Source organism: Cryobacterium melibiosiphilum, from assembly GCF_003602235.1.
GTDB lineage: Bacteria > Actinomycetota > Actinomycetes > Actinomycetales > Microbacteriaceae > Cryobacterium > Cryobacterium melibiosiphilum.
Genome location: NZ_QZVS01000068.1, coordinates 1 through 52,069 on the forward strand (window position 1 = coordinate 1; position 52,069 = coordinate 52,069).

At 65.5% G+C, this 52,069-nt stretch carries 47 protein-coding genes and 1 tRNA gene; 28 read left to right on the plus strand and 20 right to left on the minus strand.

Annotation, left to right across the window (positions count from 1 at the left end; all coding sequences use genetic code 11):
- Positions 1 to 376 precede the first annotated feature (376 nt).
- From D6T64_RS05515 to pyk, 18 genes are all read left to right on the plus strand, one after another.
- The gene (locus tag D6T64_RS05515) at positions 377 to 583 is read left to right on the plus strand and encodes a PLDc N-terminal domain-containing protein (protein ID WP_119972868.1); all 207 of its coding nucleotides are present in this window, start codon (positions 377 to 379) and stop codon (positions 581 to 583) included.
- A 70-nt stretch (positions 584 to 653) separates the two neighbouring features.
- Positions 654 to 1,190, plus strand: a complete 537-nt coding sequence (locus D6T64_RS05520) for an SRPBCC family protein (protein ID WP_119972871.1) — start codon at positions 654 to 656, stop codon at positions 1,188 to 1,190.
- Positions 1,187 to 1,669, plus strand: coding sequence for a DUF6194 family protein (locus D6T64_RS05525; protein ID WP_119972873.1), 483 nt, complete (start codon positions 1,187 to 1,189; stop codon positions 1,667 to 1,669). Before D6T64_RS05520 ends, D6T64_RS05525 begins: the two co-directional genes overlap by 4 nt.
- A gap of 38 nt (positions 1,670 to 1,707) precedes the next feature.
- Positions 1,708 to 2,379 carry a ribulose-phosphate 3-epimerase gene (gene rpe, locus D6T64_RS05530; protein WP_119972875.1) on the plus strand — a complete coding sequence of 224 codons (672 nt, stop codon included), beginning with the start codon at positions 1,708 to 1,710 and terminating at the stop codon, positions 2,377 to 2,379.
- 9 nt (positions 2,380 to 2,388) lie between these two features.
- Positions 2,389 to 2,652: a phosphoribosyl-ATP diphosphatase gene (locus D6T64_RS05535; protein ID WP_119972877.1), complete on the plus strand. Its 264-nt coding sequence runs from the start codon at positions 2,389 to 2,391 to the stop codon at positions 2,650 to 2,652.
- A gap of 82 nt (positions 2,653 to 2,734) precedes the next feature.
- Positions 2,735 to 3,574 (plus strand): ATP phosphoribosyltransferase, encoded by an 840-nt coding sequence (hisG, locus tag D6T64_RS05540; protein ID WP_119972880.1) that lies wholly within the window; start codon positions 2,735 to 2,737, stop codon positions 3,572 to 3,574.
- A gap of 10 nt (positions 3,575 to 3,584) precedes the next feature.
- Positions 3,585 to 4,346, plus strand: a complete 762-nt coding sequence (hisF, locus tag D6T64_RS05545) for an imidazole glycerol phosphate synthase subunit HisF (RefSeq protein ID WP_119972884.1) — start codon at positions 3,585 to 3,587, stop codon at positions 4,344 to 4,346.
- On the plus strand, positions 4,346 to 4,750 hold the full coding sequence (gene hisI / locus D6T64_RS05550) for a phosphoribosyl-AMP cyclohydrolase (RefSeq protein ID WP_119973001.1): 405 nt from the start codon (positions 4,346 to 4,348) through the stop codon (positions 4,748 to 4,750). The genes hisF and hisI overlap by 1 nt, the downstream gene beginning before the upstream one ends.
- On the plus strand, positions 4,747 to 6,285 hold the full coding sequence (locus D6T64_RS05555; protein ID WP_119972887.1) for an anthranilate synthase component I: 1,539 nt from the start codon (positions 4,747 to 4,749) through the stop codon (positions 6,283 to 6,285). Before hisI ends, D6T64_RS05555 begins: the two co-directional genes overlap by 4 nt.
- Positions 6,285 to 6,956, plus strand: coding sequence for a Trp biosynthesis-associated membrane protein (locus D6T64_RS05560; RefSeq protein ID WP_119972891.1), 672 nt, complete (start codon positions 6,285 to 6,287; stop codon positions 6,954 to 6,956). The genes D6T64_RS05555 and D6T64_RS05560 overlap by 1 nt, the downstream gene beginning before the upstream one ends.
- A 137-nt stretch (positions 6,957 to 7,093) precedes the next feature.
- On the plus strand, positions 7,094 to 7,324 hold the full coding sequence (locus D6T64_RS05565) for a DUF6704 family protein (protein ID WP_119972894.1): 231 nt from the start codon (positions 7,094 to 7,096) through the stop codon (positions 7,322 to 7,324).
- Between the two features lie 16 nt (positions 7,325 to 7,340).
- Entirely contained in the window at positions 7,341 to 8,111 is a 771-nt protein-coding gene (trpC, locus tag D6T64_RS05570; RefSeq protein ID WP_119973004.1) for an indole-3-glycerol phosphate synthase TrpC, read from the plus strand.
- Positions 8,112 to 9,365 carry a tryptophan synthase subunit beta gene (gene trpB / locus D6T64_RS05575; RefSeq protein ID WP_233550845.1) on the plus strand — a complete coding sequence of 418 codons (1,254 nt, stop codon included), beginning with the start codon at positions 8,112 to 8,114 and terminating at the stop codon, positions 9,363 to 9,365.
- A complete protein-coding gene (trpA, locus tag D6T64_RS05580; protein WP_119972898.1) occupies positions 9,362 to 10,228 on the plus strand; it encodes a tryptophan synthase subunit alpha in 867 nt (288 codons plus the stop codon). Before trpB ends, trpA begins: the two co-directional genes overlap by 4 nt.
- A gap of 161 nt (positions 10,229 to 10,389) precedes the next feature.
- On the plus strand, positions 10,390 to 11,358 hold the full coding sequence (gene lgt / locus D6T64_RS05585) for a prolipoprotein diacylglyceryl transferase (protein ID WP_119972902.1): 969 nt from the start codon (positions 10,390 to 10,392) through the stop codon (positions 11,356 to 11,358).
- 189 nt (positions 11,359 to 11,547) lie between these two features.
- Positions 11,548 to 16,134: a glutamate synthase large subunit gene (gltB, locus tag D6T64_RS05590; RefSeq protein WP_119972906.1), complete on the plus strand. Its 4,587-nt coding sequence runs from the start codon at positions 11,548 to 11,550 to the stop codon at positions 16,132 to 16,134.
- On the plus strand, positions 16,127 to 17,584 hold the full coding sequence (locus D6T64_RS05595; protein ID WP_119972908.1) for a glutamate synthase subunit beta: 1,458 nt from the start codon (positions 16,127 to 16,129) through the stop codon (positions 17,582 to 17,584). The genes gltB and D6T64_RS05595 overlap by 8 nt, the downstream gene beginning before the upstream one ends.
- A 75-nt stretch (positions 17,585 to 17,659) precedes the next feature.
- Complete coding sequence (pyk, locus tag D6T64_RS05600) at positions 17,660 to 19,105, plus strand: pyruvate kinase (protein ID WP_119972911.1); 1,446 nt, start codon at positions 17,660 to 17,662, stop codon at positions 19,103 to 19,105.
- 86 nt (positions 19,106 to 19,191) lie between these two features.
- On the opposite strand, the gene D6T64_RS05605 is transcribed toward pyk, so the two are convergent.
- From D6T64_RS05605 to D6T64_RS05680, 17 genes are all read right to left on the minus strand, one after another.
- The gene (locus tag D6T64_RS05605) at positions 19,192 to 20,595 is read right to left on the minus strand and encodes a reverse transcriptase family protein (protein ID WP_119972914.1); all 1,404 of its coding nucleotides are present in this window, start codon (positions 20,593 to 20,595) and stop codon (positions 19,192 to 19,194) included.
- Between the two features lie 673 nt (positions 20,596 to 21,268).
- On the minus strand, positions 21,269 to 21,709 hold the full coding sequence (locus tag D6T64_RS05610) for a hypothetical protein (protein WP_119972917.1): 441 nt from the start codon (positions 21,707 to 21,709) through the stop codon (positions 21,269 to 21,271).
- Positions 21,709 to 22,578, minus strand: coding sequence for a hypothetical protein (locus D6T64_RS05615; RefSeq protein WP_119972920.1), 870 nt, complete (start codon positions 22,576 to 22,578; stop codon positions 21,709 to 21,711). The genes D6T64_RS05610 and D6T64_RS05615 overlap by 1 nt, the downstream gene beginning before the upstream one ends.
- A 294-nt stretch (positions 22,579 to 22,872) precedes the next feature.
- The gene (locus D6T64_RS22210; RefSeq protein WP_147364487.1) at positions 22,873 to 23,223 is read right to left on the minus strand and encodes a hypothetical protein; all 351 of its coding nucleotides are present in this window, start codon (positions 23,221 to 23,223) and stop codon (positions 22,873 to 22,875) included.
- On the minus strand, positions 23,223 to 24,773 hold the full coding sequence (locus D6T64_RS05625; RefSeq protein WP_119972928.1) for a hypothetical protein: 1,551 nt from the start codon (positions 24,771 to 24,773) through the stop codon (positions 23,223 to 23,225). The genes D6T64_RS22210 and D6T64_RS05625 overlap by 1 nt, the downstream gene beginning before the upstream one ends.
- Before the next feature lie 4 nt (positions 24,774 to 24,777).
- Positions 24,778 to 25,284, minus strand: a complete 507-nt coding sequence (locus tag D6T64_RS05630; protein ID WP_147364488.1) for a hypothetical protein — start codon at positions 25,282 to 25,284, stop codon at positions 24,778 to 24,780.
- 1 nt (position 25,285) lies between these two features.
- Positions 25,286 to 25,708, minus strand: a complete 423-nt coding sequence (locus tag D6T64_RS05635) for a hypothetical protein (RefSeq protein ID WP_119972935.1) — start codon at positions 25,706 to 25,708, stop codon at positions 25,286 to 25,288.
- Positions 25,708 to 26,076 (minus strand): hypothetical protein, encoded by a 369-nt coding sequence (locus tag D6T64_RS05640; protein WP_119972939.1) that lies wholly within the window; start codon positions 26,074 to 26,076, stop codon positions 25,708 to 25,710. The genes D6T64_RS05635 and D6T64_RS05640 overlap by 1 nt, the downstream gene beginning before the upstream one ends.
- Complete coding sequence (locus D6T64_RS05645; protein ID WP_119972942.1) at positions 26,073 to 26,834, minus strand: hypothetical protein; 762 nt, start codon at positions 26,832 to 26,834, stop codon at positions 26,073 to 26,075. Before D6T64_RS05645 ends, D6T64_RS05640 begins: the two co-directional genes overlap by 4 nt.
- 23 nt (positions 26,835 to 26,857) lie before the next feature.
- Entirely contained in the window at positions 26,858 to 28,462 is a 1,605-nt protein-coding gene (locus D6T64_RS05650) for a phage major capsid protein (RefSeq protein ID WP_119972945.1), read from the minus strand.
- Between the two features lie 2 nt (positions 28,463 to 28,464).
- Positions 28,465 to 29,469 carry a phage portal protein gene (locus D6T64_RS05655; RefSeq protein WP_158594821.1) on the minus strand — a complete coding sequence of 335 codons (1,005 nt, stop codon included), beginning with the start codon at positions 29,467 to 29,469 and terminating at the stop codon, positions 28,465 to 28,467.
- Between the two features lie 87 nt (positions 29,470 to 29,556).
- A complete protein-coding gene (locus D6T64_RS05660; protein WP_119972950.1) occupies positions 29,557 to 31,113 on the minus strand; it encodes a hypothetical protein in 1,557 nt (518 codons plus the stop codon).
- Between the two features lie 292 nt (positions 31,114 to 31,405).
- Positions 31,406 to 32,269: a hypothetical protein gene (locus D6T64_RS05665; protein WP_147364489.1), complete on the minus strand. Its 864-nt coding sequence runs from the start codon at positions 32,267 to 32,269 to the stop codon at positions 31,406 to 31,408.
- 65 nt (positions 32,270 to 32,334) lie between these two features.
- Positions 32,335 to 32,613: a hypothetical protein gene (locus D6T64_RS05670; protein WP_119972957.1), complete on the minus strand. Its 279-nt coding sequence runs from the start codon at positions 32,611 to 32,613 to the stop codon at positions 32,335 to 32,337.
- A gap of 196 nt (positions 32,614 to 32,809) precedes the next feature.
- Positions 32,810 to 34,324: an AAA family ATPase gene (locus tag D6T64_RS05675; RefSeq protein ID WP_158594822.1), complete on the minus strand. Its 1,515-nt coding sequence runs from the start codon at positions 34,322 to 34,324 to the stop codon at positions 32,810 to 32,812.
- A gap of 81 nt (positions 34,325 to 34,405) precedes the next feature.
- A complete protein-coding gene (locus tag D6T64_RS23400; protein ID WP_267900472.1) occupies positions 34,406 to 34,531 on the minus strand; it encodes a hypothetical protein in 126 nt (41 codons plus the stop codon).
- Entirely contained in the window at positions 34,528 to 34,728 is a 201-nt protein-coding gene (locus tag D6T64_RS05680; RefSeq protein WP_233550847.1) for a hypothetical protein, read from the minus strand. The genes D6T64_RS23400 and D6T64_RS05680 overlap by 4 nt, the downstream gene beginning before the upstream one ends.
- 58 nt (positions 34,729 to 34,786) lie before the next feature.
- Between D6T64_RS05680 and D6T64_RS05685 the strand changes: the two genes are divergently transcribed.
- Together D6T64_RS05685 and D6T64_RS05690 are read left to right on the plus strand one after the other, a co-directional pair.
- Positions 34,787 to 35,179 carry a helix-turn-helix domain-containing protein gene (locus D6T64_RS05685; protein ID WP_119972963.1) on the plus strand — a complete coding sequence of 131 codons (393 nt, stop codon included), beginning with the start codon at positions 34,787 to 34,789 and terminating at the stop codon, positions 35,177 to 35,179.
- Entirely contained in the window at positions 35,179 to 36,312 is a 1,134-nt protein-coding gene (locus tag D6T64_RS05690; protein ID WP_119972966.1) for a site-specific integrase, read from the plus strand. The genes D6T64_RS05685 and D6T64_RS05690 overlap by 1 nt, the downstream gene beginning before the upstream one ends.
- A gap of 18 nt (positions 36,313 to 36,330) precedes the next feature.
- Here the strand turns inward: D6T64_RS05690 and D6T64_RS05695 are convergent.
- Positions 36,331 to 36,413: transfer RNA gene (locus D6T64_RS05695), tRNA-Leu, on the minus strand.
- 37 nt (positions 36,414 to 36,450) lie between these two features.
- On the opposite strand from D6T64_RS05695, the gene D6T64_RS05700 reads away from it, so the two are divergent.
- Positions 36,451 to 37,056 (plus strand): ANTAR domain-containing response regulator, encoded by a 606-nt coding sequence (locus tag D6T64_RS05700; RefSeq protein ID WP_119972969.1) that lies wholly within the window; start codon positions 36,451 to 36,453, stop codon positions 37,054 to 37,056.
- Between the two features lie 80 nt (positions 37,057 to 37,136).
- On the opposite strand, the gene D6T64_RS05705 is transcribed toward D6T64_RS05700, so the two are convergent.
- Positions 37,137 to 37,562, minus strand: coding sequence for a hotdog fold thioesterase (locus D6T64_RS05705; RefSeq protein ID WP_119972972.1), 426 nt, complete (start codon positions 37,560 to 37,562; stop codon positions 37,137 to 37,139).
- A gap of 72 nt (positions 37,563 to 37,634) precedes the next feature.
- Here D6T64_RS05705 and polA point away from each other — a divergent pair, with 72 nt between their 5' ends.
- From polA to uvrB, 7 genes are all read left to right on the plus strand, one after another.
- The gene (polA, locus tag D6T64_RS05710) at positions 37,635 to 40,322 is read left to right on the plus strand and encodes a DNA polymerase I (RefSeq protein ID WP_119972976.1); all 2,688 of its coding nucleotides are present in this window, start codon (positions 37,635 to 37,637) and stop codon (positions 40,320 to 40,322) included.
- Positions 40,323 to 40,441: 119 nt separating this feature from the next.
- Complete coding sequence (locus tag D6T64_RS05715; RefSeq protein ID WP_119972980.1) at positions 40,442 to 42,139, plus strand: DUF885 domain-containing protein; 1,698 nt, start codon at positions 40,442 to 40,444, stop codon at positions 42,137 to 42,139.
- Positions 42,140 to 42,216: 77 nt separating this feature from the next.
- Positions 42,217 to 43,428, plus strand: a complete 1,212-nt coding sequence (locus tag D6T64_RS05720; protein ID WP_233550849.1) for a hypothetical protein — start codon at positions 42,217 to 42,219, stop codon at positions 43,426 to 43,428.
- Complete coding sequence (locus D6T64_RS23405) at positions 43,425 to 45,734, plus strand: multicopper oxidase domain-containing protein (RefSeq protein WP_119972985.1); 2,310 nt, start codon at positions 43,425 to 43,427, stop codon at positions 45,732 to 45,734. Before D6T64_RS05720 ends, D6T64_RS23405 begins: the two co-directional genes overlap by 4 nt.
- Positions 45,735 to 45,924: 190 nt before the next feature.
- Positions 45,925 to 47,382: a 30S ribosomal protein S1 gene (gene rpsA, locus D6T64_RS05730; protein ID WP_119972989.1), complete on the plus strand. Its 1,458-nt coding sequence runs from the start codon at positions 45,925 to 45,927 to the stop codon at positions 47,380 to 47,382.
- Positions 47,383 to 47,612: 230 nt separating this feature from the next.
- Positions 47,613 to 48,230, plus strand: a complete 618-nt coding sequence (coaE, locus tag D6T64_RS05735) for a dephospho-CoA kinase (protein WP_119972992.1) — start codon at positions 47,613 to 47,615, stop codon at positions 48,228 to 48,230.
- Positions 48,231 to 48,280: 50 nt separating this feature from the next.
- Positions 48,281 to 50,344, plus strand: a complete 2,064-nt coding sequence (uvrB, locus tag D6T64_RS05740) for an excinuclease ABC subunit UvrB (RefSeq protein ID WP_119972995.1) — start codon at positions 48,281 to 48,283, stop codon at positions 50,342 to 50,344.
- Positions 50,345 to 50,468: 124 nt separating this feature from the next.
- Here uvrB and D6T64_RS22535 read toward each other — a convergent pair.
- On the minus strand, positions 50,469 to 52,069 hold a 1,601-nt coding region (locus D6T64_RS22535), incomplete at its 5' end, for a hypothetical protein (RefSeq protein ID WP_158594823.1).

The window sequence follows — 52,069 nt, forward strand, 5'->3', positions numbered from 1 at the left end:
GGCGTCCCGAAGTCCGCGGACCCGCGTGGATGGACCCCAGCCAAACCTGGCGCCCCGCCCAAACCCACCGCGCCAACCGCTCCGTCAACTGAGCCCCCGTCAGCACCAGCGACACCCCCCGATCCGCTGGTTGAGCCGCGACGAAGGAGCGGTCGAAACCACGGCGACCCGGCCTACGGTCCGAGGGTCGTCCTGCGAGGTTTCGACCAGCGCGCTTCGCGCGCAGGCCGCCGGATTGAGCCTGTCGAAATCTCAACCAGCGAGAATCTCCCCATTCCGGTTGTTGAGCTTGCCGACTCATCTTTTGTTCACGGGCAACCGGCGGGGCTAAGCTGGCGCGGCACGGAAGGGGACTCTCATCGACACGATCCTGCCCATGACAATCGGCATCGCCGCCCTCGCGCTCTACGCGGTCGCCATCATCTTCGCGCTCGTGCAGATTCAGCGCACGGACGACCTCACCCCGCCGGAACGCCTCGTCTGGACCCTCGCCGTCGTCTTCGCGCCGGTCATCGGCAGCCTCGTCTGGTATGCCCTCGGCCCGCACCCATTCGGCCTGCGTTTGTCGCAGGGCGCGCGCTAGCCGCGCCGTCGCATCCGCTGCCTGCACGGAGCGGATGCGACGCACGCGGGTGGGGCGTACCGTGGCAGGAATGACCACGACAACGCTCATCCACCGGGGCGAACGGCCCGCCGTGCGCATCGAATGCGCTCTCAGCCATGCCGTCGAGCGCGTCTGGGCCGCGTTGACCGTTCCCGCCGAGTCGGCGCGCTGGTTTCCCAGCACGCTGACCGTCGAGCCGCGTGTGGGCGGCACCGTCACCTTCGCGGGCGATCCGAACACCCCGGACAGTGCGGGGACGGTGCTCGAGTACGCGGCCGCGCAGCACCTCGCCTTTTCGTGGGGCACCAACGAACTCCACTTCGACCTGGTGGCGGCGTCACCCGAGACCTGTGTCCTGGTGCTGACGGATGTGCTCACCCACGAGAACGAGGCCGCCCGCAACGCCGCTGGTTGGGACGTGTGCCTGGCCCAGCTCGACGTGCACCTCTCCGGCGAGGAGGCCGACGGCCCGCACGGCTCGTCGGCGCCGAGCTGGCAGCAGGCTTACGACCGATGCGTCGCCGCCGGCCTGCCGAGCGGCGCGCCGATCCCCGGCGGAGCCTCACGTGACTCTGGACTGACGTGAACCTGGACCAGATCCTGGCAGCGGTGCGCGCGTTCGACGGCGTGCTGGAGCTCGCCCCCGGCGCGGGAAGCGAGTTTGCCGAGATCGCCTGGGGCGATCACTTCTTCTATTACGCGCCCAACGGTCAGATTCCACAGAACGTGCAGCCGTACGCGACGATCGTCACCAAGGACTATCCCGGAGACTCGGCGTCTCTCCTGGATGAACCCGGCCGCTGGCGCGTGAACGTACACGTCGGCCGTGCCCGGTTCACCGAACTTGTCGGCGAGTCTCCGGATGGTTTCGCAGGAGGCGACGTCTCGGCACGCGACTTCAGCGAGCCCGACGCGATCCTGCCGCATCCGGTCTACGGGGCCCTCGGTTGGATCGCCGTCGTGAACCCCGGCGAGCGAACCGCCGGCACGCTACTCGACCTGCTCCGCGCCGCCCACGACGACGAGCGGCGCCGGACGGTGCGCCGACCACGGCCAGGCGGGTGACGAAGCCACGTCCACTGCACACGCCGTAGGCTCGCAGCATGGTCACACGCATCAATCCGAGCATTCTCGCCGCCGACTTCGCGAACTTCGAACGGGAGCTGGGGCGCATTCGCACCGCGGATCTCGTGCACGTGGACATCATGGACAACCATTTCGTGCCGAACCTCACATTCGGGCTCGCGATGGTGCAGCGCCTGCAGCAGGTCTCGCCGCTGCCGCTCGATATCCACCTGATGATCGACGACCCCGACCGGTGGGCCCCAGGCTATGCCGAGGCCGGCGCCTACTCGGTCACCTTCCACGCCGAGGCGGTCGCCGACCCGGTCGCGCTCGCCCGCAGGCTGCGCTCGATGGGCGCCCGCGCCGGAATCGCCCTGAAGCCCGGAACCGCCGTCGAGCCCTACCTCGAGCTGCTGCCCGAATTCGACCAGGTGCTCGTGATGACCGTGGAGCCGGGCTTCGGCGGCCAGAGCTTCATGGCGTCGACGATGCCGAAGCTCGAAGCGCTCTCGGCCGCCGTGCGCCGCACCGGCCTGGACGTCTGGCTTCAGGTCGACGGCGGCATCACCGAACAGACGATCGTGGCGGCCGCCGAGGCCGGCGCCGACACCTTCGTCGCCGGTTCGAGCGTCTTCAATGCGGCGGATCCGGCCGAGCAGATCACCCTGCTGCGCGCCACCGCGCGCGGCCACCAGCACGCGCACGGGTAACCTAGACGAGTGAAAACTTTTGATGACCTTTTCGTTGAACTCAGCGACAAGGCACTGACCCGGCCCGAGGGCTCCGGAACCGTGCGCGAGCTCGATGCCGGCGTTCATGCCATTGGCAAGAAAATTGTCGAAGAGGCCGCCGAGGTCTGGATGGCCGCTGAGTTCCAGAGCGACGAAGAAACCGCGGCCGAGATCTCCCAGCTGCTGTACCACCTGCAGGTCATGATGATCGCCAAGGGCCTGTCCCCGGCGGATGTCTACCGACATTTGTGAGCCCGGCCGCCCGGCCGCACACATCCGTCACAGACCCCGAACCCGCAGAGGGTACTGAAACCATGCAGAGAGTACTGAAATCATGCTGAGAATTGCCGTGCCCAACAAGGGCTCACTGGCCGAGACCGCCTTCCAGATGCTCGCCGAGGCCGGCTACGTCGGTCGCCGTGACCCGCGCGACCTCGTCACCGCCGACCCGCGCAACAACGTCGAGTTCTTCTACTTGCGTCCCCGCGACATCGCCACGTACGTCGGATCCGGTGCGCTCGACGTGGGCATCACCGGCCGTGACCTGCTGCTCGACTCCGCGTCGCCCGCTCTCGAGATCGCGAGCCTCAACTTCGGCGATTCCACCTTCCGCTTCGCCGGCCCGGCCGGCAAGTTCACCACCCTCTCCGACCTCGAAGGCCTGCGCGTCGCCACGAGCTACCCGGGCCTGGTTGAAGCGTTCCTCGCGACCCACTCCGTCACGGTCACCCTCGTCGAGCTCGACGGAGCCGTCGAATCCGCCGTGCAGCTCGGGGTCGCGGATGCCGTCGCCGACGTCGTGTCCACCGGCACGACACTGCGCAAGGCCGGCCTCGAAATCTTCGGACCGGTGATCCTCGAGTCGACCGCGGTGCTGATCAGTTCCGAGAACGACAAGCCCGGCATCGCGACGCTGCTGCGCCGCCTGCAGGGTGTGCTCGTGGCTCGCCAGTATGTGCTGCTCGACTACGACATCCCGGTCACGCTGCTCGACGCGGCCGCCGCCCTGGCCCCCGGCATCGAATCGCCGACCGTGTCGTCGCTGCACGACCCCGAGTGGGCCGCCGTGCGCGTCATGATCGCCCGCCTCGACATGAACCACGTCATGGACGCGCTGTACGAGCTCGGCGCCCGCGCCATCCTCGTGACCACGATCCACAACGCTCGACTGTAAGGCGAGGCCCGTGACCCTTTCGGTGCGTGTCATCCCCTGCCTCGACGTGGCCAACGGCCGGGTCGTGAAGGGTGTGAACTTTCTCAACCTGCGTGACGCCGGCGACCCGGTCGAACTCGCCCGCCGGTACTACGAGCAGGGCGCCGACGAACTCACCTTCCTCGACGTGACCGCGACGGTTGACAACCGCAACACGACTTACGACGTGGTGCGGGCGACCGCGGAACAGGTCTTCATCCCTCTGACCGTCGGCGGCGGCATCCGCAGCGTCGAAGACGTCTCCCGGTTGCAGGCCAGCGGCGCCGACAAGGTCGGCGTCAACAGCGCCGCGATCGCCCGCCCGGCGCTGATCGCCGAGATCGCCGACCGCTTCGGCGCCCAGGTGGTCGTGCTCTCCCTCGACGTGAAGCGGAGCGACCGCACCGCGTCGGGTTTCGTGGTGACGACGCACGGCGGTCGCACCGAAACCGACCTCGACGCCCTCGCCTGGGCGCAGCAGGCGATCGAGCTCGGCGCCGGCGAACTGCTCGTCAACTCGATCGACGCCGACGGGATGAAGACCGGTTTCGACACCGAGCTGATCGCGCTGATGCGCGGTATCAGCCGGGTGCCGGTGATCGCCTCCGGCGGCGCCGGGCTGCTGGAACACTTTCCGCCCGCGATCGCGGCGGGCGCGGACGCCGTGCTCGCGGCATCCGTTTTCCACAGCGGCGAACTGACCATTGGCGACGTGAAGCGCGAGCTCGCGGGCGCCGGAATGCTGGTGCGATGATGAACACCCTTTCTCAAGCGGATGCCGCCGCGGCGGCGCTGAGGAATGCCGCCGCGCTCGACGCGGCCGTCTTCAACGGTGATGGCCTGCTGCCGGCCGTGATCCAGCAATGGGACACCCACGAGGTGCTGATGCTCGGCTGGATGAACCGCACTGCCCTGGAACGCACCCTCGTCGAGGGCCGCGTGACCTTCTGGTCGCGCAGCCGCCAGGAATACTGGACCAAGGGCGACACCAGCGGCCACGTGCAGTACGTGAAATCGGCCGCCCTGGACTGCGACAGCGACACCCTGCTGGTGCAGGTCGACCAGGTCGGCGTCGCCTGCCACACCGGCACCCGCACCTGCTTTGACGGACGCGACCTCGTTGTCACCGTCGGAACCCGACCGGAGGAAACCGCATGAGCACGGGTTCGACAACCGCAGGATCCACCACCGAGGCGGGCTTCACCGCGCTGCTCGGCGAACACCGCGTCATCCCGGTGCTGCGTGAGCTCTTCGCCGACGGCGAAACGCCGGTGGGCATCTACCGCAAGCTCGCCGCCGGTCAGCCGGGCAGCTTCCTGCTCGAATCGGCCGAGCAGGGCGGCATCTGGTCGCGCTTCTCATTCGTAGGCGTGTCCTCCTTCGGCGTGCTCACCCAGCAGGGCGAGACCAGCCACTGGATCGACTACGGTGTCTCGGCCGAACGCGCCCTCGGTGACGACGCCGACAAGGCCCCGCTCGAGGCCCTCGCCGCGCTCTACGCGCGCTGGCAGACACCCCGGTTGGCCGAGCATCCGCCGCTGACCGGAGGTCTCGTCGGCTTCATCGGATGGGAGGCCATCCGCCAGATCGAAAACCTGCCCGACCAGCCGCCCGCCGACTACTCCGTCCCGGGCCAGTCGTTCAGCTTCGTCGCGGACCTCGTCGTGCTCGACCACCGCTACGGCACCGTACAGCTCATCGCCAACGTGCTCAACGACGGAGTCGATGACCCCGATACCCTCTGGGCGGCCGCGCAGGCCCGGCTCGACGCCCTGCAGGCCCGCCTCGCCGAGCCTAGCGAGGCATGGCTCGCCGAGGTCGACCTGTCGACCCCCGCTGATCCCCGAATGCGCACCACCCGGCACGATTTCCTGACGTCGGTCGAGACCGCCAAGCAGCACATCGTCGATGGTGATGTCTTTCAGGTCGTCATCTCGCAGCGCTTCGACCAGGACTGCACCGCCGACCCGATCGACGTCTACCGGGTGCTGCGCAGCCTGAACCCGAGCCCGTACATGTACCTGCTGAGCCTCGAAGCTCCCGACGGCACCCCGTATTCCATCGTCGGGTCGTCGCCGGAAGCCCTCGTCAAGGTTGAAAAAGACCGGGTGTTCACGCATCCGATCGCCGGTTCCAAACCGCGCGGCGCGACACCGGATGCCGACGCGGCATTCCAGGCGGAACTCGCCGCCGACCCGAAGGAACGCGCCGAACACCTCATGCTCGTCGACCTGGCCCGCAACGACCTGCTCAAGGTCTGCACCCCCGGCTCCGTCGAGGTGACCGAGTTCATGCGGATCGAACGGTTCAGCCACATCATGCACCTCGTCTCGTCCGTCGAGGGCAACCTGACGCCGGGCAAAACCTCGATCGACGTGTTTCGCGCCGCGTTCCCGGCCGGCACCCTCAGCGGCGCGCCCAAACCGCGTGCCCTCGAAATCATCGACGCCCTCGAACCGGCCCAGCGCGGGGTCTACGGGGGAGTGGTCGGCTACTTCGGCTTCGCCGGCGACGCCGACCTCGCCATCGCCATCCGCACCGCGACGATCATCGACGGCGTCGCGCGCGTGCAGGCCGGCGGTGGTCTCGTCGCCGATTCCGACCCCGCGAGCGAATACCAGGAGTCGCAGAACAAGGCCGCCGCACCGCTTCGCGCCGTCGCCGTTGCCAACGCCATGCGCCGGGTGCACTGATGACCACGGCCCAGCCGGCCGAGCCCGCTGTCCCGCGGTCCCACGCCGGCAAGCGCCTGCGGCTGCTGCTCATCGTGACCGTGCTGTTCGCGAGCACGCTCGCCCTGCTGGCCTGGACCCGGGTCTGGGGCACCGTCGACGTGACCGTCTCCGGCGGCGTCGCCGAGCGCATCGAGGTCGACGGGTCGATCGCCGCGCCCGCGATCACGGCCCTCGCCCTAGCCGGGTTCGCCCTGGCGGGTGCCCTGACCATCGCCGGTCCGGTGATTCGCGCGGTGTTGGGCGCGCTCGAGGTACTGATCGGGGCATCCGTCTTCCTGTCGGCCTACCTCGCCGTGTCCGACCCCGCCCACGCCAGCGCCGCCGCGGTCACCGCCGCGACCGGCATCGCCGGCCGGGACTCGGTCGCGAGCGCGGTCGAGGCATCGGCGACGACCGGGTGGCCCTATCTGGCCCTGACGGCATCCGTCATCATGGCCGTGGCTGGCATTCTCATCGTGGTCACGACGACGCGCTGGCCGGGCGCCACGAAAAAGTACCAGACGGTGCGATTCGAACCCGTGACGACGGATGCCTCGGCCGCCGCCCGCGAACCGGGCCGCGCCCCGGACGCGGTCGTCGACTGGGACGAGTTGAGTCGCGGCGAGGACCCGACGAACGAGTCCCGCTAAGATTGAACAGCAGGTTGGCACCCGAAATGCCAGCGCAAGCAACATCGCGTGATTTTCACAGCACAACCAGCACACCACAACGAGCACAGCACAACCATCACGGCACAACCATCACGGCACCACCACAAAGGAGAACCATGACTACTGAGTCGGCAGAACTCGGCCACGGCCACTCACCGGCCGCCTGGACCGCTGTCACCATCATGCTGGTGGCCTTCACGGTCGGCACCACCGCCTTCTTCTTCGTCGTCCCGTGGCTCGTCTGGGTGAGCTTCGTCGTGCTGCTTGCCGGTCCGGTCGCCGGATTCGCCATGGCCAAGGCCGGCTACGGCGTCGCCAGCCTGCCGTCCGCGACCCACGGGCACTAACCGAGTGCCGTCTGACCTGCTGACCGACCTCATGGGCGGGGCCCTCGCCGACGCTGACGCGCGCCGACTGGCCCGCCCGCTGAGTGCCGTCGAGACCGCGGCCCACGACCGGGCGCCCGCCCTCGACGCCCTGGCGGCGCTGGCACCGGCCGACCGCATCAAGATCATCGCGGAGATCAAGCGCTCCAGTCCCTCGCGGGGCTCGCTCGCCGAGATCACCGACCCGGCGGCCCTCGCGGTGTCCTACGAGACCGGCGGGGCGAGCGCCATCAGCGTGCTCACCGAGGGGCGCAAGTTTCACGGCACGCTCGATGACCTTGAGCAGGTGCGCGCCGCGGTCTCCCTGCCCGTGCTGCGCAAGGACTTCATCGGCACCCCGTACCAGGTGTTCGAAGCCCGCGCCGCGGGCGCCGACCTCGTGCTGCTGATCGTCGCCGCGCTCAATCAGGACACCCTGCAGACTCTGCAGGACCTGGTGCGTGAGCTCGGCATGACCGCGCTCGTCGAGACGCACAGCGCCGACGAGGTGAGCCGGGCGCTCGACATCGGCGCCAGCCTGGTCGGGGTCAACGCCCGCAACCTGTCGACCTTCGAGCTCGACCAGAACCTGTTCGGCACGCTGGCCGACAGCATCCCTTCCGGTGTCGTGCGCATCGCCGAATCCGCGGTGAAATCCGCTGCGGATGTCGCGCACTACCGCGCCGCCGGCGCCGACGTCGTACTCGTCGGTGAAGCGCTCGTCACGAGCGATCCCATCCGCACCCTCTCTGAGTTTTTGGCGGTCTAAGTGTTCACACCATCCCTGCATCCCCAGTCCGACGCACAGCCCGATTCGCTGCGCACCGAGGCCGGCCCGTATTTCGGCGATTTCGGCGGACGTTTCGTGCCCGAATCGCTCGTGGCCGCGCTCGACGAACTCACCGCGGAGTACGACCTGGTCAAGAAAGACCCGGCCTTCGCCGCTGAACTCATGGAGCTGCACCGCTCCTACAGCGGCCGCCCGTCGATCATCACCGAGGTTCCCCGCTTCGCCGAGCACGCCGGCGGCGCCCGCATCATTCTGAAGCGCGAAGACCTGAACCACACCGGTTCGCACAAGATCAACAACGCGCTCGGCCAGGCCCTGCTCACCAAGCGCATCGGCAAGACCCGCGTGATCGCCGAGACCGGCGCCGGCCAGCATGGGGTCGCCACCGCGACCGTCGCCGCGCTTTTCGGCTTCGAGTGCGTCGTCTACATGGGCGAGGTCGACACCGAACGCCAGGCCCTCAACGTGGCGCGTATGCGCCTGCTCGGTGCCGAGGTCGTGCCCGTGAAAACGGGCTCCCGCACCCTGAAAGACGCCATCAACGACGCCATGCGCGACTGGGTCACCAACGTCGAGACCACCAACTACATCTTTGGAACCGTGGCCGGGCCGCATCCGTTCCCCGCCATGGTGCGCGACTTCCAGAAGATCATCGGTGAAGAGGCCCGGGAACAGGTTCTGGCCCTGACCGGCCGCCTGCCCGACGCGGTCACCGCGTGTGTCGGTGGCGGGTCGAACGCGATGGGCATCTTCCACGCGTTCCTCGACGACACAGACGTCGCCCTCTACGGCTACGAGGCCGCCGGCGACGGCGTCGACACTCCCCGCCACGCCGCGACCATCACCAAAGGCCGCCCGGGCGTGCTGCACGGCGCCCGCAGCATGCTGCTGCAGGACGAGGACGGCCAGACGGTGGAATCGCATTCCATCAGCGCCGGACTCGACTACCCGGGGGTCGGACCGGAGCACGCCTGGCTCGCCAGCATCGGCCGGGCGACCTACCTGCCGGTCACCGACGCGGCCGCGATGAGCGCGCTGCGCCTGCTCAGCCAGACCGAGGGCATCATCCCGGCCATCGAATCGGCGCACGCCTTGGCCGGCACGCTCGAGCTCGGCAAGAAGCTCGGCCCGGAGGCGACGATCCTCGTCAACCTCAGCGGTCGCGGCGACAAAGACATGGAAACCGCGGCTCGATACTTCGATCTGCTCGACGAAGGCGCGGAACAGTCATGAGCACCACCAGCCCCTCCAATCTCTCCAGCTCGACAACCACCAGCCGTCACGGCACGAGCACGTCCGGCGTGACTCACAGCGCCGTCGAGGCGACGATCGCCCGGCGCCGGGCCGCGGGCAGCGGTGCCCTCATCGGCTACCTGCCCGTCGGCTTTCCGAGCCTGACCGAAAGCATCGACGCGGCCGTGGCCCTGGCCGCCAACGGCGTCGACGTGATCGAACTCGGCCTGCCCTACTCCGACCCGGTCATGGACGGCCCCGTCATCCAGGCCGCCACCCAGAAGGCCCTCGCCGGCGGGTTCAAGCTGCACCACGGTTTCGAAGCCGTCGCGGCGATCACCGCGCAGGTCGATGTTCCCGTGCTCGTGATGACCTACTGGAACCCCGTTCTGCAGTACGGCGTCGACCGTTTCGCCGACGAGCTGCTGGCTGCCGGCGGAGCCGGCCTCATCACGCCCGACCTGATTCCCGATGAAGCGGATGCCTGGCTCGCCGCGAGCGAACGCACCGGCCTCGACCGGGTCTTCCTCGCTGCCCCGTCGTCGTCTGATGCCCGTCTCGTGCAGGCGATCGAGGCCAGCCGCGGCTTCGTCTACGCGGTGTCGACGATGGGCACCACCGGCGCCCGCGGCGCCGTCGACTCGGCCGCGCGCATCCTGGTCGACCGGCTGCGCGCGGCCGGATCGACGAGCGCGTGCGTGGGCCTCGGAATCTCCACCCCCGACCAGGTCCGCGAGATCCTCGCCTACGCCGACGGCGCCATTGTCGGCTCCGCGCTCGTGAAGGCCCTCACCGACGGGGGAGTCGCCGCCGTCGGCGTGCTCGCCGCCGAGCTGGCCGCGGGAACCCGCGACCTGCGCTGAACTCCAGCTACGATAAATTGACCGTGGTGGTTCTTGCCACCGCTGCACAGCGTTCGTCATACACCGCGTTCGTCATACACCGCGTTAGCCACAAACCGCGTTAGCCACAAACCGCGCCGCGTCGTCGTGTCCGCGTAAGGAAAGGTAGTTCTTCAGTGTCTATGCCTCTGAGCATCCCGAGCCCCGGCTGGAGTTTCGTCGACCTGGGACCCTTCCGCATCCACGCGTACGCGCTGTGCATCCTCGCCGGCATCATCTTCGCCACCATGATCACCTCCCGCCGGCTGTCCAAGCGCGGCGGCGAACCGGGGGTCGTGCTCGACATCATCCTCTGGGCGGTGCCGCTCGGCATCGTCGGCGCACGCATCTACCACGTGCTGACCCACCCGGGAGACTACTTCTACGACGGTGCCGACCTGCTGCGCACCCTGTACATCTGGGAGGGCGGCAACGCCATCTTCGGGTCCCTGCTCGGTGGCGCCGTCGGCGCGTGGATCGGATCCCGGCGATCGGGCATCCGCTTCTGGTCCTTCGCGGATGCCCTGGCCCCGGCCATGCTCATCGCCCAGGCCACCGGCCGGCTCGGCAACTGGTTCAACCACGAGCTCTACGGTCTGCCGACGACCCTGCCTTGGGGCCTCGAGATCGAGTCCACCAACGCGGCGTTCCCCATCGGCCTGCCCGCCGACACCCTGTTCCACCCCACGTTCCTCTACGAAATCATCTGGAACCTCGCCGGCGTTGCCGTAATCCTGCTGCTCGAGCGCCGACTCAACCTGCGCTGGGGCAAGGCCTTCGGCGTCTACCTGATCTGGTACGGCATCGGCCGCACCGTGTTCGAGTCGATCCGCGTCGACCCGAGCGAGGTCTTCTTCGGTCTGCGCACCAACGTCTGGGCATCACTCGCGGCGATCGTCGTGGGCCTGCTGATCATCATCATTCAGCGCCAGGAACACCCCGGACTCGAGCTGAGTCCTTATGTTCCGGGCCGCGAATGGATCCCGCTCGACCCTGAGGTAGAATTCGAAGACAACGATACCGACCTCGACGGTGACGACGACGATGATGCCGACGCCGCCTCGATTTCGCGCGAGCCTTCCGCCACAAGCAGCAGCGGTTCGCGGCAATAAGCCCCCCGGTCCCGCGATACGGGACCGGTAGCATCCGCCCGTGACCGGCCACCAGACCGGCGCGACAGACCGGCAGCACCACGGTGACCGGCACCACGGCTCAGCGCACCAGCTCAGCAACCCAGTACTAGTTAGTTCCAGCAGCGGGCCAGTGCCGCCCTGCCAGTCATGCACGTGAGGACGGTCTTAATGGCGCAGCAACCTCTCTACTCCAAATTCAGCACGGTTCCGGTCCAACAGGGCCTCTACAACCCGGCCGATGAACGCGACGCCTGTGGCCTGGCCATGGTCGCGACCCTGCGCGGCACCGCCGGGCACGACATCATCGACCTCGCCCTCGATGCCCTGCGCAACCTCGAACACCGTGGGGCCGTCGGCTCCGACGCCGGCACCGGCGACGGTGCGGGAATCGTCACGCAGATTCCGGACGCGTTCCTGCGCGCCGTCACCGACTTCGACCTGCCCGAGGTCGGAGAGTACGCGGTCGGCAACGTGTTCCTGCCGAGCGACCCGATGAAGCGCACGAGCATCAAGCGCACCATCCGCCGCATCGCCGAGGAAGAGAACCTCACGATCCTCGGCTGGCGCGAAGTTCCCGTGCGCCCCGACGAGGTGGGTGCGCTCGCCCGCGCCGCGATGCCGACGATCCAGCAGCTGTTCGTGAAGAGTGTGCGTGCCGAGGCGACGGATGGCACGCCCGAGCTGCTGAGCGACATCGCCCTCGACCGCCTGACCTACCGGCTGCGTAAGCGCGCCGAGCGGGAGTGCGAGATCTACTTCGTCTCCCTCTCCTGCCGCACCCTGGTCTACAAGGGCATGGTCACCACCCTGCAGCTCGAACCGTTCTACCCGGACCTCTCCGACGAGCGCTTCGTGTCGACCCTGGCCCTCGTGCACTCGCGCTACTCCACCAATACGTTCCCGTCGTGGCCGCTCGCCCAGCCGTTCCGCATGATCGCGCACAACGGCGAGATCAACACAGTGCAGGGCAACCGCAACTGGATGCGCGCACGCCAGTCCCAGCTCGAATCCGAGCTGCTCGGCGACCTCGCTCCGCTGCTGCCGATCGTCACTCCCGGGGCCAGCGACTCGGCCTCCTTCGACGAGGTCGTGGAACTGCTCGCCCTGTCCGGCCGCTCGTTGCCGCACTCCGTCATGATGATGGTGCCCGAGGCCTGGGAGAACCAGCCCGACCTCGACGCCGAACGCCGCGCGTTCTACGAGTACCACTCGATGCTCATGGAGCCGTGGGACGGCCCGGCCGCGATCATCTTCACCGACGGCTCGCTCGTCGGCGCCACCCTCGACCGCAACGGCCTGCGCCCCGGCCGTTACCTGATCACCGACGACGGCCTCGTCGTGCTCGCGAGCGAGATCGGTGTGCTGAACATCGATCCGAGCCGCGTCGTGCGCAAGGGCCGCCTGCAGCCCGGCAAGATGTTCCTCGTCGACACCGTCGCCGGCCGCCTGATTGAAGACGACGAGATCAAGGCCGAGCTGGCCGCCAGCGCGCCCTGGGGGGAATGGCTCGACGAGGGCCGCATCAACCTCAAGGACCTGCCCGAGCGTGAGCACATCGTGCACCCGCCGAAGTCGGTCGTGCGTCGCCAGCGCACCTTCGGCTACACCGAAGAAGAAGTGCGCATCCTGCTCACGCCGATGGCGCGCAACGGTGCCGAGCCGATCGGGGCCATGGGCTCCGACACCCCGATCGCGGTGCTCAGTGAGCGTCCGCGCCTGCTGTTCGACTACTTCACCCAGCAGTTCGCGCAGGTCACCAACCCGCCGCTCGACTCGATCCGCGAAGAGGTCGTCACCTCCCTCGCGCTGGGCCTGGGCCCGGAACGCAACCTGCTGTCCGCCGGACCGGAACACGCCCGCCAGGTCGTGCTGGACTTCCCGGTGATCGACAACGACGAGCTCGCCAAGATCCAGCACATCGACCCCGCGCCGGGCAGCCGCACGACGTCGACCATTCGTGGCCTGTACCGCGTCGAGGAAGGCCCCGACGCCCTGTCGGACGCCATCGACGCGGTCTGCCTCGAGGTCGACCAGGCGATCGCCGCCGGAGCGCACTTCATCGTGCTCTCCGACCGTGACTCGACGAAGGACCTCGCGCCGATCCCGTCGCTGCTCATGATCGCGGCCGTGCACCACCACCTGATCCGCACCGAGAACCGCATGAAGGTCGGCATCGTCGTCGAAGCCGGCGACGTGCGCGAGGTGCACCACGTGGCCCTGCTCATCGGCTACGGCGCCTCGGCGGTCAACCCGTACCTCGCGATGGAGACCTGCGAAGACCTCTCCCGCCGCGGTGTCATCGCGAACGTCTCCCCGGAGAAGGCCGTCGCCAACGTCATCAAGGCACTCGGCAAGGGCGTCCTCAAGATCATGTCGAAGATGGGCATCTCCACGGTGTCCTCCTACGCCGGAGCCCAGGCGTTCGAGGCCGTCGGCCTCAGCCAGGACTTCGTCGACCGCTACTTCACCGGCACCACGAGCAAGCTCGGCGGCGTCGGCATCGAGGTCGTGGCCTCCGAGAACCTCGAGCGTCACGCCTACGCCTATCCGGCGGATGCCGCGGTCACCGCACACGAACGCCTCACCACCGGTGGCGAGTACCAGTGGCGCCGCGATGGCGCTCCGCACCTCTTCAACCCGGAGACCATCTTCCGGCTGCAGCACTCCACCCGCACCCGCCGGTACGACATCTTCCGCGAGTACACGAAGCTGGTCGACGACCAGTCGACGACGCTGATGACCCTGCGCGGCATGTTCACTTTCAAGCAGGGTCAGCGCCGTGCGGTGCCCCTCGATGAGGTCGAATCGGTCGCGTCGATCGTGAAGCGGTTCTCCACCGGCGCGATGAGCTACGGCTCCATCTCGCAGGAGGCGCACGAGACCCTCGCGATTGCCATGAACCGCCTCGGCGGGCGCTCGAACACCGGCGAGGGCGGCGAAGATCTCGACCGCCTGCTCGACCCCACCCGGCGCAGCGCCGTGAAGCAGGTCGCGTCGGGCCGGTTCGGCGTCACGAGCATGTACCTGACCCACGCCGACGACATCCAGATCAAGCTCGCCCAGGGCGCCAAGCCCGGTGAGGGCGGTCAATTACCGCCCGGCAAGGTCTACCCGTGGATCGCTCGAACCCGCAACGCGACGGCCGGCGTCGGCCTCATCTCGCCGCCGCCGCACCACGACATCTACTCCATCGAAGACCTCAAGCAGCTGATCTTCGACCTCAAGCGTGCCAACCCCAAGGCGCGCATCCACACCAAGCTCGTCAGCCAGTCCGGCATCGGCGCGGTCGCCGCCGGAGTCGCCAAGGCGCTCTCCGACGTGATCCTCATCTCGGGCCACGATGGCGGCACCGGCGCGAGCCCGCTCAACTCCCTCAAGCACGCCGGCACCCCGTGGGAACTCGGCCTCGCCGAAACCCAGCAGACGCTCATGCTTAACGGCATGCGCGATCGGGTTATCCTGCAGGTCGACGGCCAGTTGAAGACCGGCCGCGACGTGATCATCGGCGCCCTGCTCGGCGCCGAGGAATTCGGCTTCGCCAGCGCACCGCTGATCGTGGAGGGCTGCATCATGATGCGGGTCTGCCACCTCGACACCTGCCCGGTCGGCGTTGCCACCCAGAACCCCGAGCTGCGCAAGCGGTTCTCGGGCAAGGCGGACTACGTCGTGAACTTCTTCGAGTTCATCGCCCAGGAGGTGCGCGAGTACCTCGCCGAGCTCGGTTTCCGCAGCCTCGAAGAGGCCATCGGGCACCGCGACGTGATCAACGTCAACGGCGCGCTCAACCACTGGAAGACATCCGGTCTCGACCTGTCGCCGATCCTGATCGGCCCCGACTTCGCCGACGCCGAACCGCGCCAGTCCGGTCGGCCCCAGGAACACGAACTCGAGAAGCACTTCGACAACGAGCTCATCCGGCGCAGCAAGGGCGTGCTCGAAAACGGCGGGCAGATCACCATCGACCTGCCGATTCGCAACACCGAACGGGCCGTGGGCACCATGCTCGGCCACGAGGTCACGCTGAGGCACGGCGAGAACGGCCTGCCGACCGGGTCGATCACGGTCACCCTGACCGGCTCGGCCGGACAGTCCTTCGGGGCGTTCCTGCCGAGCGGCATCACGCTGCGACTCGAGGGTGAATCCAACGACTACGTGGGCAAGGGCCTTTCCGGTGGCCAGATCGTCGTGCGCCCCCCGCGCACCGCGGTGTTCGCCGCCGAAGAGAACGTCATCGCCGGCAACGTCATCGGTTATGGGGCCACCCAGGGCAGCATGTTCATCCGCGGCATCGTCGGTGAACGCTTCCTGGTGCGCAACTCCGGGGCGACCGCGGTCGTCGAAGGGGTCGGCGACCACGCCCTCGAATACATGACCGGCGGGCTCGCCGTCATCCTCGGCGAAACCGGGCGCAACCTCGGTGCCGGCATGTCCGGCGGCACCGCCTACGTCTACAAGCTCACCGCCGAGAAGGTCAACCGCGATTCTCTCGCCTCCGGGGAACTCACGCTCTCAGCGCTCGGCAGTGCCGACCGCGAGATTTTGCGGGACCTGCTCGAACAGCACGTCGTGGAGACCGACTCGGCCCTGGCCGCACGGTTCCTGGCCTCGCTGGATGAATCACTCGACGCTTTTGTCAAGGTGCTGCCGCGCGACTACGCGGCCGTGCTCTTGACCCGACAGACCGCCGTTGACGAGGGACTCGATCCCGACGGCGACGTGGTCTGGAACCGAATCATGGAGGTTACCAATGGCTGATCCGAAGGGATTCCTGAAGACCACCGAACGTGAGCTTCCCGCGCGCCGCCCCGTCAGCGTGCGCCTCATGGACTGGAAAGAGGTCTACGAGCAGGGCGACTCCGCCGTGCTCAAACGCCAGGCGGGCCGCTGCATGGACTGCGGCGTGCCGTTCTGCCACCAGGGCTGCCCCCTCGGCAACCTGATCCCGGAGTGGAACGACCTGGTCTGGCGCGACGAAGGCCAGCAGGCCATTGAACGCCTGCACGCCACGAACAACTTCCCCGAGTTCACCGGGCGGCTCTGCCCAGCGCCCTGCGAGTCGTCGTGTGTGCTCGGCATCAACCAGCCGGCCGTCACGATCAAGCAGGTCGAAGTCTCGATCATCGACACGGCCTTCGCCGAGGGCTGGGTCACCCCGCAGCCTCCCGGCCGACTGACCGGCAAGACCGTGGCCGTCGTCGGATCGGGACCGGCCGGCCTCGCCGCCGCCCAGCAGCTCACCCGCGCCGGCCACACCGTGGCCGTCTTCGAACGCGACGACCGCATCGGCGGGCTGCTGCGCTACGGCATCCCCGACTTCAAGATGGAAAAGAAGCACCTCGAGCTGCGCCTGGCCCAGATGACGGCCGAGGGTACCCGCTTCCGCGCCGGCGTCAACATCGGCGTGGACATCACCTGGGACTCGCTGCGCACCCGGTACGACGCCGTCGTGATCGCGACCGGAGCCATGGTGCCCCGCGACCTGCCGATCCCCGGCCGCGACCTGCCGGGCGTGCACTTCGCCATGGAATACCTCGTTCAGCAGAACAAGGTCGGCGCCGGCGACACCGTCGACCAGCAGATCACGGCCGAGGGCAAGCACGTCGTCGTGCTCGGCGGTGGCGACACCGGAGCGGACTGCATCGGCACCGCGCACCGCCAGCTGGCGGCATCCGTCACCAACCTCGCGATCGGCAAGCAGCCCGGCACCAGCCGGCCCGAGCACCAGCCGTGGCCGATGTCCCCGACCCTGTTCGAGGTGACGAGCGCCCACGAAGAGGGCGGCACCCGCGAATACCTCGCGTCGACGATCGAGTTCCTCTCCAACGAGGTCGGCGAGGTGCGCGCCCTGCGCATCGCCGAGACCGAATACCTCGACGGCCGCCGCGTTCCGAAGGCCGGCACCGAGCGGGAGATTCCCGCCGACCTCGTGCTGCTCGCGATGGGCTTCACCGGACCGGAACCGACCGACCTCGGCCACCAGCTGGCCCTGCCCTTCACCGACAAGGGAAACGTGGACCGCGACGCGACCTACCAGACCAGCCTCGAGGGTGTGTTCGTGGCCGGTGACGCCGGTCGTGGCCAGTCCCTGATCGTCTGGGCTATCGCGGAAGGCCGCGCCGCGGCATCCGCCGTCGACCGTTTTCTGGAGGGCGACACCCAGCTGCCGTCTCCCGTCACGGCCGACGCCCGCGCGTTCGCGCTGTAACAGCTCCCACGCGCCCCGACTTTTTCTACACTGACCCAATGCGCCCTCGGGCGCGGAAACCGGAGATTCACCAGCATGAGACGCGCTAAAATCGTCGCCACCCTCGGGCCGGCAGCCGCCAGCTACGAGCAGATCCGAGCGCTGATCGATGCAGGCGTTGACGTCTGCCGAATGAACCTCAGCCACGGCAACTACCAGGTGCACGAGAGTGTGTACGCGAACGTGCGCAAGGCCGCCAACGACTCGGGGCGCGCCGTCGCCGTGATGGTCGACCTGCAGGGCCCCAAGATTCGCCTCGGCAAGTTCGAGGGCGGCCCGTACGAGCTCGCCGTCGGCGACATCTTCAAGATCACGACCGAAGACGTCGTGGGCACCAAGGACCTCTGCGGCACGACCTTCAAGGGCCTGCCGGCCGACGTCTCGGCGGGCGACTTTCTGCTCATCGACGACGGCAAGGTGAAGGTGCAGGTTGTCGAAACGGATGGCGTCGTCGTCACCACCAAGGTGATCGTCGCCGGCCCCGTGTCCAACAACAAGGGCATCAACCTGCCCGGCGTCGCCGTCAACGTGCCGGCCCTGTCCGAGAAGGACGAAGCCGACCTGCGCTGGGGCCTCCGCCTCGGCGCCGACCTCATCGCGCTGTCCTTCGTGCGCGATGCTGAAGACATCACCCGCGTGCACGAGATCATGGCCGAGGAGGGTCGCCGGGTTCCGGTGATCGCCAAGATCGAGAAGCCGCAGGCCGTGGAGAACCTCGAGGACATCGTGGACGCGTTCGACGCGATCATGGTGGCCCGTGGCGACCTCGGCGTCGAACTGCCGCTCGAGGCCGTGCCGATCGTGCAGAAGCGTGCGGTCGAGATCGCCCGCCGCATGGCCAAGCCGGTCATCGTCGCGACCCAGATGCTCGAATCCATGATCCAGAGCCCGGTGCCGACCCGCGCCGAGACCTCCGACGTCGCCAACGCCGTGCTCGACGGTGCCGACGCGGTCATGCTCAGCGGTGAGACGAGTGTCGGGGCCTATCCCGTCACGACGGTGCAGACCATGGCCCGTATCGTCGACTCCACCGAGGAACACGGTCTGGAGCGCATCGCCAAGCTCACGAACCGTCCGCGCACCCAGGGCGGGGCGATCACCCTCGCCGCGATCGAGGTCGCCGAGTTCGTCGAGGCGAAGTACCTCTGCATCTTCACCGAGTCGGGCGACTCGGCCCGCCGCATGGCACGCCTGCGGTCGCACATCCCGATGCTCGCCTTCACGCCCGAGCCCGGCATCCGTCGTCGCCTCGCGCTGACCTGGGGCGTGCAGACGTTCCTCGTGGACACGGTGACGCACACCGACGCCATGTTCGCGCAGGTCGACGACATTCTGCTGGGCGAGGGCCTGGCCGAAATCGGCGACAAGGTCGTCGTGATTTCGGGATCCCCTCCCGGCATCGTCGGCTCCACGAACGACATCCGGGTGCACCGCGTCGGCGACGCCCACAATGAGGCCGCTCCCGCATACGTGCGTAAGTAGGTTCTCGCTCGCGAAAGCGGATGTTCTCGACACTGTCGAGATCATTCGCTTTCGCGCGTTAACGACGTGCGTTCACGGGAAATTCTCTACCAGCGGATGCGGCCGAAACTGGCCCGCAAGCGGGCGCCGCGCTCGGGGTTCAGCTGTTCGACCCAGGAGATGCGGCCCAGCAGGTGCGCCCGAAAGTCGGCGTGTCCGGCTCGGTTCTGGCCGGCGGGACCGTGCAGTTCGCAGTTATGCAGAATTGCCTTGAGCCGGTCGGCGTCGACCCGGGAGATATTTGGGTGCTCGTTCACCACGATTCCGGTCACGCTCTGGCGCACGCTCGCGGGCCGCACCCGCGTCTTGTGCGGGTTCACGGTGTGGCCCTCGGCCAGGGCGATGCGGGTCACGCCGCGCACGAAGGCATCCGCCCGGCGGCGCAGGTCGGTGCCCCCGCTGAACGCGAGGTCGTCGGCGTAGCGGGTGTAGGTCGCCGCTGCCGCGTCGGCCCAGCCTGCGAGGCGGGCATCGAGGCGACGGAGGGCGAGGTTGCCGAGCACCGGTGAACTCGGGGCTCCCTGCGGCAGGTGCGGGGCGGCCAGGGCGCGGCGCAGCGCTGCCCGCTCGGCCGGGTCGCCACCGGGCGGCATTGCGGCGATCACCCGCGGCGGCACGGCGTGTGTGCAGAGCCCGGTGATCGAATGGGCGACCGACTCGGGGTAGCCGGCGCGGCGCAGGGTGCCGTAGATGGCGCTGCCGGTCACGCTGGCGAAGAAGGTCGTGAGGTCGAGGCTGATGACGGCGGCGGTGCCGGTGTGGCGGGCGGCTCCGGTCACGGCGCTGCGGCCCGGCACGAAGCCGTGCGCCGCCCCGTGCGTCGGGATCAACCCGAGAAGGTCGTGTAACAGGGTGCGCTGCAGGGCGCGCAGTCGGGTGCCCGGCACCTCGAGCAGGCGCGGTGTACGACCCGGACGCACCCGCCACTCGTGCCGGTAGTGGTGCAGTGCGCCGGGGCGGGCGGTGCGGTTCCACTGGCCGGTGTCGGCGAACCAGTCGAGTTCCCCGGGAGTCAGCGTGAGGAATGCCGCGAGGTCGCCGAGGGTGTCGAGCCGGGGGAGCGCAGACGTGACTGCGCGGGCCTGGGGAGGAGTCAGGGGAGGAGTCAGGGGATAGTGGGCGATGATGTTCGGGACGCCGCGGCTGGTGGCTGCTTCGATGGCGTTGCTGAAGGCCGCGCAGTCGATGATGTGTGCGGCCAACTCGCGTGGGGAATCCGTCGGCGCCCGCGGGTAGGAGCTCAGAATCTCGGTCGCGAGGGGCCCGAGCCAGCGGCGGCGGGCACCGAGTACGTGGGCGCCCGCGTCGATCATCTCGGTCTTCGACCACGTCTTGGCGCCGAGCAGGGCGGCGGCAAGCGTGGCCGCCAGGGCATCCGTCGACGGATGCGGCCTGCGCGCCAGCACGAGGGCGGCCGGCGTTGGGCGCGGTACGGCAGCGCCCGCGCTCATCGTGGCGCCCTCATGCCGGCCGGATCGCCCGGGCCAGAAGTGGGTGTGCGAGGGGATTCGGGCGACTCGTCCATCGGTGCGGGCACCGAGCTGCGCGGAGCGCAGTGGCGTGCCTGCGGTGGTCTGTCCTGGTCGGTCTGCGTGCCCCGGGGTAGCCCCGGAGAGGGCGGCGCAACGCGTGCACCACCCGCCTCGCCCGAAAACCCTCGCACAGCGCCACCCTATCGGCGTGTTGGCGGCAGGGCGAAGTCGAGGTGCGGACTTCGTGCCTTCCCGAGGCGCACGAAGGCACGAAGTCCGCGACTCAGGCCCGAGACCGTGCCCTGTCAACAAGAAAGCCCCCGATTTCTCGGGAGCTTTCTGTGATCAGTAACTGTTTTAGGAACTGGTTTTATATGTACCGGTGGTGGGACTCGAACCCACCTCAGCACCCAGCAAACACGCAGGAATCACTAGAAAACCGCGTATTTACGGTCTTTTTGAATCATGTCAGCAAGGGTGAATAAGGTGCTTTTTCACCGAACTGTTGTCAAACGGTTGTCACGCCGAGGGCATAAAACAAGCCCCGCCGGGGAGGAACCGACGGGGCCGCGTGCATGTGGCTGAAAGGGAGGCCATGGAAAGCCGAAAAGAACCACATACTCAGTATAGCATTGTTTTTCAGAAAGCGTTTTTAGCCCACCGGCCAGGAGTGGGCCAGGTTGATTGTGGCGTCAGCGCTCGTGTAAGCCGCGCCATCTGTCGGGATGACCAGCACGACCACGGCAGACCCAGTCGATCCGGCCTGCCCCATAGTACGAAGGTTCTGCGCCGGACGATACCCCGCCGGGATGGTGAATCCGACAGCGCCCGACTGTGTCATTCGGCCCATGATGTAAACGATGCCGTTTTTACGCCGAATCATGGGGCGCAATGTTGAGTCAGGGGCGGTGGCCCCCGAACCGAGCACAAGGTTGGACCATCCGGTATCGGCAATATTTGTGGTTAGGGTGTCCTGAATCTGCCCGATACGGGTACTGACCGAGGCTGCAAGCTTGTTCAGGAACGCGCTGAACGTCGACGGGACCGCCTCGCTCTCGGTGTACTTGTAGATGCCGTTGGAGTCGTTAGCCATTAGTTGATGTCCCTTGTTGTGATGGTCATAGTGTTTTCTGGGGTGCGCCATTCCACAGCGCGCACAACCCCGGTGAGAGTGCCCGTAAGCAGGGTTGCAGCGACCGGGGTGCCCGGGGTGGCGCTGAAGTCGGAGACGGCATCAATGGGCACCTCACGGCCTCGACCTTGCAGCCGGTCGTAAATGTTCTTCGCCGCCAGGTCAACCTCATCAGGAGCGGTGAACTGGTCAAATGGGGGGTAGGCGTCAACACGAACATGCCGCGTTTTGGAGATGGTGCGCCCGTCCTGCGGGTACGCGGAAATGTACCCGGTGCCCGTTTCCGGGTCGTTGTACTCCACGACGACCGAGTCAGCCCAAAGGTCACCGTCCCGGTCGATCTCATCTGTTGCGCCTTCGACGTTCGTGGCCACCGACAGCACAAGAGCACCGGTCAGGATCGCATCCGCCATGCTGAGATGGAACAGGCCCAGCTCATCAGCCCACAGACGCAGGTTGCCCGCTTGAAGATAGGGCGTAAAAAAGTCGATATAACTTTGCCCGGGGCTTAGCGTTGGTGACGGTGCAACAGGCGTGTCGGCGTCACCGACAGCAAGGGTGAAGGTGTGCGCGGTGGCCGCGTTCAACTCTTCAAAAATGTCCCCGACCAGTTCACGCAACGTCGAAGCCGAGTAAAGCCTTGCGCCGCCCTGCATGCTGCGAAGATCGGCCAGCAAAGCCTCAGCGGAGGCAAGGTCAATGTCGGCTGATCCGTCTGTGTTGCGGCGGCGGCGGCGAATATGCAGCACGGCAACCCGGTCGATGGGGTCGCGGTAGGCCTCACCGTCAATGAAGGTGCCCGACCCGTACGCGGTCGACAATGCCGACACGGCCNCGACACGGCCTTACCTGACCAGGCGGCGCTCAAGGCCGACACGAGCCGACCTCCCCACGCCGCCGACAAAACGCTGACCGGCTGGACTGGGCCGAAATGCTGGTGGTAGTTGAGCGTGACTGTCGGCGCTGCGCGCGGGTCGATCAGGTCAAGGTTGGCCGGTGGGATGATGACAAGGCTTGCTTGTGCGTAGGGGGTCCACGAGTCGTCAAGGGTCAGGTTTGACGTGATCAAATCCAACGCGGTCCCGTTGGACAGGGTTGCTGTCACGTTGCAAATAGCGAGCATGTCACACCTCCTGATAGGGGGCAGCAAGCGTCCAACGAAGTTGGGTGTCCGGGTCTAGCTCCGGCTCTAGTTCGCCTTCACCGAGAACGAACGTAAGCTTTCCGGTCAGAACGCCCGGGTCGACCAGGGTGAACGGCCCAACGGTGGCGAAGAAGTTTTGCGCTGCGACAGCGGCAGCCGCATCGAGCAGGAGAAGAGTGATCACACCTGACCGTTTCCCGGTTCCGGTCGCCGTGACAGCCACCCCACCAGCGGCAAGCTGGTGAACTGTTACGCCGGTGGGCCGTGCCGTGGAGCATGAGAGGACAAGGAGCGGGGTTAGTGTTGCTGTGCCGGTGGTGATGGTTGTCATTAGTCGACCAGGTTTCCTTTACGATCTACGATCTTGGCGGTAATCGTCACGGACCGGGCCTTAGCCATGAACGAGGCCAGGGTCTTCTCAGCAGCGGTCGTGTCGACGGAGGCGGAAATTTTGGCTGTGTAAGACTTGTCAGCGGTGGCCTGAATTTTGCTCTCAGCTTTCGCCGTGTCGGCTGTTACCTCGACCGTATTTTTAGCCTTGGTGCTTTCAACCTCTTCGATCTTTTCGGCAGCGGCCTTCGTGTCAGCGTCAACGCTGGCCGTCACGTCAACCTCACCAACAACCCCGTTTTCAACCGCTGTGTTACCGGCGGCGGCAGCGGCGGTGAAAGTCGTGTTGAACTGGTCGACAAGGCCCGAGCTAAGGATTGAGGACAGCATCGGCGCAAAGTCGATGCCCTGGTCTACCAGGTACTGGTAGGCCTCAGGGCTGAGCTTTCCCTGCGCAATGGCCATGTTGTCGGCGTAGTTGTTTCCGGCCTCAATACGGGCAGCTACGCCCGCCAGATAGGCGGCAGGGTCGATAGCGCCCGTTTCAGCGTTCTTGTAGTCTTCCCAGCTTCCGGCAGCATCATCTACAGCGTCCTGAATGCTTCCGATCTGGTCGGACTTGGCTTGCATTTCGGGGCCACCTGCAGCAACCCATGCGGCTTCCTCTTCGGCGGCAAGCTTGACCGACTCGCGGACAGACTCAAGCCCTTCAACAATTTTTTGGTCAGCCTTCAGCTTGGCGTCTTGCGCTGAAGTGTCTTTCAAAATTCCGGCGTACTGGTTGGTTACGTCGATGGAATCTTTGTACGCCTGAATGTTATCTTCTGACGCGTTGATTAGGTCGTCAATGCCGTCAACGTTTCCAGCGAACGCTTCGGCCAGCCGGTCGAAAGGCACACCCGCGTCTTTTGCGACCTTACGCAGATCATCAAGGCTGTCTTTTGCCGGGTCTGTTTCGGCCGCAAGGGTCTTGATTTTGTCAATGAGATAGTCCAAAGACACCGAACCGGCATCTCCGGCGTCGATCAGTTCGGCAGTGAGTTCGCCGACCTTCTCTTTGAACGCCTCAGTGTCTTCAGTGCCGCCCTGCACTGCCGTCGTAATTAGGCCAATGCCTGCCGCTGCGGCCAGCCCGGCAACAACCCCGGCAGGACCAAACCCGGCAAACGCGTTTGCGGCAACCTCCTGAAACGCGCCAGCGATGGAGTCGGCAGAACCATCAAAGCTGGCCGCTGTTTCAGATGCCGTGTTAGACGCTTCATTTTTGAAGTCTTTTAGACCGCCTTCAGCGTCAGCGGTGCCCCGTTTGACGTTGCGTCCGAGGTCATCCCCGGCGCTTGAAGACTCTTTCTTGGCTGTATCCGCGAGGTCTTTGAAGCTTCGTTCAAGCTTGTCAACCTCTTTGATCGAAGACCGGGACGAGTCCTGTGTTTCGCTCGCGAGGTCGTCCAAAGAGTCAGCAACTTTGCCGAGTTCTTTGTCAACATCCTGCACACCTTTTTGAAAGTCGCGCGTGTTGGCGGCAATGTCAATCTCAATGCCTTTAGCCATGGGGCTACTTCCGTTCTAGGGCTTCGTAAAAGGTGCGGATGGTGGTCTGTACCCACAGGCTGGCAATGCGCGGGATCATTTCGGCGGCTGCCGGATAGACGACGTAGCCTTTTCGGTTGAGCGGTTTGAACGCATGCCGGGTGCGACGGGTGACCTGATGGCTGCCGCCACCCTTCGACTTGCGGGCATAGGTGGTCTTCTTGTCCTGCTTGGTACCGAACTCGGCAACAGGTGCGCCTTCAGAAACGGGCAGACCGCCGGAAAGCTTTTTGGTCAGCGAACCAGACTTCAGTTTGATGTTCTGGTCACTGACCTGCACGCGGGCTGTGCGGACCAAGACAGCATGTTCTAGGCGAGTTTCCGCCCGTTCTGCAAGAGCCTTGGTCCACTCGGTGGCCGCGATTTCTTTAGTGTGCTGTCTAATACGTTTCCGAATTTCGGCAGGTGCACGACGGATAGACAGGATGGTCGCTTGAAGCTCCCGGCTGCCGTAAACGTCGATGCGGAGCATGTTAGACGGTGGCGGCAGCCGGGACGAGCACAGGCTTGCCCTTGCAGCCGAGAGTGACGGTGGCCTCGCTGTATGCGTCAATAGCGCCGCCTATAGCACCGGGGGTGATCGTCAGAGTTGCGGTGAACGACGGGCCAGAACCGGAACGCGGCTTGAAGGTCACGTTGACCTCTTCGCCTTCGTTGTTGAAGAGGTATACGGCGAGCGAGTCGGCAGTCTCGAAGTCCTGCACATAGGTGAGCGCAGCCGCCCACGTCGCGGTGGTGACGGCGGAATGCACCGAGGTGGGGGTGAGGCCCTTCCAGGTGAGCACCGAGGCGGTCGGGGTGAACGTGACGTTTGAGACGTGCTCTTCGTAAGAGTTGGTCCCGAAGGTCAGAACAACATCTTTGAGAACTAGCGGGTTTACTGCGATGGATGCCATTATTTGGCCTTTCGGGTTAGTGCCTCAACGGTGATGTCATAGGCCATGTTTGAATCGGAGAATTGAACTTTTGTCGCCGTGTCCCACGTCAGCCAGGTGATGCCGTCGAGCATGAACAGCAGCTCATCAACAAGCGCGTCAAGGGCCAATTCGGCCTTCTGTGCGTCGGTTTCCGGGGTGACTAGCGTGAGTAGGTAAGACACGATATGCGCGCCCTGAGGGGCGGCTGGGGCCTTGCTGATGGTGCTCTGTTTGAGTACCAGCGTTACCCGGTCGAGCGTGTCGAGGTTGTCCTGATACGGGACCAACTTCCACGTCCTTGGGATAACAGCAGTGAGCGCCGTGACTAGCTGTTCGCGGGCGGTCATGCGACTACCGGAACCGGGTTCTTGGGGCGGATGATGCCCTTGATAACCCAGTCCATGGGGAACGGGCGGATAACAAAACCGTCGTCCCCCATCTGCCCGGACGGGTCAGATTTGGCCGCGTTCCACAGGTTCCGGGTTTGCATCAACTGGGCCTGTTTATACCGGAGGGGGACAATCGGAGCTTCGACCCCCGTGTACGCGTAGTAGCCGTCTGAGTCGCCGACAAACGTTGAGGGCGAACCCTCAAAGCTGTAATAGCCCTCTTCGACCTGAACGAACGAGCGAGCGGCAACAAAGAAGTCGGCGTAACCGTCACCGACTGGCAGCACCGAGGCAGGCGCAACCAGCGCCGAACCGTACGTTTCCACCTGCACGCGGGCCGTATCGAGCAGGGCATACAAGGCAACGTCTGAGTCGGGAGCGTCACGCCAAGACTTGCGCGCCGAGTCGAGGGTGTGCCAGCCGGTTTTAGCCTGAACGATGTATTCGGCAGGTTCGACAGTCACCGAGCCGGTCGCCGTGGTGAGTGTCAGTTCAAGCAGGTTCGGACCTGCAAGGCTGAAAGCGCTGGTGGTCGGCCACACAATAACGATGGTGTCGCCGACCAGCGAGGCGCTGCCGATAGTGCTGATAACGCCGGTTGCGCTGCTCAGGTCAACCCCGTTGCCGTCCCTGTCAGACAGGGTCAGAACGGAGGTGCTGAGCGGAACGTCACCGACCCAAAAGGGGCCGATCTGTTCATTTACGGAATAAGCCATTTCAGCCCCTTTCTAGGTTTGGGTTAGACGGCGGGAGTGACGAGGGCGAGCGCGGTGGCCTTGTGGACCGGCACGGCGACATAACCGAACAGCGCCGGGTCAATGCCACCCTTGACGAGGTCGAGGCCTTCAACACGGATGGGCGAGCCACCCAGCTCGTGCACGGCGGCAGCGTTACGGTCACCGACCAGCACCTTTCCAGCGGCAAGACCCTTGTGAGGCACAACCTTGAAGTTGGTAATGCTGCCCTCTTCGAGTCCGAGGGAGGCGTTGAGGAATGCGAGCTTGTCCTGGTCTTGCGTGAACAGGAGGCCACGCCACACGTCAGGGGCGACCAGCGCGAAGCTGGGCGTTCCGTCAGCGTTCAGCACCGAGAGGGCACCGTCAACGATGGATGCAAGGCCCTTGTCGGTGCCGGACGGGACAGCGCCACCGGTCACGGCGGTAGCAGCCAGAACGAGCTGGTCGAACACATACTTGTCCGACACCTTCGCGTAAGACTCGGTCATCGCGGCAAAGTAGGACGCCCAGAACTCGGCAACACCAAAGTCGCGGAATTCGCGGGCGATGTCATGGGCACCAGCAATGCGCTGCACGGCGACCGAGTAAGCCTCAGTGGCTGGGGCGTTCGAGCTGATCGCGGCCTTGTTACCGGCCCAGAGTGCAACCTCAGGTTCGGTCGTCCAGCGCCATCCCTTGACCTCAGGGCTGGTGAGAACGCCGGAACCGAGCAGCGGAATAACCTTGCGCTGGTAGGCGCGACCGCTCCACAGCTCGCCGAGGAATTGCGGCTGAACAATGTTGGAACCGACCGTGCCGGTGCCGGTCATCTTCACATCGGAGAGGGCAGCGAACAGGCTTTCAGCGCCGTCGATTTCCTTCTCAATGCCAGCAAGCAGGGTCTTGTCACCGGTCTTGATGCTGTTAGCAAGGATGCTGAACAGGCTGGGCAGGGTGGTGACGGGCTCGGTGCGAGTGGCCGTCAGCGTTGCGGGTGCGGTAGCTACAGCCACGGGTGCGCCTTCTTTCGGGGTTTGGTCTTCGGAAGTGAAGATCGTTTCGGAACCTTCAGCCGTCACGGTGACGGATTCGGGGGTAGTGGTGGACTCGACAGCAAGGTTGCCGTTTTCGTCAGGGGTCAGAATGAGAGGGTCGGCGGGTGCGTCTGCCGGTGCCGGGTCGAACGTGTCAACAGCAGCAGCGAGCAAGGTGGCTGAAGGGAACGCGGGAGCAGCGACCAGAGCGGCAGCGAACAGGTCGCCTGCAACGCCTTTGCCGTCTTTGATCTTCACGCCGGACACTTCAGCCGAAAGGTGCTTACGCTTGCCACTGGCAATGTCTGCAAGTGCCGCGTTGCCCGCATCCGTCTTGGCGATGCTGAACGATGCGACAATGCCGGCCGAAGTATCGGTCAGGCTGACCGGACGGCCAATGACGTTTTCGCGGGCATGCTCAACGTTGAAGCTCATCCCGCTCAGGTCGGCAGGAATGGTGACGGCTCCCTGATCGAAAGCGAACCGGCCAAGGTTGGAACGGCACTCTTCGCCGTAGGGCAGCAGAAGACCGGTTACGATCCGATCTTCCTGATTGGCGGTGAGGGTGCCCGCATCAATGGTGATGGTGGTCATAATCAGTCTTCCTGGTTCGCGCCGGTAGGCGAGTTGACGGGGGTGAGCAGGTCGGAGAAGTCGAACCGGACGCGCTGACCTGCCGGAACCACGTCATCCTGTGAGAGACGGCCTTCAATAGCGCCGATCCAGTACGGAACCGAGTAGTCCAGCAGCTCGTTACGCTTGCCTTCCTGCGTCGAATAGGTGAGCGATGCCGCCGACAGTGACCCGTCCAGCAGCGCGGCGGGCAGGGCGAAGAAGTTGGCAACGTCCAACTTGGTGAAGTTGCGGCCTTCAACGAACATGTCGGCGGTTGATGTACCGAGGGCGTTGGCCTGAATGGAATAGGGGGTGTATGCGATTGCACCGTTGGGGTCCTTGCGTGCTTGCGCCCATGCGGCAACAACTTCCTGAGCTTCCTCAGGGGTGACGCCAGACTCAACAGTTTCGTGAAGTTCGATAGCCGGAATGGGCGACTGTGCGCGTCCGATCCATGCCGTCTCAAGTGCAGCAGCGCCGCGCAGCGACCGGGAGGCCATAGTGAGCAGGCCTTCAGACGGGCCAGGAATGTAAAGGACGGTATCGGCCTCTACAGGCTCATCGTTGACAAGAATCTGCCCGTCAGCATCAACCTTCCACAGCTCAATGGGGCAGCGTTCGGCGGCAGTAATCGCGCCGGAGTCGTCCCGTTCGACACCCCACAGGCTGTGCCCGTAGAAGAACAGGTCGTCTAGTGTCCAGGTCATACGGTGAAAGGGGCTAATAGAACCGTCTGTACGGCTCAACCAGTCGGCACCGTCAACAACACCGGCAGTATCAAACGCCCGCAAAGGCCGATTAGCGACTAGTGCAACGTAGATAGACCGAGCCTTGACGACGGCGGGAATGGTCATAGCTTCGGCGCGGATGGCGAACTGGGCCGTGGTGCCGAACACATCGGACCAAACGATCTTGGACAGTTCGCCATCCGACCACGGCGAAACAATGCCCGTGTTGGCGTACGTCGACATGTCTGTTACTGCCATGCCGTTTGACTTCGTGAGCCAGCTAAGGAATCCCATTGTATACCGAGTATACCATTGTTTTCCAGCAAATGTCCAGGTTGCGCACAGCTAACTATCAGCAGTGATCAGCATGACCTTTCCGCGTATAGGCGTTCCGTCATAAGCACGAAGCGCAAGGCTGGCCGCTTCAACAGCACTAATGTCGTCGTCGTAATCGGTGCGCCCGAACGCCCACGAGGTCTTTCCTGTCATCCGTTTCTTGACAATCGCGGCGTGCTCATCCAAAACGGTCTGCCCGTAATGCTTCAGATTGCCGGTATCAATCTCTTTGATCAGCAACGCAGCCGCCGTAATCACATTGCGGAACGTCTGCGGTTGCAGTCGAGGGCGAGGCTTGGCACGCTGAAGCTCTTCCACCTCAACCAGCACAACACCGACCGTGTCGTGGGCGACAGGCACCTTGTATTTGCGGGCCAGCTCCAACGCTCGCGGCGCAAGCCACTTCACCCCAGACCGATGATCCAGCAGCAGGATGCGCGCCTCACCGTCTTCACGCCAAGCGGCCACAATCGACGCATAAGCCTGATTGGGGCTTGCCGCTATCGCAAGGGCGAAATGTGCGGGCGGTTCCGGCAGGTCATCATTCAGCTCGGCAGCCGCCCACTTTTCAGGCCGGATAATGCCGACTGTTGCACCGACCTGTTCGAAGATGGACAAGTATTCTCTGATAAATTTGTCGCGAGGAAGCTTCCGATAGTTTCGTTCAATCGCTGAAATCGTCGTCAAGGTGTCAATGCCGGGGTGCGCAGCGCGAACGATAGGTTCGGTCAGCTCCCATGTCTCCACGTCTTCAGCCGTCAAATACTCCGGCCCGGACCATTCCACGATGCCTGACCCCGGCTTGCCGTCTCGACCGTCACTGAGCGTGTCCCAGAGAAGCTGACCGGTGCGAAAGGTTCCGGCAGTGCCGCACGTGATGACCTGGCTATCGGGCCGCGTGTCAAGCGTCGGCAGGATTCCTGCAAGCAAATCCTCACCCATTGTCAGGCTGGCCTCTCCGGCCTCATCAACAAGTACGCAGTCGAACGCTTCGCTTCGGAACGACTCACCGTGCGGAGACACCACAACGAACCGGGAACCATTCGTGAAATTGATCGATTCTGAACCGCCCGACTTGTAGAACTTGAATGGCCGCGTGGCCTCATGCGGGTACGCCTTTTCCAGCACTGGCACGATGTCCGAATGGAACCGCTTCCGAGCCATCAGGCCTGAGGTGCACAGGGTGAATGCGACCAGATAGTTTGGGCGTGCCAAGCACCGACCGATGACAAGAGCCAGCGCGGTTGTCGTCTTTGCCGAGCGGCGAGGAATGAGCACGCCAAGGAACGGTGACAGTGGCCGACCGTCAGCATCAACAGCGTTAGCTGCATCCGCCATGACAAGCTGTTGCGGCTTCAACTTGGAGTTGCTGCCGTCCTTGTCGATCAGGCCGAAAGCGTGCGCACCCATAAGGAATTCGTCGCGGTACTCTTCAGCCCCGGTGAACGCTGACACGTAGTGCGGGGGCGTGTGGCTGTCCCGGAGATTTTCCCAGTCGGCCCATGGATAGATTCTGCTTGCCGCAACCGCTGGGGTGATGGGGGCGTAATCAAAACCGGTCACCATTTCGGGATTCGATTTCCTTTCTTGCGCTTCGCGGCAGCACGACGACCGCCGATAGCCCCGCCGTAATGGGAGTTACATTTCTGGTGGCTTGGCCCGCAAGCCCACGCTTCCATCGGTCCACCTTCTACTGCTGCCAGTCCAGGCAGGTGACCGACAGCCCAGCTCTGACCGGGCATGACAGTTCCACCGAGCAGGCACCGTGTCTCAATGCAGGGTGCGGGCAGGGTGGCTGCGATGAGCGGGCGCATGCGCTTGGTGAACGCGGCCCACTCTTTGGTTCGGTGAATGGCGCTCATGCTGCACGCTTCGAACGGCGGACTTGATCATAATGCGAAAGGCACAGGGCACGAGATGTGACCTGCTCTCCACACCCGTCGACAGTGCAGCGCGGGCCGTGGGCTTCACGGTGGTGATTGCGGGCGGCGCGGCGCACGTCGGTGAAACTAAAGTGCAACTCACCGATGGTGGCGCATCCGGGCGCAGTGCAACGCATGACGCCGCTGAAACCGGACCAGTCGAACAGGACCGGGCCGAGCGGGTACAGGCCGATGCGCTGTTCCGTGAGGCGTGCACGGGCCTGCTTCGCAGGCTTCAGCGCGTTGATGGCGGCACGTTTTGCACGGGCGGCAGTGTTGGCCCGTTCGCGGCGTTGCTCGTCTGTGAGGCGCACACGGGGCGCGTTGACGGGGCGCGGCGCTCGGGGCGGCTTCGGCGGCAGCAGGGCGCGGGCTGCGGCCTGGCGGGCACGTTGCTGGTCGGCCCTACGTTGGCGGGCTTCTTCGGGTGTGTAGTAGACGCGGGCTGCTCGGAGCACCGGGGCACGGGGCACCCGAGGCGCGCGGGGCGGCAGTAATGCGGCGGCAGCCTGACGTTTGGCGTTCTGCTTCGCGTTGACCTGGTCTCGGTTTTCGAGACGTTTGGCTTTCGCTTTGGCATTCATCAGTGCGCGCTGTTCCGGCGTGAATGTGCGCCGCTTGCGGGCGACTCGCTCAGGCTTCCAGACGGGCAAGCCTTGTGTTTTTTCGTTGGCGGCAAGACGTTTGCAGCTAAGGCAGCGGGTACCGGATGGACCACGTTCGCTGACCGAGCAGCGCGTGCAGGGCAGGTGCTGGTCTGCTATGCGTCGTGCGCGTGTGTGCTCGGGTGTGCTGGTCAAGGGACTTTCCGTTCGCTGAGGGTCTGTACCAACCATTGTATCAGACCACTCAGCAAACGTCCAGGTTAGTAGGCTATGTGCTCTAGCTTGCTCATTGCGGCCCGCAACCGCATCAGGTCGACGTGTTCTTTGATGTTGCGTTCAAGCAGTGCCTCACGGTCCGGCAGGTTGAAGCCGAGCCGGGGCATGTCGCCACGGTGCTGACAGACGTAGCACCCCGTATCTTCGAAGCTGGTTCCGACATGGTCGCCGTCTTCATGCCTGTTCGCTGCGGCCGCTACCAGTATGCGACGTGCTTCAATGGCGCTTTCGGCGTAAGCACGGTCTGAGTTCTTGATTGCCATTTTGGTTCCTCCTGTTTAGGTGTTGCTCTTGTGTGAAATGTGTAAGTTTTTGGTAAAGGTCAATCCCTCAAGAAGTCCCTCTACGAGTCCCTCTACTGCCTTGACCTCTTGACCTGACCCCTTGCTTCCCAGTCATAGCAAGGAAGTGAGAGGTCAATCTGAGGTGAGGTCAATTTGACCTCTTGACCTCTTGACCTCAGGCGGTCCTGATGTACCCCGTTGCGCCTGCAACTTTGGTCCCGGATTCGATGACCAGACGGGAGTTTTGCAGGTGAGTGCGCACCGTATTTTTGGACTGGCCGAGCTTGTCGACACATTCGGGCACGGTCACTTCGATACCTAGTGGAATGTATGCGGTAACCCACTGGTCGGATGCTGACAGGGTGGACCCGTCATGGTGGTCGAGGTACTTGCCACCGGTCTTTGCGTCCGCGACCCGGAGGCCGTGGATGGTGAACCGTTCGCCTTCTTTCTGCTTGCCTGCATGGTCGTCTTCGGTTGAGATGGCAATCCACTGTTCGCCGGGCATCCCGGCAACAACGTGGCGTTTGTCGTAGAACATAGTGATGACCGTTTCCACGCCAGACGGCAGGGCGGTGCCGCCCCGAGATGACGGGGCCTCAGTGTTCTCGGTCTCGGCGTTCGGATGATGCAGGATGAGCCGTGCGGCGTCGGGTGCAACAGTTTTGAACATGTTCAGGATGACCTGTGCAGCGCTCTGGTCTTTCTCATCAATGACACCAGAGACAGCCGTCCAGGTGTCGAGCACGATGAGAATGGGATCGAACTTCAGGGCTTCGCGGCGCATGTCCCCAATGCTCGTGTCGTTGGACAGGTTGCCACCGGAGTACACGAGTGTGCGGTCTCTGAGGTCGTCAGGGTTGACGTTGTTGGCGCTGCACCATGCGTTCATCCGCTTCTTATAGCCGCGCACACCTTCACCAAGGATGAACATGACCTTGCCCTGCTGGGTTTCCTTGCCGAGGAATGGCATGCCCATTGCGATAGACCAGCCGAGAGCAAATGACAGCATGGACTTGCCAACGTTGCGTTTTGAGATCAAGAGGGCAGGTTCACCGAGTGAGATGAGCGAGTCAACAAGCCACGGCTGAGTGGTGAAACTTTCCAGGTCATCCCAGCTGATGACGCCGCCTAGACCGTTGTAGGCTTTCGCGTTGAACTGCCTTTTGGCTTCTGCTTCAATCTCCAAACGTTCAAGGCGTTCGGTGACGGCAGCGGCGCGTGCTGCCTTCTTAACCCGGTTGTCCATGTCGACTAGGACGCGCATGTTATCGAACTCGGAACGCTTTTCAGCGCTCCACGCTGGGGCGTATTCGCGTTCGTCGTCGGTCAGATATTGGTCATTGGTGGTGAGCCATTTGGCCCGTTCGATGGTTTCAGCCATGATCTTCTTTACGTCACATTCCCCATTGGGGCTGTATGGGATTGCAAGGATTTCGTTGGTACTGTCAGCGGCAAGAATGGCCGCGTGATAATCGCGAGTCCACCCATAGGTTGGGTTGTCCAGGTCGAAGACGCGGATACCTTTAGCGGCGTAGCGGGCCTGTGTGGCCTCGCAGTCGGCGAAGTATTGGCGGGCTTCAGCGGTGAGCCGGTCGGCGTAAGCGTCAGGGTTTTCCGTGCGCCATGCCATCTCAGCCTTGCCCCATTCGGTCCAGTCCCACGCCGAATACTTTGTTGCACTTTCCATGATGTTTCCGTTTCCTTTTTGCCCGGATACCTCCATTCGGGATTAACTGAGTTTATCACATGTCTGTGAACTTGCTGGGAACTAGCTGGTTGGGGGCTGTGTGCCTGCCGCTACGATGTCGGCATGGATTGCGGCGGCCAGGTCGCCGCCTTCCGCCTCAACGGCATCCCATCCGGCGTACAGGGCGCGGAACTCTTCGCGGGTCATGCTGCAGCCGTCCCGGTGCGGGCGCTGGCCTCAAGCCATTCGAGAACAACAGACCTTTTATAGACGACCAGTTTGGCGGTCGGCTTCAGGTAGGCCGGTCCTTTGCCTTCATAGCGAAGTTGGGCGAGACCGGCGCGAGTTATGCCGGGGATAATCTCCATGACCTGTGCAGGTGAAAGATAGGTGTCGATTTGCATGATGCCTTCCGTGTTTGGATGATGCCGACTTTGTCAACATGATCACACTAGCACAAGTATGGATCATGTTGATAGTGTGTGGGTTATGGCAACTCGAAAAATTGAACTGGGCCTGATGGGCCTGACCGTCGCGCATAACATCCGTGCACGCAGACGGGCGCTAAACCTGACCCTCGAAGACCTGTCAGCACTAATGAACAGCCTGAATCGGCCCATGTCCAAGGCGACACTGAGCCAGATTGAAAACACCAACCGTCGTATCGACGTTGACGACTTCGTTGCCTTCGCCATGGCGTTGGAGGTCACGCCGCTAGACCTGCTTGAGGTGCCAAGCCCTCACCCGGACATTGCCCCTGCTGCCGACTTCCTGAACGATCAGGCGGCACGAGCCGAGAACTTGGCCCGGCTGGGCCTTGAGGCTTATGCGAAACGGATTAGGGGACTCAACTAATGGGCACCGTGCTGCCGTACGAAACCGCGCAAGGCAAGCGGTACCGGGTCGCCTTCCGCAAGCCGGACCATTCGCAGTCAACCAAGCGCGGATTCAAGACCAAGAAAGAGGCCACGCTTTTCTTGGCGACGGTCGAAGTGTCCAAAGCGTCGGGGGACTGGATTGATGCCAGCGACGCCCGCGCCACGGTCGGCACGCTCGGTGTGGTCTGGTTGGCTGCTCAGTCGCATTTGAAACCGTCATCGTTGCGGCCTGTTGAGATTGCATGGCGGTTGCATGTGCTGCCGAGCTGGGGCGCGGTGCAGGTGGGGGAGGCTCGCAATAGCGACGTTCAGGCATGGGTGACCGCGATGAGCGCGAAACGTGGTGCAACAACCGTGTTGCGGGCATACGGCGTGCTTGCGGGCATCCTTGACGGGGCGGTGAAAGATCGCCGTATTCGGGCGAACCCGGCGCGTGGCATCAACCTGCCGCGCAAAGTGCCGAAGTCTCACGCCTACCTGTCACACCTGCAGGTGAAAGCGCTGGCCGAAGAGTCGGGGGCGAACGGGGCCTTGGTGCTCATGCTGGCTTATACGGGCTTGCGGTGGGGTGAGGCTACCGGGTTGCGGGTGCGTCATCTGAACATGCTGAAACGTCGCGCCCAGGTCGAAGAAAACGCGGTGCTGGTAGGCAGGGTGGTGCATGTCGGTACGCCTAAGACGTACGCCTTCCGTTCGGTGCCATACCCGAAAGCGTTAAGCCTGCCTCTTGCTGGTGCGTGCGAAGGGAAAGGGCGTGACTCCATCCTGTTCGGACCGGGCCGGGATTACATGAAGCTGCCGCACAATCAACACGGCTGGTTTGCCAACGCGGTCGCACGGTGCATGAAAGATGACCCAGATTTTCCCCGTGTAACCCCGCACGATTTGCGGCATACGGCGGCAAGTTTGGCCGTGTCGGCAGGAGCAAACGTGAAAGCAGTCCAGCGGATGCTTGGCCATGCGTCCGCCGCTATGACACTTGACGTGTACGCGGACCTGTTCGATGACGACCTAGACGCTGTAGCTGAGCGCATGGATCAGGCTATTAGTGCCTCAACTGTTGTCAAACCGTTGTCAAATCAGGCCTCTTTGGCCCTTACTCCCGCGTAATTACGGGGCGCACTAAAGTACCGGTGGTGGGACTCGAACCCACACGTCCTTGCGAACAAAGCATTTTGAGTGCTCCGCGTCTGCCATTCCGCCACACCGGCTCACATCTACTCCTTCAGAATACCGTAGGCTTTGGCTGTGACCGACCAAGACAGTACCCCCACCCCTCCTCGCCGCGTTGTCGTCGCGGAGGACGAATCCCTCATCCGCCTCGACATTGTCGAAATTCTCCGAGACAACGGCTTTGAAGTCGTTGGCGAAGCCGGTGACGGAGAAACGGCTGTGGCCCTCGCACGCGAGCTGCGCCCCGACCTGGTCATCATGGACGTCAAGATGCCCCAACTCGACGGCATCAGCGCGGCCGAGCGCCTGTCGAAGGAGCACATCGCTCCGGTGGTGCTGCTGACCGCGTTCAGCCAGAAAGAACTGGTCGAACGCGCGAGCGAAGCGGGCGCCCTCGCCTATGTCGTGAAGCCCTTCACCCCCAACGACCTGCTGCCGGCGATCGAGATCGCCCTCTCCCGCTACAGCCAGATCATCACCCTCGAGGCCGAGGTCGCCGACCTCGTCGAACGCTTCGAGACCCGCAAGCTCGTCGACCGGGCCAAGGGCCTGCTCAACGAGAAGATGGGCCTCACCGAACCCGAAGCCTTCCGGTGGATTCAGAAGGCCTCCATGGATCGCCGCCTGACGATGCACGACGTCTCCCAGGCGATCATCGAACAGCTGTCGGTCAAGAAGTAGCTCGAGCCCCATACGAGCGCAGTACCCAGAAAGGCCCGGTCAATGTCGACCGGGCCTTTCTGTGCGTCAAGAAGCGTTCTTCACACTTTCGGGGGCAAGTCCCGGATGATGTTCGTGATGCGGATCGTTGAGCAGCGGCGACCCTGATCATCCGTCACCGCGATCTCGTGCGTCGTCAGGGTGCGGCCGAGGTGGATCGGCGTGCAGACCGCGGTCACCCAGCCGGAGGTTGCGGAGCGGGTGTGGGTCGCGTTGATCTCGATGCCGACGGCGAGCTTGCCGGGGCCGGCATGCAGGTTCGCGGCCATCGACCCGAGCGATTCGCCGAGCACCACGTAGGCTCCGCCGTGCAGCAGCATGGCCGGCTGGGTGTTGCCCTCGACCGGCATCCGCGCCACCGCCCGCTCGATGGTGAATTCGGTGAACTCAATACCCATCTTGGCGGCGAGTGCTCCGCCGCCGCGCTGCTGAACCCAGTCGAGGGCGTTGTCGGTCTGACTGAACATGGTCACCTGTGATCGCGTAAGCCAGCCTGAGCCTGCCGAGCCGGGAGGCCGCGGGGCTTGTAGGCTGAGGGAGTGTTGGACTCCGAAAAGCCTACCCTGATGATCATTGACGGCCATTCCCTGGCATTTCGAGCGTTTTTCGCTCTGCCGGTGGATAGCTTCCAGACCCACGGCGGGCAGCACACGAACGCCATTCACGGCTTTCTGTCGATGCTGCTCAGCCTGCTCCGCAACGAAAAACCCACCCACATCGCCGTCGCCTTCGACATCTCCCGGGCGTCTTTCCGCACGCGGGAATACCCCGAATACAAGGGCACCCGCAACGCGACGCCGCCCGAGTTCCTCGGGCAGATCCCGCTGCTGCAGGAGGCCCTGGCCGCGATGAACATCACGACCATCACCAAGGAGGACTTCGAGGCCGACGACATTCTCGCGACCCTCTCGGTGCAGGGCAACGCAGCCGGCTACAACGTGCTCGTCGTCAGCGGTGACCGCGACGCGATTCAGCTCGTGAACGAAAACGTCACGCTGCTCTACCCGGCGAGCCAGGGCGTGTCCGCGCTCACGCGCTACGACCCGGCCCGGGTGCGCGAGCGCTACGGCATCGAGCCGGAGCAGTACCCCGACGTGGCCGCCCTCGTCGGTGAGACCAGCGACAACCTGATCGGCATCAGCAAGGTCGGCGAGAAGACCGCCGTGAAGTGGCTCGGCCTCTATGGCAGCCTCGACGGCATCCTCGAACACGCCGACGAGATCAAGGGCGTCGTGGGCAACAACCTGCGCGAGCAGAAAGAGAATGCGATCCGCAACCGCCGTCTCAACCGGCTGGTCACGAACGTCGAGCTCGACGTCGTCGTCGAGAACCTGCAGCGCGGCGCAATGAACCAGGACGCCGTGAAAGACGTCTTCGGGCGCCTCGAGTTCAAGAGCCTGCTCGATCGGGTACTGAAGCTCGAAGGGGCGGATGCCGCGGGCGGGGCCGTCGCGGTCGCTGCGGTTCTCGAGGAGGCGGCCAACGCCGTCGTTGCTCCCGTCGCCCCGGCGGCCCAGAACCTGCTCGACGAAGAACTCACGAAGTGGATCGCCCGAGAGACGGTGCTGGCGCCCGCAGGCCTCGGCCTCACGGTGGAGCTGCAGGAAGGCCGCCCGATCGGGTTCGGCCTTGCGAGCCTGACCGAGACGATCACCCTGCCGTGGCAGGCCGACCGCACCGACTATGCGCCGCTGGAGGCCTGGCTCGCGAGCGACGCGCCCAAGATCATGCACGATGCCAAACCGCAGCTCAAAGCCCTGAAACGCGCGAAACTGCCGTTCGCCGGGCTTGCCGTCGACACCCTCGTCGCCGGCTGGCTGCTGCGCCCGGGCGGCCCGGACAAGACCCTGGTCGACCTGGTCACCCGCTACCTCGACGAGGCGCTGCCGGTCACCGACCCCAACCAGCTCGTTCCCGACGAGCAGGACGGCGGCGCGCCGATGCAGGCGTGGTACACGCTGCGTCTCGCGCCGGCCGTGCTGGCCCTGCTCGACGAGGGCTCCAAGAACCTGCTGGCCGAGATCGAGATGCCGACCCTGGTGACCCTGGTCGACATGGAACTGACCGGTGTCGCCGTCTCGCATGAACAGCTCGCGGAGCTGTCGAGCCAGCTCGGCGAACGCTCCGCCGGCTACGCCGCGAGCGCCTACGCCGAAATCGGTCGCGAGGTGAACCTCGGTTCGCCCAAGCAGTTGCAGGACGTGCTCTTCGACCAGCTCGGCATGCCCAAGACCCGCGCGAACAAGACCGGGTATTCGACGGATGCCGGCGCGCTGGCCGACCTGCAGGCCAGCAACCCGCATCCGTTCCTCGATCTGTTGCTGAAGCACCGTGACTCGACCAAGCTGCGCCAGATCGTCGAGACCCTCGACAAGGAGATCGACGGCACCGGGCGCATCCACACCACGTACATGCAGATCGGCACCACGACCGGCCGAATCTCCTCGAACGATCCCAACCTGCAGAACATCCCGGTGCGCACCGAGGAGGGCCGCCGCATCCGCGCCGCGTTCCAGGCCGGCCCGGGCAGTGAGTGCCTGCTGACCGCGGACTACTCCCAGATCGAGATGCGCATCATGGCGCACCTGTCGGAAGATGCCGGTCTGATCGAAGCGTTCAACGCCGGTGAAGACCTGCACCGGTTCGTCGGTGCCCGCATCTTCGGCGTCGAACCGGCCGAGGTGAGCAACGAGATGCGCAGCAAGGTCAAGGCGATGTCCTACGGCCTCGCCTACGGGCTCAGCGCGTTCGGCCTGTCGAAGCAACTGCGCATCGACAATAAAGAAGCGAAGCAGTTGATGACGGACTACTTCGCCCGATTCGGCGCGGTGCGCGACTACCTGCGCAACGTCGTCGAGCAGGCCAAGGTCGACGGCTACACGCAGACGCTGTTCGGGCGTCGCCGGCCGTTCCCCGACCTGCACAGCCCGAACCGGGTGCTGCGCGACAACGCCGAGCGGGCGGCGCTGAACGCACCGATCCAGGGGTCGGCGGCCGACATCATGAAGATCGCCATGAACGGCATCGCCCGGGACATGACGACCGAGGGCTTCGAGTCCCGCATGATGCTGCAGGTTCATGACGAACTGATCTTCGAGGTCGCCCCGGGGGAGTACGACGCGCTGAGCACGGTGGTCCGCCACCGGATGGGCACCGCCGCCGAGCTGCTCGTTCCGCTCGACGTGCAGCTCGGCCGCGGCGCCAACTGGGACGACGCCGCCCACTAGAACGCCCTTCCACCCGCGCGAAGATCCCGCGAGTGAGCACTTTCTGCACTTCCCGCGCGCGGGAAGTGCAGAAAGTGCTCACTCGCGAGGGGGTTGGACTCGTGTTCTAAGCTCGGGTCATGACTAACGCGCAGAAGACGACCGGAACCGGCGCAGTGTCGCGCCCGGCGACCCCCATCGACCAGATCGCTGAAGACTGGGTCGACACCTTCGTCGACCTCGACCCCACGGTCGGCACCTACATCGGCCGCACCGAGGGCGACGGCCGCTTCGGCGACTTCTCGCCCGCCGGCCACGAGCGGTACATCGCCGAGGCCACCAAGGTCATCGCCGCCCTCGACGCGGCGCCCGTGGTCGACGACGTCGACCGTGTCACCCAGACCGACCTGCGCGCGACCCTGGCGCTCGAGGTCGAAAGCTTTGCCGCGAACCTGCACCTGCGCGACCTGAACGTGATCGCCTCGCCGGCCCAGGGCATCCGTGAAATTTTCGACCTCATGCCCACGAAGACGGTCGCCGACTGGAGCAATATCTCCTCGCGGCTCGGTGCCGTGCCGGCGGCCGTCGACGGGTACATCGAGACCCTGAAGCTGGGCATCGACAAAGGCGTCACGCCGGCCCGTCGCCAGGTACTCGAGGTGCTCGCCCAGGTGCAGCGCCACGCGGCCAACGACGGCTTCTTTGCCGAGTTCGCCGCCGAAGCCAGCCTCGAGACGGGCACGCTGCCCGCATCGCTCGCCAACGACCTCGGCCTGGGCGCGAGGCGCTCGGCGCTCGCGTTCGAGAAGCTGGGTGATTTTCTGCGCGGCGAGCTGGCACCCGTGGCCACCGAGGCGGATGCCGTCGGCCGCGACCACTACGCCCTCACCTCCCGCCAGTTCCTCGGCGCCACCATCGACCTCGACGAGACCTATGAGTGGGGCGTCGACGAGCTCGCCCGCATGGTCAGCGAGCAGGAAAGCGTGGCCCGCCAGATCCTGCCCGGCGCGACCGTGCTCGAAGCCATCGCCTTTCTCGACACCGACGCGAGCCGCAAACTGCACGGCACCGACGCGCTGCAGAAGTGGATGCAGGAAACCAGCGACAAGGCCGTCGCCGCCCTCGCCGGCACCCAGTTCGACATTCCCGACGAGATCAAGGCCATCGAGTGCATGATCGCCCCCACCCAGGAGGGCGGGATCTACTACACCGGCCCGACGGACGACTTCTCCCGCCCCGGCCGCATGTGGTGGTCCGTTCCGGTCGGTGTCACCGAGTTCGACACCTGGCGTGAGCTGACGACCGTCTACCACGAGGGCGTTCCCGGCCACCACCTGCAGATCGGGCAGGCCGTGTACAACCGCGCGAAGCTCAACACCTGGCGCCGCCAGCTGGCCGGCACCTCGGGACACGCCGAAGGCTGGGCGCTCTACGCGGAACGCCTGATGGAGCAGCTCGGCTACCTCGACGATCCGGCCGACCGCCTCGGCATGCTCGACGGGCAGCGGATGCGCGCCGCCCGCGTCGTGCTCGACATCGGCGTGCACCTCGGCAAGCAGCGCCCCGACGGCGGGGGCGTGTGGACCGCCGACTACGCCTTCGAGTTTCTCGGCCAGAACGTCAACATGAACGACGGCTTCGTGAAGTTCGAGGTGAACCGGTACCTCGGCTGGCCCGGCCAGGCCCCGTCGTACAAGGTGGGGCAGCGCATCTGGGAGCAGCTGCGCGACGAGAGCGCCGCACGCGAGGGGGCGAACTTCTCCATCAAGGAGTTCCACCGTCGGGCGCTCGACCTCGGCGGCGTCGGACTCGACACCCTGCGATCTGCGCTGGCCTAGGCGCGGCGGGGTCGCGTTCCCCGAGCGGGGGCCAGCGACGTCCGCGGTGGGCATATATGCATCGGTAGGCTGAACGGGTGCGTCCCGCTGCGTCGTCCCCGAACGAGCCCAGCACTGTATCCCCGGGGGCCGTTCCGGCCCGACCGCAATGCCGGTCGAAACGCCGCCGCCCCCTGATCGATCGGCCGGGCATCCGCCTTCTGTTCCTGGCTCCGGGCGGGGCCTCGCTGCTGCTCGGGCTGTACGCGGCGACGGCCCTGCTCGGCTTCGACGTGCCGCCGCTGGCCGACCGCCTCGCGGCTTCCCACGGCGCCCTCATGGTGTTCGGCTTCGTCGGCACCCTGATCGTGCTCGAGCGGGCCGTCGCCATCAAGAAATGGTGGGCCTTCACCGCCCCGGCGCTGCTCGGCCTCGGCAGCCTGCTCGTGCTGGCACCGCTGCCGACCTGGATCGGTCGCACCGCGATCGTGCTCGGCGCGGTCGGTCTGCTGCTGATCTACCGCACCATCTGGCACCGCCAGGCGATGACCGCGACAGCGATCCAGTTTCTCGGCGGCGTCACCCTCGTGGTCGCCGCGCTCCTCTGGCTCGCCGACGTTCCGGTCGCCCACCTGATCCCAGCGTTCAGCGCCTTCCTCGTGCTCACCATCGCCGGTGAACGCCTCGAATTGGCGCGGCTGTCGCTGCGCGGCAGCCACCCCGGCCGCAGCTTGCTCTGGGCGTCGCTCTCGCTGACCGGATGCGTCGCGCTCGCCCTCTGCGTGCCGGCCTTCGGCTATCCCCTCTTCGGTTTTTCCGTGTTGTGGGTGGTGTCCTGGCTCGTGCGGCACGACGTCGCCCGCCGCACCCTGCGCGGGGCGGGCCTGCCGCGCTACATGGCGGCGTGCCTGCTGAGCGGCTACGCCTGGCTGGTCGTCGCCGGCGCAATCTGGCTCCTCGGCGGCGCGGCCACGAGCGGCCCGGCCTACGACGCGGTCATCCACGCGGTGCTGCTCGGCTTCACCCTGTCGATGATCATGGCGCACGCCCCCGTCATCCTGCCCGCCGTGCTGCGCCGCCCGCTGCCGTATCGGCCGATCATGTACCTTCCCGTCGCGCTGCTGCACGCCTCCCAGGTGCTCCGGGTGCTGTTCGGTGATGCCTATGGGGTGCCCGCAATGCTGCAGCTCGGCGGGTCGCTCAACATCACTGCGCTGTTGTTGTTCATCGTCATCGCCGTCGCCTCGTTGGTGCGGGGGCCGGCAAAAAAAGCACACGTCGCCGGCGCAGCGCGGAGAGCCCGCGTATGAGTCCCGTGGCAGCCCGAGTGCACGCCCGCCGCACGTGGTACTTGCAGACCAACGCCGTCGTCGTTGGCTGGCTGGTCGTGCTCGGCATCACGGTGCTCTCACACCAGAGGGTTCCTGGCGCGGACTGGCTGATGGTGCACCTGCTTCTGCTCGGCGCCATGAGCACGGCGATCCTGATCTGGAGCCAGCACTTCGCCGACACCCTGGTGCGCCGTCCGGCCCTCAGCGGTCGTCGGTCGCTGATCATCCGCCTGGCCGGGCACACGCTCGGAGCGCTCCTGGTGCTGGCCGGCATGACCGTGAACGTCTTCCCGCTGGTGCTCGCCGGCGGTGTCCTTGTCGGAGCGGTCGCCGTGTTGCACGCCGTGTTGCTCGGCCGCGAGCTGCGCCGGGCGAAAGCGACCCGGTTCGGCTCGCTCGTGCGTTATTACGTTGCCGCCGCGGCCAGCCTTGCCGTCGGAGTGGCCCTCGGCGTCTGGATGGCCGGCCCCGCGACCGGCCCGGACCTGCACGCCCGCCTGTACCTGGCCCATATCGCCCTGAACGTGTTCGGCTGGGTCGGCCTGACCGCGGTCGGCACCCTGCTGCTGCTCTGGCCCACCGTGCTGCGCACCCGCCTCGGTGAGGGAACGGATGCCGCCGCCCGCACCGCGCTGCCGCTGCTGGCCGGCGGCGTGCTGGTGATTGCCGGCGCGAGCCTGGCCGGCCTGCCCCTGGGCGCGGCCGCCGGAACCCTCGTCTACCTGCTCGGCCTGGTACCCGTGGTGCGGGAAGCCGTGCGCCAGGCCCGCCAGGCCCCGCCGACGACGTTCGCCGGCTGGAGCCTTGCCGCATCGCTGGCCTGGCTCGCGTTCAGCGTCGGCGGGTTGGGCCTGATCGTGGCCACCGCGTCGACCCCGACGGATGCCCTCACTCGCCTCGGCTGGCTCCTGATCCCGCTGCTCGCCGGTTTCGCCGTGCAACTACTGCTGGGGGCCCTGAGCTACCTCGTGCCGATGGTCTCCGGCGGCGGGCCGCAGGCAGGCAAGGCCGCCGCGGCCGAGCTCGACCGGGCACCGCTGTTTCGCCTGCTCGTCGTCAACGGCGGAGTCGTGCTGTACCTGTTGCCGCTTCCGAGCCTGGTCAAGGTCGCGCTGTCTCTGCTGGTCTTCGGAGTGCTGTTGAGCTTCCTGGTGTTGCTGGTGCGCGCGGTCAGGGCGGGCGGTCGCATCCGCTCGCGCGCCACGACCCCCGCGGTGCCGGTGCTGGCCGACCGGCTCGCTGCCGTGCGTGCCGCGCCCGCACCGCGCCGTACCCGGAGCGGCATGGCCGTAGCCGCGATCGGCGCGCTGGTGCTCGCCGTCACCGCGGGCGTCGCCCTCGACCCGGTCGCGGCCGGGGTCGGTTCCACCTCGGTCAGTAGCACCGTCGTCCCGTCTCCCGCCGCCTCCGCCGTCGACCTCGACACCGAGCCCGCGCCCGGATTCGAGGCCCGCGACGCCGCCCTGCCGCCCGCTTCGAACGACACCCACCACGACTACACCCTCCGCGTCGGCGACACCGAGGTCGAGGTCTCGCCCGGCGTGACCCAGACGCAGTCGACGTTCAACGGCACCACGCCCGGGCCGACGCTGCGTGGCACGGTCGGCGACACCTTCACGATCACCCTCGTCAACGACGCAACCACCGGCCAGGCGCTCGACTTCCAAGCCGGAGCCCTCGCCCCCGACGGCCCGATGCGCACGATCGAACCGGGCGAGACCGTTGAATACTCCTTCACCGCGACCCGGTCGGGAATCTGGCTCTACGACTGCTCGAGCACCGAATCAACCACGCCGAAATCCGGCACCGGCATGTTCGGGGCGCTCGTCATCGACCCGGCCGGCCTCGACCCGGTCGACCGCGAGTACCTGCTCGTGCAGTCCGAGTTCTATCCGGGGACTCACGGTGGCAGGGCCGAGTCCGAAGAGGCCGCCGCCCCCGACCTCGTCGTCTTCAACGGTTTTGCCGACCAGTATCAGCATCAGCCGCTGACCGCGAGGGTGGGGGAGCGCATCCGCTTCTGGGTGCTCGACGCGGGGCCGAATCTGGCGAGTTCCTTCCACATCGTGGGCGGTCAGTTCGACACGGTCTACTCCGAGGGGGACTACCTGCTGCGTGCGGGCGGCAGCACCGGCACCGGCGGCAGCCAGGCGCTCAGCCTCGCGCCGGCGCAGGGTGGCTTTGTCGAGCTGAGTTTTCCCGAATCCGGCACCTATTCCTTCCTCACTCACGCGATGGCGGATGCCGAACGCGGCGCGAGCGGGTCGGTCCTCGTCGTTCCGTAGCAGGCGGGGGCGGTGGCGAGCCTGCAACTTGGCTGGATGTCGAGTTGCCGCTCGTCTCCGCGGGCAGCTAGCATAGAGTGTCACGTTTGTGACGAACTATCCGTTGCCATATGCGGAGCAAAAACCTGATTCGATCGCTGATTCTTTCTGCATGTGGCCCGAGCTATGTCCATCCTGGAGCAACTACTACATGACAATCGCAACGACCGAACGGGCACCCAAGCAGGTCGCCATCAACGACATTGGATCTGCTGAAGACTTTCTTGCCGCGGTCGAAAAGACTCTGAAATTCTTCAACGACGGAGACCTCATCGAAGGCACCGTTGTGAAGATCGACCGCGACGAGGTTCTCCTCGACGTCGGCTACAAGACCGAGGGTGTCATCCCCTCCCGCGAACTTTCCATCAAGCACGACGTTGACCCTTCCGAGGTTGTCAAGGTCGGCGACCTGGTCGAGGCCCTCGTTCTTCAGAAGGAAGACAAAGAAGGCCGCCTCATCCTCTCGAAGAAGCGCGCTCAGTACGAGCGTGCATGGGGCGATGTTGAGAAGATCAAGGAGGCCGACGGTGTTGTCACCGGTTCGGTCATCGAGGTCGTCAAGGGTGGACTCATCGTCGACATCGGCCTTCGTGGCTTCCTGCCGGCATCCCTCATTGAGCTGCGTCGCGTTCGCGACCTGACCCCGTACCTGGGCCAGGAAATCGAAGCGAAGATCCTCGAGCTCGACAAGAACCGCAACAACGTTGTGCTGTCTCGTCGTGCCCTTCTCGAGCAGACTCAGTCCGAGAGCCGCACCACGTTCCTCAACAACCTCCAGAAGGGACAGGTCCGCAAGGGCATCGTCTCCTCGATCGTCAACTTCGGTGCGTTCGTCGACCTCGGCGGCGTCGATGGTCTGGTTCACGTTTCCGAGCTGTCCTGGAAGCACATTGAGCACGCCAGCGAGGTTGTCGAAGTTGGCCAGGAAGTCACCGTCGAGATCCTCGAGGTTGACCTGGACCGCGAGCGCGTGTCCCTGTCGCTCAAGGCCACGCAGGAAGACCCGTGGCAGGTCTTCGCCCGCACCCACGCCATCGGCCAGGTTGCACCGGGTAAGGTCACCAAGCTCGTTCCGTTCGGCGCGTTCGTTCGCGTTGCCGAGGGCATCGAGGGACTCGTTCACATCAGCGAACTGTCCGGCAAGCACGTTGAGCTCGCCGAGCAGGTTGTCTCGGTCGGCGACGAGGTGTTCGTCAAGGTCATCGACATCGACCTCGAGCGTCGTCGCATCTCGCTGAGCCTCAAGCAGGCCAACGATGGTGTCGACCCCGAGGGCACCGAGTTCGACCCGGCACTCTACGGAATGCTCACCGAGTACGACGACCAGGGCAACTACAAGTACCCGGAAGGTTTCGACTCGGAGACCAACGAGTGGCGCGAGGGCTTCGACTCCCAGCGCGAGAAATGGGAGCAGGACTACGCTGCAGCCCAGGCTCGCTGGGAAGCGCACAAGAAGCAGGTTGCATCCTCGAACGACGAGATCACCGCCGTCGGCGATGTCGCGTCCGCCGCGGGCAACACGTTCTCGAGCGAAGCTGCCGGAGCCGGCACCCTCGCCGACGACGAGGCGCTTGCCGCTCTGCGCGAGAAGCTCAGCAGCAGCAACTAGTCAGTACTGACTGGTAGCTACTCACTGGTAGGTACTCACTGGTAGGTACCAAGTAGCACATCAAGCAGGCCGGACCCTTCGGGGCCCGGCCTGCTTTTTCGTGCCCGCGCGAGGGGTCTGAGCCTTGAGGCGCGGACTTCGTGCCTTCCCAGGCACTAGGAAGGCACGAAGTCCGCATTTCACTGCCGCCAGCAGCGGATGCCGCGCCGAGGCCTCGGTACCATGAAGGCATGTACCTTATCGGCCTCACCGGCGGCATCGCCTCGGGCAAATCCTTCGTCGCCGCGCGCCTCGCCGAGTACGGCGCCGTGCACATCGATGCCGACCAGCTCGCCCGGATCGTGGTCGAGCCGGGTACTCCCGCCCTCGATGCGATAGCCGACGAGTTCGGCGAGGGCATCCTTCGCCCCGACGGCACTCTCGACCGACCAGCCCTCGGCGCGATCATCTTCGCCGACGAGGAACGCCGCGAACGGCTGAACGCCATCGTGCATCCCGCCGTCTGGCAGCGCACCGGCGAGCTGATCGCCGAGGCCGAGGTTCTCGACCCGCACGCCGTCGTCGTCTACGACGTACCGTTGCTCGCGGAAGCCGCCGAAGATCGCCGGCTGGCCTTCGACCTCATCGTCGTCGTGCGGGCGAGCACCGAAACCCGCGTTCAGCGCATGATCGATACCCGCGGCATGACCCGAGCCGGCGCCCTCGAACGTATCCAGGCCCAGGCGACGGATGCCGAGCGCCTCGCCCTGGCCGATGTCGTGATCGACAATGACGGCGACCGGGTGGCCACCCTGCAGCAGATCGACGCCCTCTGGCACCGCGTCTCCGCCTCCGCGCAGGCGTCCTGAGCCAGGCGTCCATGCACGGCTTTGTCGGTGGTGTTTTGTAGACTAGTCGGATGGAAGCCACCCGCTCAGTCAATCCCTTCGAGGTCGTCAGCGAGTACACGCCGAGCGGTGACCAGCCGACCGCGATCGCCGACCTCGCGTCCCGCATCCAAGCCGGTGAAACCGATATCGTGCTGCTCGGCGCGACCGGTACCGGCAAGTCGGCGACGACGGCCTGGCTGATCGAGCAGGTGCAGCGCCCGACGCTCGTGCTCGCGCACAACAAGACGCTCGCCGCGCAGCTCGTCAACGAGTTTCGCGACCTGATGCCGAACAACGCGGTCGAGTACTTCGTGTCTTACTACGACTACTACCAGCCCGAGGCCTACGTGCCCCAGACCGACACCTTCATCGAGAAGGATTCCTCGATCAACGAGGAGGTCGAGCGGCTGCGGCACTCCACCACCAACTCCCTGCTCAGCCGCCGCGATGTCATCGTCGTCTCCACCGTCTCCTGCATCTACGGCCTCGGCACCCCCGAGGGGTACATGGAGGCCATGATCGCGCTGCAGGTCGGGCAGAAGGTCAGTCGGGACTGGCTGATCCGCAAGTTCGTGGCCATGCAGTACCAGCGCAACGACGTCGACTTCTCCCGCGGCAACTTCCGGGTGCGCGGCGACACCATCGAGATCATCCCGATGTACGAAGAACTCGCCATTCGCATCGAGATGTTCGGTGACGAGATCGAGGCGCTGCACAGCCTGCATCCGCTCACCGGCGACATCGTGCGCACCCTCGACTCGGTCGCCGTGTTTCCCGGCTCGCACTATGTCGCGAGCACCGAGACGATGCAGCGCGCGATCGGCACCATCAAAGAAGAACTCGCCGAACGCCTCGAGGAGCTCGAACGCGAGGGCAAGCTGCTCGAAGCCCAGCGACTGCGCATGCGCACCACCTTCGACCTCGAGATGATGGAACAGATCGGGTTCTGCTCCGGCATCGAGAACTACTCCCGGCACATCGACGCTCGGGAGGCGGGGGAGGCCCCGCACTGCCTGCTCGACTATTTTCCGGATGACTTCCTCATGGTCATCGACGAATCCCACGTCACCGTGCCGCAGATCGGCGCCATGTACGAGGGCGACTCGAGCCGCAAGCGCACCCTCGTCGATCACGGCTTTCGGCTGCCGAGCGCCCTCGACAACCGGCCGCTCAAGTTCAACGAGTTCAAGAACCGGGTTGGCCAGACCGTCTACCTGTCGGCGACGCCCGGCAAATATGAGATGGGCATCGCCGACGGCATCGTCGAGCAGATCATCCGCCCGACCGGCCTGATCGACCCACAGATCATCGTGAAGCCCAGCAAGGGACAGATCGACGACCTGCTCGAGGAGATCCGCAAGCGCGTCGAACTGAACGAGCGGGTGCTCGTCACGACGCTGACCAAGAAGATGGCCGAGAACCTCACCGACTTCCTCACCGAAGCTGGCGTGCGGGTGCGCTACCTGCACTCCGACGTCGACACCCTGCGCCGCGTCGAACTGCTGACGGAGCTGCGGGCCGGCATCTACGACGTACTCGTGGGCATCAACCTGCTGCGGGAGGGCCTCGACCTGCCCGAGGTCTCGCTCGTGGCGATCCTCGACGCCGACAAGGAGGGATTCCTGCGCTCGGCGACGTCGCTCATCCAGACCATCGGCCGTGCCGCCCGCAACGTGTCGGGTGAGGTGCACATGTATGCCGACCGGCTCACCGCGTCGATGGAGAAAGCCATCGACGAGACCGACCGGCGCCGCGAGAAGCAGGTCGCCTACAACGCCCTGCACGGCATCGACCCGACCCCGCTGCGTAAGCGCATCGGCGACATCACCGAGGCCCTGGCCCGTGAAGGCGCCGACACCGCCGAGCTGCTCGCCAGCCGCGACGCCAAGGGGCGCAAGAACGCCGCCACCAAGCGCGTGGGCCTGGCCGCGAACGGCGCCAACGACCTCGAGTCGATCATCGCCGACCTCAACGGGCAGATGCTCGAGGCCGCCGGCGAGCTCAAGTTCGAACTCGCCGCCCGCCTGCGCGACGAGCTCGGCGAGCTCAAGCGCGAACTGCGCCAGATGGAGAAGGCCGGCCACCTGCAGTAGCCCGCCGAGTCGGGTGGCGGCACTCGTCAGGTCTGGTGGCACTCGTTCTGTCGGGTGCCGCGAGAGCTAACGAGTGCCGCGAGAGCGGATGCCCCGCCCAGGTCCCGGATTCGCGGCACGAACCTCAGTCGACGACCGCCCGGTTGCTGAAGCCGGTGCGTTTGCCGCCGGCCGTGAGCGCCGCGCCGACCGCGACGAGCGCGGGCAGGGCCAGCACCATCAGGGTCAGCTGCAGCCACGGCGGGGCGAACGGCAGGATCGACACACCCAGCGCGTCCCGGGTCAGCGAGAGGGCGAGCGACGGCATCAATCCCAGCAGCACCCCGATCAGACTTCCCAGACCCACGACCACGACGGCCTGCCAGAACCCGAAGGCTCGTCGCACCCACGGCGATGCGCCGAGCGAGCGGAGCACCGCGCTGTCGCGGTGCCCGTCGGCGCGGCCCAGCCCGATAGTGATCGTCGCCGTGACCAGGGCGATGATCGCGGTGAGCGCCAGCAGCGCCCAGCTCCAGGTCGCTCCATACGCGTCGGGGCCCGCCTCCACCGTGAGGGACATGTCCTGGGACACGGCGGCGAGCGCCGCCTGTGCCTGGTCAAGCTCTGCCACGGTGGGGGGCGCGTCGAGGCTGCTGACCGCCACCGTCGGGCGATAGTCGAGACCCACTGCATCCGCGGTCGACGGAAGCATGAATATCGCGTAGGGCAGCGGATGCTCCGGCTTCTGCACGCTGCCGGCGAGCGTCAGGCTGCGGGTCGGCTCCTCGGAGGTGTTGAGCGCAGTCAGCCAGTCCAGCCGGATCCGGTCGTCGGCGAGGTACTCGTCGTACGTGCTGACGGCGCCTCCCGCGGCCAGCGTCTGCCGCGACTGGGCGGAGACCGGCATGCCGAGAATCGCGGCCAGGTCGTCGACGTCCCCGACCCAGATGTGGTCGTCCCGGGCTCCGTTGGCTACGTCGAGGTAGTACGGGGTCGGGCAGCGGATGTCCGCGGGGAATTCCTGCGCGCCGCTTCCCGTGCGGTCGGCGTCGGTCGGGCACAGTGCTGCCGGATCGATACGGGGGTAGGGCAGCGCGGGCGCGACAGCCGCGCCGTCGGTCGCCTCTCCGGGCGCCGTGAACCCCGGAAACGGTTGCTCGACGCTGCTCAGTAGCCGCGCCTGACCGCTCGGAAAGCTGGCGTCGAGGGCGGCAGCAACTTCCGGGCCCGTGCTCTGCACCACGTACTCGAATGCGGGCTCCTCTTCGAAGACGTTCAGGCTCACGACCGCGGTGTTCAGCGGAGCGGTATAGGTATAGGTTCGGGTCGAATTGATCTCGAGCGACGCCTGCAGGCTCATCACGAACGTGGCCACGAAGACGCAACTCATGATCGCCGCGAGTGCCGGACCGCTGCGTCCGGGATTGCGTGCGACATCACGGGTCGAGAGCCGCGCACCGGGTCCCCACCGCGACGCCACCTCCGCGGCCCGGCGCAGAATGCCGGGAGCGAGGAACACGGCCCCGATCTGCATCAGTACCGGGCCGGCAATGATGAGGCTGACTCCCACCGCGGACTGACCGCCGCGGTAGATCGTTCCGTACGCGGCGAGCTGCACCAGCCCGCCGATGACGGTGATGCTCGCTCCGACGATGAGCAGGACCACCGCGACAACCGGGCGGCGGCGCCTGACGCGCGGCGGGCGCTGGGCGCCGCGCAGGGCCGCGAGCACGTCGATCCGGCCGG

Excerpts from the sequence above, each read along its gene's own strand:
- D6T64_RS05515 (WP_119972868.1), top strand. The coding sequence starts at position 377 with ATGACAATCGGCATCGCCGCCCTCGCGCTCTACGCGGTCGCCATCATC.
- D6T64_RS05520 (WP_119972871.1), top strand. The coding sequence starts at position 654 with ATGACCACGACAACGCTCATCCACCGGGGCGAACGGCCCGCCGTGCGC.
- rpe (WP_119972875.1), top strand. The coding sequence starts at position 1,708 with ATGGTCACACGCATCAATCCGAGCATTCTCGCCGCCGACTTCGCGAAC.
- hisG (WP_119972880.1), top strand. The coding sequence starts at position 2,735 with ATGCTGAGAATTGCCGTGCCCAACAAGGGCTCACTGGCCGAGACCGCC.
- hisI (WP_119973001.1), top strand. The coding sequence starts at position 4,346 with ATGAACACCCTTTCTCAAGCGGATGCCGCCGCGGCGGCGCTGAGGAAT.
- D6T64_RS05555 (WP_119972887.1), top strand. The coding sequence starts at position 4,747 with ATGAGCACGGGTTCGACAACCGCAGGATCCACCACCGAGGCGGGCTTC.
- D6T64_RS05560 (WP_119972891.1), top strand. The coding sequence starts at position 6,285 with ATGACCACGGCCCAGCCGGCCGAGCCCGCTGTCCCGCGGTCCCACGCC.
- D6T64_RS05565 (WP_119972894.1), top strand. The coding sequence starts at position 7,094 with ATGACTACTGAGTCGGCAGAACTCGGCCACGGCCACTCACCGGCCGCC.
- trpA (WP_119972898.1), top strand. The coding sequence starts at position 9,362 with ATGAGCACCACCAGCCCCTCCAATCTCTCCAGCTCGACAACCACCAGC.
- lgt (WP_119972902.1), top strand. The coding sequence starts at position 10,390 with ATGCCTCTGAGCATCCCGAGCCCCGGCTGGAGTTTCGTCGACCTGGGA.
- gltB (WP_119972906.1), top strand. The coding sequence starts at position 11,548 with ATGGCGCAGCAACCTCTCTACTCCAAATTCAGCACGGTTCCGGTCCAA.
- D6T64_RS05595 (WP_119972908.1), top strand. The coding sequence starts at position 16,127 with ATGGCTGATCCGAAGGGATTCCTGAAGACCACCGAACGTGAGCTTCCC.
- pyk (WP_119972911.1), top strand. The coding sequence starts at position 17,660 with ATGAGACGCGCTAAAATCGTCGCCACCCTCGGGCCGGCAGCCGCCAGC.
- D6T64_RS05605 (WP_119972914.1), bottom strand. The coding sequence starts at position 20,595 with ATGAGCGCGGGCGCTGCCGTACCGCGCCCAACGCCGGCCGCCCTCGTG.
- D6T64_RS05610 (WP_119972917.1), bottom strand. The coding sequence starts at position 21,709 with ATGGCTAACGACTCCAACGGCATCTACAAGTACACCGAGAGCGAGGCG.
- D6T64_RS22210 (WP_147364487.1), bottom strand. The coding sequence starts at position 23,223 with ATGACAACCATCACCACCGGCACAGCAACACTAACCCCGCTCCTTGTC.
- D6T64_RS05625 (WP_119972928.1), bottom strand. The coding sequence starts at position 24,773 with ATGGCTAAAGGCATTGAGATTGACATTGCCGCCAACACGCGCGACTTT.
- D6T64_RS05630 (WP_147364488.1), bottom strand. The coding sequence starts at position 25,284 with ATGCTCCGCATCGACGTTTACGGCAGCCGGGAGCTTCAAGCGACCATC.
- D6T64_RS05635 (WP_119972935.1), bottom strand. The coding sequence starts at position 25,708 with ATGGCATCCATCGCAGTAAACCCGCTAGTTCTCAAAGATGTTGTTCTG.
- D6T64_RS05640 (WP_119972939.1), bottom strand. The coding sequence starts at position 26,076 with ATGACCGCCCGCGAACAGCTAGTCACGGCGCTCACTGCTGTTATCCCA.
- D6T64_RS05645 (WP_119972942.1), bottom strand. The coding sequence starts at position 26,834 with ATGGCTTATTCCGTAAATGAACAGATCGGCCCCTTTTGGGTCGGTGAC.
- D6T64_RS05650 (WP_119972945.1), bottom strand. The coding sequence starts at position 28,462 with ATGACCACCATCACCATTGATGCGGGCACCCTCACCGCCAATCAGGAA.
- D6T64_RS05655 (WP_158594821.1), bottom strand. The coding sequence starts at position 29,469 with ATGGCAGTAACAGACATGTCGACGTACGCCAACACGGGCATTGTTTCG.
- D6T64_RS05660 (WP_119972950.1), bottom strand. The coding sequence starts at position 31,113 with ATGGTGACCGGTTTTGATTACGCCCCCATCACCCCAGCGGTTGCGGCA.
- D6T64_RS05670 (WP_119972957.1), bottom strand. The coding sequence starts at position 32,613 with ATGGCAATCAAGAACTCAGACCGTGCTTACGCCGAAAGCGCCATTGAA.
- D6T64_RS05675 (WP_158594822.1), bottom strand. The coding sequence starts at position 34,324 with ATGGAAAGTGCAACAAAGTATTCGGCGTGGGACTGGACCGAATGGGGC.
- D6T64_RS23400 (WP_267900472.1), bottom strand. The coding sequence starts at position 34,531 with ATGACCCGCGAAGAGTTCCGCGCCCTGTACGCCGGATGGGATGCCGTT.
- D6T64_RS05680 (WP_233550847.1), bottom strand. The coding sequence starts at position 34,728 with ATGCAAATCGACACCTATCTTTCACCTGCACAGGTCATGGAGATTATC.
- D6T64_RS05685 (WP_119972963.1), top strand. The coding sequence starts at position 34,787 with ATGGATCATGTTGATAGTGTGTGGGTTATGGCAACTCGAAAAATTGAA.
- D6T64_RS05690 (WP_119972966.1), top strand. The coding sequence starts at position 35,179 with ATGGGCACCGTGCTGCCGTACGAAACCGCGCAAGGCAAGCGGTACCGG.
- D6T64_RS05705 (WP_119972972.1), bottom strand. The coding sequence starts at position 37,562 with ATGTTCAGTCAGACCGACAACGCCCTCGACTGGGTTCAGCAGCGCGGC.
- D6T64_RS05715 (WP_119972980.1), top strand. The coding sequence starts at position 40,442 with ATGACTAACGCGCAGAAGACGACCGGAACCGGCGCAGTGTCGCGCCCG.
- D6T64_RS23405 (WP_119972985.1), top strand. The coding sequence starts at position 43,425 with ATGAGTCCCGTGGCAGCCCGAGTGCACGCCCGCCGCACGTGGTACTTG.
- rpsA (WP_119972989.1), top strand. The coding sequence starts at position 45,925 with ATGACAATCGCAACGACCGAACGGGCACCCAAGCAGGTCGCCATCAAC.
- coaE (WP_119972992.1), top strand. The coding sequence starts at position 47,613 with ATGTACCTTATCGGCCTCACCGGCGGCATCGCCTCGGGCAAATCCTTC.
- uvrB (WP_119972995.1), top strand. The coding sequence starts at position 48,281 with ATGGAAGCCACCCGCTCAGTCAATCCCTTCGAGGTCGTCAGCGAGTAC.